Source organism: Pseudomonas sp. 1176_21, assembly GCF_052850635.1.
Genome location: NZ_VXCV01000011.1, coordinates 57,672 through 115,342, shown reverse-complemented (window position 1 = coordinate 115,342; position 57,671 = coordinate 57,672). Strand labels below are relative to the sequence as shown.

At 65.6% G+C, this 57,671-nt stretch carries 48 protein-coding genes and 2 pseudogenes (2 of these 50 cut by a window edge); 15 read left to right on the top strand and 35 right to left on the bottom strand.

The window, feature by feature from the left end:
* The 15 genes and pseudogenes from paaZ to paaF form a co-directional block, all read right to left on the bottom strand.
* Positions 1-1,912: the 5' portion of a phenylacetic acid degradation bifunctional protein PaaZ gene (gene paaZ, locus FW760_RS21890; RefSeq protein ID WP_446443950.1), read on the bottom strand. It extends 143 nt beyond the left edge of the window; the window shows 1,912 of its 2,055 coding nt (coding positions 1-1,912); the start codon lies at positions 1,910-1,912; its stop codon lies off the left edge, out of view.
* Between the two features lie 32 nt (positions 1,913-1,944).
* Entirely contained in the window at positions 1,945-3,186 is a 1,242-nt protein-coding gene (locus FW760_RS21885; RefSeq protein WP_043862998.1) for an OprD family porin, read from the bottom strand.
* Between the two features lie 31 nt (positions 3,187-3,217).
* Positions 3,218-4,786 (bottom strand): annotated as a pseudogene (locus tag FW760_RS21880) (cation acetate symporter); the annotation flags it as partial.
* Positions 4,777-5,085 carry a DUF485 domain-containing protein gene (locus FW760_RS21875; protein WP_043863000.1) on the bottom strand — a complete coding sequence of 103 codons (309 nt, stop codon included), beginning with the start codon at positions 5,083-5,085 and terminating at the stop codon, positions 4,777-4,779. The pseudogene FW760_RS21880 and the gene FW760_RS21875, both read right to left, overlap by 10 nt.
* A gap of 170 nt (positions 5,086-5,255) precedes the next feature.
* The gene (paaE, locus tag FW760_RS21870; RefSeq protein WP_258659218.1) at positions 5,256-6,332 is read right to left on the bottom strand and encodes a 1,2-phenylacetyl-CoA epoxidase subunit PaaE; all 1,077 of its coding nucleotides are present in this window, start codon (positions 6,330-6,332) and stop codon (positions 5,256-5,258) included.
* Positions 6,333-6,363: 31 nt separating this feature from the next.
* Positions 6,364-6,897, bottom strand: coding sequence for a 1,2-phenylacetyl-CoA epoxidase subunit PaaD (gene paaD, locus FW760_RS21865; protein WP_302098929.1), 534 nt, complete (start codon positions 6,895-6,897; stop codon positions 6,364-6,366).
* A complete protein-coding gene (gene paaC, locus FW760_RS21860) occupies positions 6,884-7,648 on the bottom strand; it encodes a 1,2-phenylacetyl-CoA epoxidase subunit PaaC (protein ID WP_253086968.1) in 765 nt (254 codons plus the stop codon). Before paaC ends, paaD begins: the two co-directional genes overlap by 14 nt.
* An 8-nt stretch (positions 7,649-7,656) precedes the next feature.
* Positions 7,657-7,938, bottom strand: a complete 282-nt coding sequence (gene paaB / locus FW760_RS21855) for a 1,2-phenylacetyl-CoA epoxidase subunit PaaB (RefSeq protein WP_043863004.1) — start codon at positions 7,936-7,938, stop codon at positions 7,657-7,659.
* A gap of 25 nt (positions 7,939-7,963) precedes the next feature.
* On the bottom strand, positions 7,964-8,953 hold the full coding sequence (gene paaA, locus FW760_RS21850) for a 1,2-phenylacetyl-CoA epoxidase subunit PaaA (protein ID WP_054915436.1): 990 nt from the start codon (positions 8,951-8,953) through the stop codon (positions 7,964-7,966).
* Positions 8,954-9,182: 229 nt separating this feature from the next.
* Positions 9,183-10,499, bottom strand: a complete 1,317-nt coding sequence (gene paaK / locus FW760_RS21845; RefSeq protein WP_054915437.1) for a phenylacetate--CoA ligase PaaK — start codon at positions 10,497-10,499, stop codon at positions 9,183-9,185.
* An 82-nt stretch (positions 10,500-10,581) separates the two neighbouring features.
* On the bottom strand, positions 10,582-11,787 hold the full coding sequence (gene pcaF, locus FW760_RS21840) for a 3-oxoadipyl-CoA thiolase (protein ID WP_058541129.1): 1,206 nt from the start codon (positions 11,785-11,787) through the stop codon (positions 10,582-10,584).
* Entirely contained in the window at positions 11,780-12,229 is a 450-nt protein-coding gene (paaI, locus tag FW760_RS21835; protein ID WP_043863008.1) for a hydroxyphenylacetyl-CoA thioesterase PaaI, read from the bottom strand. Before paaI ends, pcaF begins: the two co-directional genes overlap by 8 nt.
* Positions 12,222-13,796: a 3-hydroxyacyl-CoA dehydrogenase PaaH gene (paaH, locus tag FW760_RS21830; RefSeq protein ID WP_043863009.1), complete on the bottom strand. Its 1,575-nt coding sequence runs from the start codon at positions 13,794-13,796 to the stop codon at positions 12,222-12,224. The genes paaI and paaH overlap by 8 nt, the downstream gene beginning before the upstream one ends.
* A 2-nt stretch (positions 13,797-13,798) precedes the next feature.
* The gene (paaG, locus tag FW760_RS21825) at positions 13,799-14,590 is read right to left on the bottom strand and encodes a 2-(1,2-epoxy-1,2-dihydrophenyl)acetyl-CoA isomerase PaaG (RefSeq protein WP_043863010.1); all 792 of its coding nucleotides are present in this window, start codon (positions 14,588-14,590) and stop codon (positions 13,799-13,801) included.
* 44 nt (positions 14,591-14,634) lie between these two features.
* Positions 14,635-15,408 (bottom strand): 2,3-dehydroadipyl-CoA hydratase PaaF, encoded by a 774-nt coding sequence (gene paaF / locus FW760_RS21820; RefSeq protein WP_054915468.1) that lies wholly within the window; start codon positions 15,406-15,408, stop codon positions 14,635-14,637.
* A 261-nt stretch (positions 15,409-15,669) separates the two neighbouring features.
* On the opposite strand from paaF, the gene paaY reads away from it, so the two are divergent.
* From paaY to feaR, 3 genes are all read left to right on the top strand, one after another.
* Positions 15,670-16,266, top strand: a complete 597-nt coding sequence (paaY, locus tag FW760_RS21815; RefSeq protein WP_043863012.1) for a phenylacetic acid degradation protein PaaY — start codon at positions 15,670-15,672, stop codon at positions 16,264-16,266.
* A gap of 73 nt (positions 16,267-16,339) precedes the next feature.
* Positions 16,340-17,263: a phenylacetic acid degradation operon negative regulatory protein PaaX gene (paaX, locus tag FW760_RS21810; RefSeq protein WP_054915441.1), complete on the top strand. Its 924-nt coding sequence runs from the start codon at positions 16,340-16,342 to the stop codon at positions 17,261-17,263.
* A gap of 66 nt (positions 17,264-17,329) precedes the next feature.
* Positions 17,330-18,238 (top strand): transcriptional regulator FeaR, encoded by a 909-nt coding sequence (gene feaR / locus FW760_RS21805; RefSeq protein WP_043863014.1) that lies wholly within the window; start codon positions 17,330-17,332, stop codon positions 18,236-18,238.
* Between the two features lie 23 nt (positions 18,239-18,261).
* Here feaR and FW760_RS21800 read toward each other — a convergent pair whose 3' ends face one another.
* The 7 genes from FW760_RS21800 to FW760_RS21770 all read right to left on the bottom strand — a co-directional run bounded on the left by FW760_RS21800 (position 18,262) and on the right by FW760_RS21770 (position 26,339).
* Positions 18,262-19,761 carry an aldehyde dehydrogenase family protein gene (locus FW760_RS21800; protein WP_446443949.1) on the bottom strand — a complete coding sequence of 500 codons (1,500 nt, stop codon included), beginning with the start codon at positions 19,759-19,761 and terminating at the stop codon, positions 18,262-18,264.
* Between the two features lie 179 nt (positions 19,762-19,940).
* Entirely contained in the window at positions 19,941-20,369 is a 429-nt protein-coding gene (locus FW760_RS21795) for a MarR family winged helix-turn-helix transcriptional regulator (protein ID WP_043863016.1), read from the bottom strand.
* Positions 20,362-21,447, bottom strand: a complete 1,086-nt coding sequence (hemE, locus tag FW760_RS21790) for a uroporphyrinogen decarboxylase (RefSeq protein ID WP_054915444.1) — start codon at positions 21,445-21,447, stop codon at positions 20,362-20,364. Before hemE ends, FW760_RS21795 begins: the two co-directional genes overlap by 8 nt.
* Before the next feature lie 27 nt (positions 21,448-21,474).
* Positions 21,475-22,161, bottom strand: coding sequence for a ribulose-phosphate 3-epimerase (gene rpe, locus FW760_RS21785; RefSeq protein ID WP_043863018.1), 687 nt, complete (start codon positions 22,159-22,161; stop codon positions 21,475-21,477).
* 12 nt (positions 22,162-22,173) lie between these two features.
* A complete protein-coding gene (locus FW760_RS21780) occupies positions 22,174-23,100 on the bottom strand; it encodes an alpha/beta fold hydrolase (protein WP_043863019.1) in 927 nt (308 codons plus the stop codon).
* 58 nt (positions 23,101-23,158) lie between these two features.
* Positions 23,159-24,736, bottom strand: a complete 1,578-nt coding sequence (locus FW760_RS21775) for a class I adenylate-forming enzyme family protein (RefSeq protein WP_052504287.1) — start codon at positions 24,734-24,736, stop codon at positions 23,159-23,161.
* A complete protein-coding gene (locus tag FW760_RS21770) occupies positions 24,723-26,339 on the bottom strand; it encodes a phosphopantetheine-binding protein (RefSeq protein ID WP_446443948.1) in 1,617 nt (538 codons plus the stop codon). Before FW760_RS21770 ends, FW760_RS21775 begins: the two co-directional genes overlap by 14 nt.
* Before the next feature lie 451 nt (positions 26,340-26,790).
* Between FW760_RS21770 and ccoN the strand changes: the two genes are divergently transcribed.
* Together ccoN and FW760_RS21760 are read left to right on the top strand one after the other, a co-directional pair.
* Positions 26,791-28,218, top strand: a complete 1,428-nt coding sequence (gene ccoN / locus FW760_RS21765) for a cytochrome-c oxidase, cbb3-type subunit I (RefSeq protein ID WP_210014633.1) — start codon at positions 26,791-26,793, stop codon at positions 28,216-28,218.
* Between the two features lie 10 nt (positions 28,219-28,228).
* Positions 28,229-28,441, top strand: coding sequence for a hypothetical protein (locus FW760_RS21760; RefSeq protein ID WP_054915446.1), 213 nt, complete (start codon positions 28,229-28,231; stop codon positions 28,439-28,441).
* Between the two features lie 272 nt (positions 28,442-28,713).
* Here FW760_RS21760 and FW760_RS21755 read toward each other — a convergent pair whose 3' ends face one another.
* Positions 28,714-29,796 carry an ABC transporter substrate-binding protein gene (locus FW760_RS21755; RefSeq protein WP_446443947.1) on the bottom strand — a complete coding sequence of 361 codons (1,083 nt, stop codon included), beginning with the start codon at positions 29,794-29,796 and terminating at the stop codon, positions 28,714-28,716.
* A 228-nt stretch (positions 29,797-30,024) separates the two neighbouring features.
* On the opposite strand from FW760_RS21755, the gene FW760_RS21750 reads away from it, so the two are divergent.
* Positions 30,025-31,683: a nitrite/sulfite reductase gene (locus tag FW760_RS21750; RefSeq protein ID WP_043859916.1), complete on the top strand. Its 1,659-nt coding sequence runs from the start codon at positions 30,025-30,027 to the stop codon at positions 31,681-31,683.
* On the top strand, positions 31,667-32,161 hold the full coding sequence (locus tag FW760_RS21745; protein ID WP_043859917.1) for a DUF934 domain-containing protein: 495 nt from the start codon (positions 31,667-31,669) through the stop codon (positions 32,159-32,161). The genes FW760_RS21750 and FW760_RS21745 overlap by 17 nt, the downstream gene beginning before the upstream one ends.
* A gap of 53 nt (positions 32,162-32,214) precedes the next feature.
* Here FW760_RS21745 and FW760_RS21740 read toward each other — a convergent pair whose 3' ends face one another.
* Both FW760_RS21740 and sohB read right to left on the bottom strand, forming a co-directional pair.
* Positions 32,215-37,137, bottom strand: coding sequence for an NEL-type E3 ubiquitin ligase domain-containing protein (locus FW760_RS21740; RefSeq protein WP_446443946.1), 4,923 nt, complete (start codon positions 37,135-37,137; stop codon positions 32,215-32,217).
* A gap of 69 nt (positions 37,138-37,206) precedes the next feature.
* A complete protein-coding gene (sohB, locus tag FW760_RS21735) occupies positions 37,207-38,223 on the bottom strand; it encodes a protease SohB (protein WP_054915449.1) in 1,017 nt (338 codons plus the stop codon).
* A 197-nt stretch (positions 38,224-38,420) separates the two neighbouring features.
* Here sohB and FW760_RS21730 point away from each other — a divergent pair, with 197 nt between their 5' ends.
* From FW760_RS21730 to FW760_RS21710, 5 genes are all read left to right on the top strand, one after another.
* The gene (locus tag FW760_RS21730; RefSeq protein ID WP_043859920.1) at positions 38,421-39,131 is read left to right on the top strand and encodes a histidine phosphatase family protein; all 711 of its coding nucleotides are present in this window, start codon (positions 38,421-38,423) and stop codon (positions 39,129-39,131) included.
* 55 nt (positions 39,132-39,186) lie between these two features.
* Entirely contained in the window at positions 39,187-39,504 is a 318-nt protein-coding gene (locus tag FW760_RS21725; RefSeq protein WP_043859921.1) for an SCP2 sterol-binding domain-containing protein, read from the top strand.
* Between the two features lie 178 nt (positions 39,505-39,682).
* A complete protein-coding gene (locus FW760_RS21720; RefSeq protein ID WP_054915451.1) occupies positions 39,683-40,750 on the top strand; it encodes a phosphotransferase family protein in 1,068 nt (355 codons plus the stop codon).
* Positions 40,751-40,778: 28 nt separating this feature from the next.
* A complete protein-coding gene (locus tag FW760_RS21715; protein ID WP_043859923.1) occupies positions 40,779-41,546 on the top strand; it encodes an SDR family oxidoreductase in 768 nt (255 codons plus the stop codon).
* A gap of 166 nt (positions 41,547-41,712) precedes the next feature.
* Positions 41,713-42,492, top strand: a complete 780-nt coding sequence (locus FW760_RS21710; RefSeq protein ID WP_043859924.1) for a TSUP family transporter — start codon at positions 41,713-41,715, stop codon at positions 42,490-42,492.
* On the opposite strand, the gene nudC is transcribed toward FW760_RS21710, so the two are convergent.
* The 5 genes and pseudogenes from nudC to gnd all read right to left on the bottom strand — a co-directional run.
* Positions 42,460-43,290 (bottom strand): NAD(+) diphosphatase, encoded by an 831-nt coding sequence (gene nudC / locus FW760_RS21705; protein WP_058541138.1) that lies wholly within the window; start codon positions 43,288-43,290, stop codon positions 42,460-42,462. The genes FW760_RS21710 and nudC overlap by 33 nt on opposite strands.
* Positions 43,291-43,320: 30 nt before the next feature.
* A complete protein-coding gene (locus FW760_RS21700) occupies positions 43,321-44,133 on the bottom strand; it encodes a crotonase/enoyl-CoA hydratase family protein (RefSeq protein ID WP_043859926.1) in 813 nt (270 codons plus the stop codon).
* 134 nt (positions 44,134-44,267) lie between these two features.
* Positions 44,268-46,067 carry a glycoside hydrolase family 15 protein gene (locus FW760_RS21695; protein WP_054915454.1) on the bottom strand — a complete coding sequence of 600 codons (1,800 nt, stop codon included), beginning with the start codon at positions 46,065-46,067 and terminating at the stop codon, positions 44,268-44,270.
* Positions 46,068-46,077: 10 nt separating this feature from the next.
* Positions 46,078-47,577: a glucose-6-phosphate dehydrogenase gene (gene zwf, locus FW760_RS21690; RefSeq protein WP_054915455.1), complete on the bottom strand. Its 1,500-nt coding sequence runs from the start codon at positions 47,575-47,577 to the stop codon at positions 46,078-46,080.
* Positions 47,574-48,569: pseudogene (gnd, locus tag FW760_RS21685) on the bottom strand (phosphogluconate dehydrogenase (NAD(+)-dependent, decarboxylating)); the annotation flags it as partial. The gene zwf and the pseudogene gnd, both read right to left, overlap by 4 nt.
* A 183-nt stretch (positions 48,570-48,752) precedes the next feature.
* Here gnd and FW760_RS21680 point away from each other — a divergent pair.
* Positions 48,753-48,923 (top strand): DUF6026 family protein, encoded by a 171-nt coding sequence (locus tag FW760_RS21680; protein ID WP_221181553.1) that lies wholly within the window; start codon positions 48,753-48,755, stop codon positions 48,921-48,923.
* On the opposite strand, the gene FW760_RS21675 is transcribed toward FW760_RS21680, so the two are convergent.
* The gene (locus FW760_RS21675) at positions 48,920-49,528 is read right to left on the bottom strand and encodes a LysE family translocator (protein ID WP_446443945.1); all 609 of its coding nucleotides are present in this window, start codon (positions 49,526-49,528) and stop codon (positions 48,920-48,922) included. The two genes, FW760_RS21680 and FW760_RS21675, sit on opposite strands and share 4 nt — an antisense overlap.
* Positions 49,529-49,648: 120 nt before the next feature.
* On the opposite strand from FW760_RS21675, the gene FW760_RS21670 reads away from it, so the two are divergent.
* Positions 49,649-50,530, top strand: a complete 882-nt coding sequence (locus FW760_RS21670) for a LysR family transcriptional regulator (RefSeq protein WP_213605788.1) — start codon at positions 49,649-49,651, stop codon at positions 50,528-50,530.
* Between the two features lie 254 nt (positions 50,531-50,784).
* Here FW760_RS21670 and FW760_RS21665 read toward each other — a convergent pair whose 3' ends face one another.
* A complete protein-coding gene (locus FW760_RS21665; protein WP_446443944.1) occupies positions 50,785-53,007 on the bottom strand; it encodes a TonB-dependent receptor in 2,223 nt (740 codons plus the stop codon).
* Between the two features lie 238 nt (positions 53,008-53,245).
* Between FW760_RS21665 and FW760_RS21660 the strand changes: the two genes are divergently transcribed.
* Entirely contained in the window at positions 53,246-53,692 is a 447-nt protein-coding gene (locus tag FW760_RS21660; protein ID WP_078480211.1) for a GNAT family N-acetyltransferase, read from the top strand.
* A 79-nt stretch (positions 53,693-53,771) separates the two neighbouring features.
* On the opposite strand, the gene FW760_RS21655 is transcribed toward FW760_RS21660, so the two are convergent.
* The 3 genes from FW760_RS21655 to FW760_RS21645 form a co-directional block, all read right to left on the bottom strand.
* Positions 53,772-54,323, bottom strand: coding sequence for a DUF4174 domain-containing protein (locus tag FW760_RS21655; protein WP_043860195.1), 552 nt, complete (start codon positions 54,321-54,323; stop codon positions 53,772-53,774).
* A 242-nt stretch (positions 54,324-54,565) separates the two neighbouring features.
* Positions 54,566-56,926: a DNA polymerase II gene (locus FW760_RS21650; protein WP_446443943.1), complete on the bottom strand. Its 2,361-nt coding sequence runs from the start codon at positions 56,924-56,926 to the stop codon at positions 54,566-54,568.
* Positions 56,927-56,980: 54 nt separating this feature from the next.
* Positions 56,981-57,671, bottom strand: partial view of an MFS transporter gene (locus tag FW760_RS21645; RefSeq protein ID WP_104573037.1) — the 3' portion only. 524 nt of this gene lie beyond the right edge of the window; only the last 691 of its 1,215 coding nucleotides appear in the window; the start codon falls outside the window, past its right edge; its stop codon occupies positions 56,981-56,983.

Here is a 57,671-nt window from a genome sequence, read left to right as displayed (position 1 = left end):
TGCAGGTCAGGCGCGCCTGGATGGTGTCGCCAATGCCCACCGGGCTGATGAAACGCAGGGTGTCCAGGCCATAGTTGGCCAGCACCGGCCCCTCGCCCGGCGACACGAACAGCCCCGCCGCCGCCGACAGCACGAAGTAGCCATGCGCAATGCGCTTGCCGAACTGCGACTGCCTGGCCGCAATGTCGTCGAAGTGCATGTAGAAATGATCCCCCGACAGGCAGCCGAAGTTCACCAGGTCCGCTTCGGTCACGGTACGTCGATGGGTCAGCAGCGACTCGCCGATGCGCAGCTCTTCGAAGTGACGACGGAACGGGTGCACCTCGCTCTCGAACACCTGGGCACCGCGCACATACTCGCCGGTCACCGCCATCAGCATGCTCGGCGAACCCTGCACTGCCGCACGCTGCAGGTAGTGCTTGACCGCCCGCAGCCCGCCCAGCTCTTCGCCGCCACCGGCACGCCCAGGGCCGCCGTGCTTGAGTTGCGGCAAGGGCGAACCGTGCCCGGTGGACTCCGCCGCCGCCTCGCTGTCGAGGATCAGCAACCGACCGTGCCAGGCCGCAGCCACCGGAATGGCCTTGGCTGCCACCTCGCGGTCGGCGGTCACCAGGCTGGCCACCAGGCTGCCCTTGCCGCGCGCGGCCAGCGCCAGCGCTTCGTCCAGGTCGTGGTAGGCCATCAGCGTGCTCACCGGGCCGAAGGCCTCGATGTCGTGGGCACCGCCGTCGGCATGCGGGTCGCGTGCCTGCAGCAGGGTCGGCGCAAAGAACGCCCCTTCGCCCACGCCCTCGCCCCGTGGCTCGAAACCATCGCTGGCACCGAACAGCTGGTCGCAGCTCTGCAGCAGGCTGCGCACCCGCTCGCCCACGTCGCGCTGCTGGTCATGGGAAGCCAGCGCGCCCATGCGCACGCCCTCCACCGACGGGTCGCCCACCACCACCTTGCTCAGGCGCTCGCGCAGGCGCGTGGCCACGGCGTCCAGGTGCTTGGCCGGCACGATGGCGCGGCGGATGGCGGTGCACTTCTGCCCCGCCTTGGTAGTCATCTCGCGCACCACTTCCTTGATGTACAGGTCGAACTCGGCATCGTCCGGCTTCACGTCCGGGCCCAGGATCGCGCAGTTGAGCGAGTCGGCCTCGGCGGTGAACGGCACCGAGTGGCGGATCAGGTTCGGGGTCACACGCAGCTTGGCCGCGGTGTCGGCAGAACCGGTGAAGGTCACCACGTCCTGGCCTTGCAGGCGGTCGAGCAGGTCGCCGGTACTGCCCACCACCAGTTGCAGGCTGCCGGCCGGCAGCAGGCCGGACTCATCCATCAGGCGCACCACCGCCTCGGTAAGGTAGCTGGTGGAGGTGGCCGGCTTGACGATGCACGGCATGCCGGCCAGAAAGGTCGGCGCGAACTTTTCGAGCATGCCCCAGATCGGGAAGTTGAACGCGTTGATGTGCACCGCAAGCCCCGCACGCGGCACCAGGATGTGGCTGCCGGCGAAGGTGCCCTGCTTGCCCAGCGGGATGGCCGGGCCTTCGTGCAGCAGGTTGCCCGAGGGCAGTTCGCGGCTGCCGATGCCGGCATAGGCGAACAGCGTGGCGTTGCCGCCCTCGATGTCGATCCAGCTGTCGGCGCGGGTTGCGCCGCTGTGGTGGGACAGTGCGTAGAGCTGTTCCTTGCGCTCGGCCAGGTACAGCGCCAGGGCCTTGAGCCGCGCGGCACGCTGCTGGAAGTCCATCGCCATCAGGCTGCGCAGGCCGTCACGGCGCGCATGCTCGATGGCTTCGGCAAAGTCGGGCCGCTCTTCATGGCTGTACGCCAATACGTGCCCGTCCAGGGCGCTGCGCAGCGGCTGCGCGCCATGCTGGCCGAGCCAGCGGCCGGCGATGAAGCTTTGCAAGGTTGGGGCAACAGACATGAGGTGTCCTCCGGTTCTTTTAAGGGGCGCGCTTACCACAGCGCCAGGGTGTAGCCGATGATCAGGCGGTTCTCGTCCAGGCTGTTGGTCAAGCCGTTGCCTGAGCGGAAGGTGACGTTGCGCCAGCGCAGGCTGACGTTTTTCAACGGGCCGCTCTGCACCACGTAGGTGATGTCGGTGTCGCGTTCGCGCTCGCGGCCGTTGTCCACGGTCGCGGTCCTGGCATGACGCCCGTCGGTGTAGCGGGTCATGAAGCTCAGACCCGGAATGCCCAGGGCGACGAAGTCGTAGTCGTAGCGCAGTTGCCAGGAGTCGAGCCCGGCGCGGGTGTAGGTGTTGTAGGTCACCAGGTTGACGGTGTACGGGTCGCCGCCGTTGAGGAACGGGAAGGCGCTGTCGCCCGACATCTGCTGGAAGGTGGCACTGACCTTGTGCGCGCCGCTGGCCAGGGTGAACATGCCGTTGAAGTTGCGGTTGTCGATGCGCCCTGCCCGCTCGGCGCCGTCGCCACGGCTGTCGAAATAGCGCAGGTCGCTGCGCAGGCTCAGGCCCTCGCCCAGCGGCTGGGTGTGCACCAGGCCGACGAACTGCTGACGGTAGATCTGGTCGAGCTTGGCGTAGTAGTAGGTCAGGTTCAGTTGCGGGGTGAAGGCATAGGTGCCGCCACCAAAATCGAAGCGGTCGCTGCTGGCCGCGCCGTAGCCGATGTCGTCGCGGCTGGAGGAATCGCGCAGGTTGGCCTTGGTCAGCCGCCCGGCGTTGAACGTCAGGCCGTCGATCTCCTGGCTGGTCAGCAGGCCGCCCTGAAAGCTGGCGGCCAGCAGGCGGGTGTCGTTGTACACCACCACCGGCAGGATCGGCTGCAAGGTACCCAGGCGCAGCACGCTCTTTGAGGCGCGCAGCTTGGCGGTCAGGCCCAGCTCGCTGTAGTCGTCGGCCGGTTCCAGGCTGTCGGGCCCGAACGGCAGCAGCCCGGTGCCGCGCCGATCACGGCTGGAGTCAAGCTTGATGCCCAGTTGCCCCATGGCGTCGACGCCTACCCCGATCGGGCCATCGGTGAAGCCGGACTCGAACTTCACGGTAAAACCCTGGGCCCACTCCTCGGCCTTGGATTGCGGCGCGTTGCTCTGGCGAAAATCGCGGTTGATGTAGTGGTTGCGCAACTCGACCTTGGCATGGCTGTCGTCGATGAAGTCGGCCAGGGCCGGCGCGGCAACCAGGGGCAAGGCGAAGCCGGCCAGCAGCGAAGCCGGCATGAAGCGAATGTGGTTCATTATTTTTATACCCGACAATCGTTTTGGTTTATTAGTGTTTGCTTGCGCCTGCGGCACCGATGCCGGTCATCGAGCGGATGAACTGCGCCAGGTAGCGGCCGCGTTCCTGCGCTGCCCGCTCCGAGGTGTCGGTGACCGAGAACACCCATGCGCCCAGGAACGCCAGGCTCATGGAGAACAGCGCCGGGTTGCTGTAGGGGAACAGCGCCGTTTCGTTGTGCAGCACGTTGACCCACACCGCCGGGCTGAGCACCAGCAGCACGATGGCCGAGACCAGCCCGCTCATGCTGCCGATCACCGCGCCACGGGTGGTCAGGCCCTTCCAGTACATCGAGAGGAACAGCACCGGGAAATTCACCGAGGCGGCAATCGCCAGCACCAGCCCGGACAGGAACGCGATGTTCTGCGACTCGAACATCAGGCCCAGGATGATCGCCAGCACGCCGATGGCCAGGGTGGCGATGCGCGACACGCGCATCTCTTGCTTCTCGGTGGCCTGGCCCTTGCGGATCACGCAGGCGTACAGGTCGTGGGACACCGCCGAGGCGCCGGACAACGCCAGCCCGGCCACCACCGCCAGGATGGTGGCGAAGGCCACGGCCGAGATGAAGCCCAGGAACAGGTTGCCGCCCACGGCCTGGGCCAGGTGCACGGCGATCATGTTGCCGCCGCCGATGATCGCGCCGTTGACGTCGCGGTAGCTTGCGTCGGTGCCGACCATCACGATGGCGCCGAAGCCCACCATGATCAGCAGCAGGTAGAAGTAGCCGATGAAACCGGTGGCGTAGAACACGCTCTTGCGCGCTTGCTTGGCGTCACTCACGGTGAAGAAGCGCATCAGGATATGCGGCAGCCCGGCGGTGCCGAACATCATGCCCAGGCCCAGGGAAATCGCGTCGATGGGGTTGGACAGCAGCCCGCCCGGGGCCATGATCGCGGTGCCCTTGGCGTGCACCTCGGTGGCGGCGCTGAACATCGCCTCGGTGCTGAAACCAAAGTGCTTGAGCACCATGAACGCCATGAAGCTGGTGCCCGAGAGCAGCAGCACGGCCTTGATGATCTGTACCCAGGTGGTGGCGAGCATGCCGCCGAAGGTCACGTAGAACACCATCAGCACGCCCACCAGCATCACCGCATACAGGTAGCTGATGCCGAACAGCAGCTCGATCAGCTTGCCGGCGCCGACCATCTGCGCCACCAGGTACATCAGTGCCACGGTCAGGGTGCCCAGGGCCGAGGTCAGGCGTACCGGGGTCTGGTCCAGGCGGTACGACACCACGTCGGCGAAGGTGTACTTGCCCAGGTTGCGCAGGCGCTCGGCAATCAGGAACAGGATGATCGGCCAGCCGGCCAGCACGCCCAGGGCGTACAGCAGGCCGTCGTAGCCGTTGAGGAACATCATCGCGGAAATGCCCAGGAACGAGGCGGCGCTGATCATGTCGCCGGCGATGGCCAGGCCGTTCTGAAAGCCGGTGAGGCCGCCGCCTGCGGTGTAGAAGTCACTGGCCGAACGGGTGCGCTGTGCGGCCCAGCGGGTGATGCCCAGGGTGAACACGACGAACAGCAGGAACATGCTGATGGCTGTCCAGTTCATTTCGCGCACTCCTGGCGGACCTTGTCGTTGAGCGGGTCGAGCACGTTGTTGGCGCGGTACACGTAGATCCCGGTGAGGCCGAAGGACACCAGCACCACCAGCACGCCGACCAGCATGCCGACGGTGGTCACGCCGCCGCTGAGCGATTGCCCCAGGGTGCTGGGGGAGAACGCCACCAGCAGCACGAAGCCGTAGTAGATGACCAGCATGGCCAGGGTCAGCGACCAGTTCAGGCGCTGCTTGCGCCGTACCAGTTGCTTGAAGTCGGGGTGCTTGCAGATGCTGTCGATGTCTTCGGGGGTCATTGGGGCGCTCTCTTGGTGTTGTTGTTTTAGTTTTCAGGGCACACAGGTGTTGCGGTGTTCAGGCGGGCCTCATCGCGGGTCAAGCCCGCTCCCACAGGGTCTGCACTCTCCTCAAGACCGGTGCTGTACCTGTGGGAGCGGGCTTGACCCGCGATTGAGTCGACGCGGTATCAGACCTGATCGAAGTCCAGCACCACCCTGTCGCTGACCGGGTACGTCTGGCACGACAGCACATACCCCGCCGCCACTTCGTAGTCCTCCAGGGCGTGGTTGCTGTCCATCTCCACCTCCCCTTCGATGACCTTGCACTTGCAGGTCGAGCACACCCCGGCCTTGCACGAGTACGGCAGCTCGGCGCCGATGGCATTGCCGGCATCCAGCACGCTGACGGTGTTGCGCGGCAGGTCGAAGGCCAGCGCCCGACCGTCGCTGATCACGGTGATCTGGCTGACGGCGGCGTCCAGCTGGCGCGCCGCCTCGCGGGCTTCACGCTTGCGTTCGTCGCCCGCCGCTGCAAACAGCTCGAAATGGATCTTCTCCCCCGCCATGCCATTGGCCTTGAGGCTGTCGCGCACGGTCTCGGTCATCGCCTGCGGGCCGCAGATGAAGGCGGCGTCCAGCGCCCTGGGGTCGAGCCAGCGCGAGAACAGCTGACCGCACTTGTCGGCGTCGATGCGCCCGTTGTACAGGTCCACGTCCTGCTGCTCGCGGCTGAACACGAAGATCAGGTTCAGGCGTTGCAGGTAGCGGTTCTTCAGGTCTTCGAGCTTGTCGCGAAACAGCGCGCCGGAGCTTGAGCGGTTGCCGTAGAGCAAGGTGAAGCGACTGTCGGGTTCGCGCTCCAGGGTGGTCTTGATGATCGACAGGATCGGCGTGATGCCGCTGCCCGCCGCCACCGCCAGGTAGTTGCCGCGACGGGTCGGGTCCAGTGGCACATGGAAGCTGCCCGAAGGCGGCATCACTTCGAGGCGGTGGCCGACCTTGAGCACCTCGTTGGCAAACGCCGAGAAGCGCCCGCCGGCCACGCGCTTGATCGCCACGCGCAGCTCGCCGTCTTCCACGCCGCTGCAGATCGAGTAAGAACGGCGCACTTCCTCGTCGTCCAGTTGCGTGCGCATCACCAGGTACTGGCCCTGGGTGAAACGGAAATCGTCCTGCAGGTGCGCCGGCACCTCGAAGGCAATCGACACCGCATCGCGGGTCTCGGCGCGCACATCCTTGATGGTCAGGCTGTGAAATTGACTCATGCTGTTCTCCCGCTGCACGGCGCCAGCGCGCTCAGATGCATTTGAAATAGTCGAAAGGTTCCAGGCACTCGCGGCACCGGTACAGGGCCTTGCAGGCCGTGGAGCCGAACTGGCTGAGCAGCTCGGTGTGGCTGCTGGCGCACACCGGGCACAGCACCTTCGGGCTTTCGCCCAGCAGGCTGCGCTTGCTGGCACTGCCCACGGGCGGCGCGATGCCATAGGCACGCAGGCGCTCGCGCCCCTGCTCGGTGATCCAGTCGGTGCTCCAGGCCGGCGTCAGGCGCCGCTCCAGGCACGGCGCGGCGAACCCGGCCTGCTCCAGCGCCTGGCGGATATCGCCCTCGATCACCTCGGTGGCCGGGCAGCCCGAATAGGTCGGCGTGACCACAAGGTGCAGGTGGCCGGCCTGCCAGTGCAGGTCGCGCACTATCCCGAGGTCGACCACGCTGACCACCGGCACTTCCGGGTCCATCACCTGCTCCAGCACCGTCCAGGCGTGGCTCAGGTCATCGGCCCGCAGTGCCCGCGCACCGTGGTCGCTGGCGATCAGCTCACCAGGTTGCATCGGGGTAGGCCCGTGGCAAAAACTGCATTTCGGCCAGCAGGATGCCCAGGTGCTCGGTGTGCATGCCGGTACGTCCGCTGAGGTAGAAGTGGCTGGCCGCAGGCGGCAGCGGCAGTTCGACCGAGGCGAAGGTGACCTCGACCTGGTGCAGCCATGCCGCGCCGACCTGCGCCGGGTCGGCGCCGATGCCCGCTGCGGCCAGGCGGGTTTCAGCCTCGCTGCCGCTGGCCAGCTCCACGGTGAAGCGCCACACCTGCGTGATGGCCGCGAGCATGCGCCGGCGACTTTCGTCGGTGCCGCCACCCAGGCGCTGCACCCATTCACTGGAGCGACGCAGGTGGTAGGTAACCTCCTTGAGCGCCTTGGCGGCGATGCCGGCGATGCGCAGGTCGGTGGAGTCGCACAGGCCCTTGAGCACCTGCAGGTGCCAGGCGTCGAACAGGAACTGCTTGGCCATGGTCACGGCGAAATCGCCGTTGGGCTGCTCCACCAGCAGCAGGTTGCGGTAGGCGCGCTCGTCGCGGCGAAACGCCAGGTCGTCGGCATCGCGGCCGTCGGCCAGCAGCTCGGCGGCGTAGTCCAGCCAGTTGCGCGCCTGGCCCACCAGGTCCAGGCCGACGTTCATCAGCGCCAGCTCTTCCTCGATGGCCGGCGCCTTGCCGCACCACTCGCACAGGCGCTGGCCCTGGATCAGGGCGCTGTCGCCCAGCAGCAGCAGGTAATGGATCAGATCGTCTTGGGTGCTGTTCATGGTCGACCTCACATGTGTCCGACTTCGTCGGGCAGCTCGTAGAAGCTGGCGTGCCGGTAGACCTTGTCGTCGGCCGGGTCGAACAGCGGGTCCTTCTCGTCCGGCGAGGAGGCCACGATCAGCGCCGAGGGCACCACCCACAGGCTTACGCCTTCGCTGCGGCGGGTGTACAGCTCGCGGGCGTTCTCGATGGCCATGGCGTCGTCGGCGGCATGCACGCTGCCCACATGCTTGTGGTTCAGGCCGTGCTTGCTGCGCACGAACACTTCGTAGAGGGTCCAGACAGACATCGTGTATCTCCCATCAGTCGCCGGTTCAGGCGGCGTTCTTGTTCTGTTGTTTGCGGGCGTAGGCGACGGCGGCTTCACGCACCCAGGCGCCGCTTTCGATGGCATTGCGCCGGGTGGCCAGGCGTTCCTGGTTGCACGGGCCGTTGCCCTTGAGCACGTCGAAGAATTCCTGCCACTGGATGGCGCCGAAATCGTAGTGGCCGCGCTCGGCGTTCCACTTCAGGTCGGGGTCGGGGGCGGTGCAGCCCAGCAGTTCGAGCTGCGGGATGGTCTGGTCGACGAAGCGCTGGCGCAGTTCGTCGTTGCTCTGGCGCTTGATCTTCCAGGCCATCGACTGCGCGCTGTTGGGCGAGTTGTCGTCGCTGGGGCCGAACATCATCAGCGCCGGCCACCACAGGCGGTTGATCGCGTCCTGCACCATGTCCTTCTGGGCCTGGGTGCCGTGGCGCATCATGGTCAGCAGAATCTCGTAGCCCTGGCGCTGGTGAAAGCTCTCTTCCTTGCAGATGCGCACCATGGCCCGTGCGTAGGGGCCGTAGGAGGTGCGCTGCAGCACCACCTGGTTGACGATGGCCGCGCCATCCACCAGCCAGCCCACTGCGCCCATGTCGGCCCAGTTGAGGGTCGGGTAGTTGAAGATGCTGGAGTACTTGGCCTTGCCGCTGTGCAGCTTGGCGATCTCTTCGTCGCGATCGGCGCCCAGGGTTTCCATGGCGCTGTACAGGTACAGGCCGTGGCCGGCTTCGTCCTGGATCTTGGCCATCAGCTGCAGCTTGCGCTTGAGGGTCGGGGCACGGGTGACCCAGTTGCCCTCGGGCAGCATGCCGACGATCTCGGAGTGGGCGTGCTGGGAAATCTGGCGGATGAGGGTCTGACGATAGGCGTCGGGCATCCAGTTCTTGGCTTCGATCTTGATTTCGGCGTCGATCTTTTCCTGGAAGGCACGTTCCTGGGGCGACATCTCGTCCAGGGACTTGATGCGTTTGACGCCGGTTTCGACAAGCTGTGCGTACATGTTCGGGCTCCCGCCTCAAGGCTGGTTGGGCATGGGAGTATTTATAAGCGATACACAATTCAATATCAAACAGCTTTTTAGTGTATCTAATGTTTTTTTGTATCGCTTTGCACTGAAAGCGGACCGCTACGCGCTCCATCGCGGGTCAAGCCCGCTCCCACAGGAACACGCTTTATCCAAGAACAAAAAAAAGCCCCGACCAGGTCGGGGCTTCGGCAGCCATCAGCTATCAGCTGGCCAGACGCTTGTCATACACATGACAGGCCTTGCCTTCCGAACGTTTCAGCGTGCCCAACGGCTGCAGCACGATGCGCGTGCTGATGCCGATGTAGGTCTTGATCTGCTTGCCCAGCTCGGCGGTCAGCAGCCTGCGCTGGGCCTCGTCGTAGTGCTGGCATTCGGCACGCAGCTCCACGTGCACATCCACCGTGTCGAGATTTCCATCACGATACAGATAAATCTCATAGCACTCTGAAAACTGTTTTATTTTCAGAACCTGTTCCTCGACCTGGGTCGGGAACACGTTGACCCCGCGCACGATCAGCATGTCGTCGCTGCGCCCGGTGATCTTGTCGATGCGCCGCATTGGCCGCGCGGTGCCGGGCAACAGTCGCGTCAGGTCGCGGGTGCGGTAGCGGATCATCGGCAGCGCCTCCTTGCTCAGCGAGGTGAACACCAGCTCGCCCATCTGCCCGTCGGGCAGCACCGCACCGGTCACCGGGTCGATGATTTCGGGGTAGAAGTGGTCTTCCCAGAGGGTCGGCCCGTCCTTGGTCTCGGCGCACTCCATGGCCACGCCCGGGCCCATGATTTCCGACAGCCCGTAGATATCCAGCGCGGTGATGCCCATGCGCTGCTCGATGGAGCGGCGCAGCTCGTCGGTCCACGGCTCGGCACCGAAGATCCCCAGGCGCAGCGCCAGCTTGTGCGGGTCCAGCCCCTGGCGCTCGATCTCGTCGGCCAGGTTGAGCATGTACGAGGGCGTGACCATGATGATGTCCGGCTGGAAGTCGTTGATCAGCTGCACCTGCTTCTCGGTCTGCCCGCCCGACATCGGGATCACCGTGCAGCCCAGGCGTTCGGCGCCGTAATGCGCGCCCAGCCCGCCAGTGAACAGCCCGTAGCCGTACGACACATGCACCTTGTCGCCCTTGCGCCCGCCCGCGGCGCGGATCGAGCGCGCCACCACGTTGGCCCAGGTGTCGATATCGTTCTGCGTGTAGCCCACCACCGTCGGCTTGCCGGTGGTGCCGCTGGAGGCGTGCACCCGCACCACGTCATGCATGGGCACGGCGAACATGCCGTAGGGGTAGTTGTCGCGCAGGTCGGTCTTGGTGGTGAACGGGAATCGGGCCAGGTCGTCCAGCGAACGCACCTCGTCGGGGTGCACCCCCAACTGGTCGAAGCGCTGGCGGTACAGCGGCACGTTCTGGTAGGCGTGGGACAGGCTCCAGCGCAGGCGGTCAAGCTGGTGCTGGCGCAGTTCATCGATGCTGGCGGTCTCCAGCGGGTCGAGTACAGCAGTGTTCAAGGCGGCCATGTTCATGTGTTCACTCTGATTCTTTTTATGGTTCAGCCCCTGACGGGCCCGAGTGTGGGAGCTGCACGGCTCCCGCTGTGTTGCCGGCTCAGGTTCGCTCGATGATCATCGCGATACCCTGCCCCACGCCGATGCACATCGTGCACAGCGCGTACCGCCCGCCGCGTTGCTCCAGTTCCACCAGTGCGGTGGTCACCAGGCGAGCGCCGCTCATGCCCAGCGGATGCCCCAGGGCGATGGCGCCACCATTGGGGTTGACCCGCGGGTCGTCGTCAGCCAGCCCGAGCTCGCGCAGCACCGCCAGGCCCTGCGCGGCGAAGGCTTCGTTCAGCTCGATGACATCCATGTCGGCCAGGTTCAGGTTGGCCAGTTCCAGTACCTTGCGCGTGGCCGGCACCGGGCCGATGCCCATGATGCGCGGCTCGACGCCGGCCGTGGCCATCGCCACCACCCGCCCACGGGCCTTGAGCCCGAAGCGCGCAGCCTGCGCCGGGCTTGCCAGCAGCAGCGCACAGGCACCGTCGTTGACCCCCGAGGCATTGCCCGCCGTGACACTGCCGCCCTCGCGAAACGGCGTACCCAGGCGTTGCAGCATCTGCAGCGTGGTGTCGCCACGCGGGTGTTCGTCGTGCTCGACGCGCCTGGGCTCGCCCTTGCGCTGGGCAATCGACACCGGCACGATCTCCTGCGCCAGGCGCCCGCTGGCCTGGGCAGCCGCCGCACGTTGCTGGCTGCGCAGGGCGAAGGCGTCCTGATCGGCACGGGAAATGCCGAACTGTGCGGCGACGTTTTCGGCAGTCTCCGGCATCGAGTCGATACCATACGCCTTTTCCATCGCGGCGTTGACGAAGCGCCAGCCAATGGTGGTGTCGTACAGTTGCGCCTGGCGCGAGAAGGCCTGTTCGGCCTTGCCCATCACCAGCGGGGCGCGCGACATCGACTCCACCCCGCCCACCAGCAGCAGGCCGGCTTCGCCACTGCGGATCGAGCGTGCGCCCAGGCCGATGGCGTCCATGCCCGAGCCGCACAGGCGGTTGACCGTGGTGCCCGGCACGTCTATCGGCAGGCCGGCCAGCAGCGCCGACATGCGCGCCACGTTGCGATTGTCTTCGCCGGCCTGGTTGGCGCAGCCGAACAGCACGTCGTCCACCTGCGACCAGTCCACCTGCGGGTGGCGCGCCATCAGCGCACGCAGCGGCACCGCGCCCAGGTCGTCGGCACGTACCGTGCTCAGCGCGCCGGCATAGCGCCCGATGGGGGTGCGCACGGCGTCGATGATAAGGGCGTCATTCATCTGCGGTCTCCTGGGCAAGCACTGTGCCTTGCACCTTGTAAGATTTGCCATGGAACAGCGCGATCAGCTGCCCGTTCTGGTTTTCCACACGCACGTCGTAGTTGCCGGTGCGTCCGCCACGGCTCTGCTCGACGCAACTTGCATTGAGCGTGTCGCCCATCAGTGCCGGGGCGATGTAGTCGATGCTGCAGCCCAGGCCGATGGTGACCTGGTTGTAGGTGTTGCAGGCCACGGCAAACGCCGAGTCGGCCAGGGTGAAGATGTAGCCGCCATGGCAGGTGCCATGACCCTGGATCATGTCGGCGCGCACCGGCATGCTCAGGCGCGCCCTGCCCGGCGCGACGCTCAGCAGTTGCATGCCCAGCGCGAGGCTGGCGCGGTCACGGGCGAGCATGGCCTGGGCACATTGGCTGGCAAGCTCGGTGGCGTTCAGGTCAGTCATGCAATGCCCTCCCCTCGGCGACCGTGCGCCGCAGCAGCAGTGATGGCCGGTAGCGGCTTTCGCCGTAGGCGGCCTGCAGATTGTCGAGTACCGCCAGCACCTGCGTCGGGCCGATGGCGTCTGCCCAGGCCAGCGGGCCTTGGGGGTAGTTCACGCCCTTGCGCATGGCCAGGTCGACATCCGCCGCCGTGGCCACGCCCTGCAGCACCGCGTCGGCGGCTTCGTTGGCAAGCATGGCCACGGTGCGCATCACCAGCAGCCCCGGCACGTCGGCCAGCGGGCTGACCACCAGGCCCGCGGCCTGCAGCAAGGCCACGGCCTGGTCGCGGGCAGCGGGGGTGGTGTCGGCGGACCAGCTGATGCCGATGCGCCCGGCGGTGGCGTAGTCCAGCGCCAGGTCGAACAGCACGAGGTTGTGCAAGCCTTCGTCGCGGGCGCGCTGGCTGGCCAGGCGACCGTCGGTCAGGGCCAGCACGGCGTCGCCCACGCGTATGACTGCGTGCCCGCATCGCGGGTCAAGCCCGCTTCCACAACGACCGGTGGGCGCGGGCTCGACCCGCGATGGGGCCCGCGACACCTTGATGCCGTGCGCCTCGATACGCGCCAGCAAGCCCTGCGCAATGCCCAGGTCGCCTTCGACTTCGCAGGCCTCGATGCGCAAACCACTGCGCAGCTCGCTGACCACCGGGCGCGCGGCCGAGGGCCCATAGTCATAGAACCCCTGCCCACTCTTGCGCCCCAGCCGGCCGGCATCCACCAGCGCCGCCTGGATCAGCGACGGCTGGAAGCGCATGTCGCCGTAATAGGCATCGAACACCGAACAGGTGACCGCGTAGTTGACGTCATGCCCGATCAGGTCGGTCAGCTCGAACGCGCCCATGCGAAAACCGCCGGCCTCGCGCATCAGCGCATCCAGCGTGGCGCACTCGGCCGCACCCTCCTGCAACAGACGCAGGCTTTCGGCATAGAACGGGCGCGCCACGCGGTTGACGATGAAGCCCGGGCTGGAGCTGGCATGCACCGGCGCCTTGCCCCAGGCCCTGGCCGTTGCATACAGGCTGGCCGCTACCTGCGGCGCCGTGGCCAGCCCCGAGACGATCTCGACCAGCGCCATGACCGGCGCAGGGTTGAAGAAGTGCACGCCCACGAACCGCTCGGGCCGCGCCAGGCCGGCCGCGATGCGGGTGATCGACAGCGACGAGGTGTTGCTGGCCAGCACGCAGTCGGCCGTGCAGATTGCTTCCAGGCGAGCGAACAGCTCACGCTTGGCGTCGAGGTTCTCGACGATGGCCTCGATCACCAGCCCCGCATCCGCCAGCTCGTCGAGCGCCTGCACCGCGTGCAGGCGCGCCAAAGTGGCCTCGCGCTGCGCGGGGTCGAGCTTGCCCTTCTCCACCCGCTTGCCCAGTTGCACACCCAGCCCCTCGATGGCCGCGCTCGCCGCCCCCGGGCGGCTGTCGTGCAGCAGCACCGGATGCCCGGCCTGCGCCGCCACCTGGGCAATGCCGGCGCCCATGGCCCCGGCACCGATCACCGCCACCACAACGCTTGTGTCCAGTGCGCTCATGCTCAGCACCCCTTGAACACGGGGGCGCGCTTGGCCATGAAGGCGGCCACGCCCTCGCGGTAGTCCTCGCTGCGCCCGGCCAGGCGTTGCAGGTCGCGCTCCAGGTCCAGTTGCTGGTCAAGGCTGTTGTCCAGGCTGGCATTGAGCCCGCGCTTGATCAGTGCCAGGCCCGAGGTGGGCTGTGTCGCCAGCTGTCGCGCCAGGCCCAGGGCCTCGTCGCGCAGGGCCTCGTCGTCGACGCAGCGGTAGATCAGCCCCCACTGCTCGGCCTGCTCGGCCGACAGCTTGTTGCCCAGCAGCGCCAGGGCCTTGGCCCGCGCCACGCCGACCAGCCGCGGCAGGAACCAGGTACCGCCCGAGTCGGGCACCAGGCCGAGTTTGCAGAACGCCTGGATGAAGCTGGCCGACCGCGCCGCCAGCACCAGGTCGCAGGCCAGCGGGATGTTCGCCCCGGCGCCGGCGGCCACGCCGTTGACCGCGCAGATCACCGGCAGCGGTAAATCGCGCAGGGCGCGAATCAGCGGGTTGTAGAATTTTTCGATGGACTCGCCCAGGTCGGGCATCTGCGCACCGGGCGCGACGTTGCGGTCGGACAGGTCCTGCCCGGCACAGAAGCCGCGCCCTTCACCGGTAAGCAGCAGCACACGCACCTGGGCATTGGCGCGTACCTGCTTGAGCGCCTCCTTCACTTCGGCGTGCATCTGCGCGTTGAAGCTGTTGAGTTGCTCGGGACGGTTCAGGCGCAGAAAGGCCACGCCGTCGTCTATGTCGAAAAGAATGTGCTCGAAGGTCATGACCAGTACCGCTCGCAAGGTTGAAGTAAAAGGGGCCGGCGCACTCAGCGGCCGGTGAACACCGGTGCGCGTTTTTCGCGAAAGGCACTGATGCCCTCGCGCCGGTCATCGGTGGCGGCCAGCACAGTGAAGGCGTGGCGCTCGAAACGCAGGCCGCTGGCAAGGTCGGTATCCATGGCCTTGAGCAGCGATTCCTTGGCCAGGCGCACGGCCAGCGGGGCCTTGCGCGCGATGGCCTGGGCGATCTGCACGGCGCGCTCGACGGTGAATTCGGGTTGGGTGATTTCGCTGACCAGGCCGGCCTGTTGCGCGGTGCGCGCATCGATGGGCTCGCCGGTGAGCACCATCTGCATGGCCATGGACTTGCCCACCGCGCGCAGCAGACGCTGGGTACCGCCGGCGCCAGGCATGATGCCCAGGTTGATTTCCGGCTGGCCGAAGCGCGCATCCACGCCCGCCACGATGATGTCGGCGTGCATCGCCAGCTCGCAGCCACCGCCCAGGGCAAAGCCGTTGACGGCCGCCACCAGGGGCTTGCTGAAGCGGCTGATCTGCTGCCAACAGGCAACACGCGGGTCGTTGAGGATGCCCACCGCATCGCGCTCGGCCATCTCGTTGATGTCGGCGCCGGCGGCAAACGCCTTGCGGCTGCCGGTGAGCACCACGGCGCGGCAGCTGTCGTCACGCTCCAGGCGCTCGAGTTCGGCTGCCAGCTCGCCGAGCAGGCGGGTGTTGAGGGCATTGAGCACCTCGGGGCGGTGCAGCGTCACCAGGCAGATGCCGGCGTGGGAGTTATCAAGCAACAGGGTGTCAGGCATGACGGTCACCGCACGGGCCAGTCGAGGCTGGCTGTTATTGTTGGGTCGAGGCCGATTGCGGCAAAGTATAGCCACAATACGATACACAAAATCAACATTACTGTGACTAGTCTGTGTCTGTTTGTTTTCCATGCGTGCCAAACAAACCCAGCAAACACTGCGCTTATAGCGAGTAAAGCGCCAAGAAGCGATACATCGAAGCATTGCAAACAAGTAACAATACGTTATATTCGCTGTCATCCCCGTCCACAGGAAACCGACATGACCTGCTACAGCCTTGGCGGAATCACCCCGGTCATCGACCCCAGCGCCTACGTGCACCCTTCGGCGGTGCTGATTGGCGACGTGATCGTCGGCCCCGACTGCTATGTAGGCCCGCTGGCCAGCCTGCGCGGCGATTTCGGACGCATCATTCTCGAACAGGGCGCCAACCTGCAGGACACCTGCGTGATGCACGGCTTCCCCGACAGCGACACGGTGATCGAGCGCAACGGGCACGTGGGCCACGGCGCCGTGCTGCACGGTTGCCGCATCGGTGCCGATGCGCTGGTGGGCATGAATGCGGTGGTCATGGACGGCGCAGTGATCGGTGCCTGCTCGATCGTCGGCGCCACCGCCTTCGTCAAGGCCGGCTTCGACTGCCCGCCCCGCTCGCTGGTGGTGGGCTCGCCGGCCCAGGTAAAACGCAGCCTGAGCGACGCTGAAGTGCACTGGAAGCAGGGCGGCACGGGCGAGTACCACGCACTGACCCGGCGCTGCCTGGAGCAGATGGTGGAATGCAGCCCCTTGAGCCAACCCGAACAGGACCGCAGACGTGTCAGCGACAGTACGTTCCGCCCGAAAAACCACACGGCCTGAAGTGCCGGCGGCAACGCTGGCCTTGAAGGACAAACGGCAGTTATATTCCGGGGTTTCACCCAGCGGATCCTCCATGTCGTCGCTCGCGCCCCTCAATCAGCTCGTCACCCGTTTCCAGGAACAGATCCCGATCCGTGCCAGTTCGCTGATCGTCACCCTGTATGGCGATGCCATCGAACCCCACGGCGGCACCGTGTGGCTGGGCAGCCTGATCCAGTTGCTCGAGCCCTTCGGCATCAACGAGCGGCTGATCCGCACCTCGATGTTCCGCCTGACCAAGGAAGGCTGGCTGACCGCCGAAAAGGTCGGCCGGCGCAGCTACTACAGCCTCACCGGTGCCGGGCGGCGGCGTTTCGACAAGGCCTTCAAGCGGGTGTACAGCTCGGTGGTGCCGCAGTGGGATGGCTCCTGGCACCTGGCGATGCTCACCCAGCTGTCTGCCGACAAGCGCAAGCAGGTGCGCGAAGAGCTCGAATGGCAAGGCTTTGGCGCCATCTCGCCGGTGGTGCTGGCCAGCCCGCGGGCCGACCGCACCGACATCAACGCCACCCTGCTGGACCTGGACGCGCTGGAAGACACCATCCTGTTCGAGACCACCGGCCAGGACGTGATGGCCTCCCGCGCCTTGCGTGCCCAGGTGCGCGAAAGCTGGCGTATCGAGGAGCTGGGGGCGCAGTACAGCGAGTTCATCCAGCTGTTTCGCCCGGTGTGGCAAGCGCTGCGCGAGCAGGACAGCCTGCAGCCGATGGACTGCTTCATGGTGCGCCTGTTGCTGATTCACGAGTACCGCAAGCTGCTGCTGCGCGACCCGCACCTGCCCGACGAACTGCTGCCGGGCGACTGGGAAGGCCGCGCCGCACGCCAGCTGTGCCGCAACCTGTACCGACTGACCTGTGCCCCGGCCGAACAGTGGCTGAGCAGTGCGATGGAAACCGCAGACGGCCCGCTGCCCGATGCCAGCGAAAACTTCTACCGGCGCTTCGGCGGGCTGCGCTAACCTGCAGCGCGTGCCCCCAGCCATCACATGCACCCTAACAACAATGCCAGGTGTGAGGTGTGACCCATGAATACCGCTACTGCCCAGCAGCACTTCCAGCAATGGCTGGCCGACATCAACCATGCCTGCGGCGAGTTCGACGGTGCCGCGCTGGGGGATGCGTTCAGCGGTGAGATTCGCCCCCGCCAGCTGGGCGCCCTGCGCTTCAGTCACGTGAGCAGCTCTCACGCGCGGCTGCTGCGCACGCCGCGCGAGGTGCAGCGCAGCAGCGAACACAAGTACTTTGCGGTGTTCCAGCTCAAGGGCATGGCCAACATGGCCCAGGACGACGCCCGCGAAGTGCTGATGCCGGGGGACATCCTGCTGATCGACAGCGCACGCCCCAGCGACTTCACCTTTGGCGATGCCTCCCAGCAGATCTCGCTGATACTGCCCCACGACCGGGTCGACCAGCTGCTGCGCTTCACCCCGGTGGAGATCGGGCGCAAGATCCCGGCCGGCTCGCCGGTCGCCCTGCTCGCCCAGCAGATGCTGTTGTCCTCGACCCAGCTGGACGAGGTGAGCCTGGCCGAAAGCGAAGCGGTGATCGATGCGCTGATCAGCCTGATGCGCCCGGCACTGTGCGGCAGCGACAGCAACCCCGACCCGCATGAACGCATCTTTCGCAAAAGCCTGGCGCTGATCGAGACGCACATTGCCGACGAGGCGCTGTGCCCGGAGATGATCGCGCGCGACATCGGCGTGTCGATGCGCGGGCTGTACCGGGTGTTCGCCAAGAAGGGCCTGGTGATCGCGCAGTACATCAAGAACCGGCGCCTGGACATCTGCGCCGAAACCCTGCGCAACCCGCAGTCGACCCTCAAGCTGTCGGCGCTGGGGTACACCTGGGGCTTCTCCAACAGCAGCTACTTCACCACCGCGTTCAAGCAGCGCTTCGGCGTGTCGCCCGGCGAGTACCGCAAGCGCTACAGCTGAGCGCCTGCGGCCTGCCAGCCGCCTCAGTGGCGGATGCACACCGACTTGGTCTCGGTGAAGGCGTCCAGCCAGTCGGCGCCGAAATCACGCCCGGTACCGGATTGCTTGAAGCCGCCAAACGGCATGTTGGCATCGATCAGGGTGTGGCTGTTGACCCACACGGTGCCGGCCTCGATGCGCGGGGTGAGGTCCATGGCCGACTTGAGGCTGGTGGTCCACAGGCTGGCGGTCAGGCCATAGTCGCTGTCGTTGGCGCGGGCCAGCGCTTCTTCCACATCGGCCACGCGGGTCAGGCTCAGCACCGGGCCGAACACTTCGCTGCGGGTCAGGCGCAGGTTGTCGTCGGGGTTGAGGATCAATGACGGGCTGACGTAGTAGCCATTGGCATCCGGTGCGCTGGCACCGCTGATGATCTGCGCGCCCTGCTCGCGGGCATCGGCCAGGTAGGCCTGCACCGACTGCTGGTGCGCGCCGGAAGCCAGGGCGTTGATCTGCGCGCCGGGGTCCAGGCCCGGGCCTACGCTCAGCCCCTTGATCGCCTGCTCGAAGTCCGCTGCCAGGCGGTCGAACAGCGGCGCCTCGACATAGATACGCGAACTGGCGGCGCACACCTGCCCCTGGTTGAGGAAGCTGCCCATCATCAGGCCTTCGATCACCTGCTGCGGATCGGCGTCGGCCAGCACGATGGCCGGGTTCTTGCCACCCAGCTCCAGTGACAGGCGCGTCAGGCGGTCGACCGCCGAACGGGCAATGTGCTTGCCGGTGGCGGTAGAGCCGGTAAAGCTGATCTTCGCCACCCGCGGGTGGCTGGTGAGGGCGCTGCCGCATACGCTGCCGCTGCCGGTGATCAGGTTGAACACGCCGTCCGGAATGCCGGCCTCGGTGGCCAACTCGGCCATGCGCATCAAGGTCAACGGGGTGATCTCGGAGGGCTTGATGACGATCGAGCAGCCGGCCGCCAGGGCGGGCATCACCTTCCACATGCCGATCATCAGCGGGAAGTTCCACGGCACGATGCCAGCCACCACGCCGACCGGCTCCTTGCGCGTATAGGCGGTGTAGCGGGCGCCTTCAGGCACCGGGATCGACACATCCAGGGTGCGCCCGCAGATCTTGGTGGTGAGGCCGGCGGTGTAGCGCATCCAGTTCAGGGTACTGCCGACTTCGAAGGCGCGGGCGATGTTGATCGACTTGCCTTGTTCCAGGGTTTCGAGCTGGGCCAGCTCTTCACCGTGCTGTTCGAGCAAGTCGGCGTAGCGCAGCAGGATACGCTCGCGCTCGGCCGGGGCGCGGCGCGCCCACACGCCACTGACGAACGCCCGATGCGCCGATTGCACGGCCTGGTCGACATCCTCGGCGCTGGCATCGGGGGTCACGGCAATGGGTTGGCCGTTGGCCGGGTTGAAGACGGTAAGGGTCTGGCTGGAGGTGGACGGCCGCCAGCCGCCATTGATGTACAGGCCGTGTTGGCGTCCGAGAAAACGCTGGACACTGGCTAGCAGGGGTACGGTGCCGGCAGTCATGAACACTCCTTTTGTTATGGTTGGGAACATCCCAGGAGAGTGTATGGCGCTGCTGAAGGTGGGGTGTTTCGCTGGCTGCCAGGGAGGTTGGCGGGTGTGCCAATGTGGTGGGTGGTGTGGCTGTTCGCCAGCAAGGCTGGCTCCTACAGGAGCAGGCCTTGCTGGCGAATGGGTGCGGGTCAGCGCAGGCGGGTACGGATCCGGTGGCACACGTTGAGCACCTGCTCCACCTCGCCCTCGCCCAGGTCGATCTTGCACGCCATGTTGCTGAACACCTGCGCCGCCTCGGCCTTGAGCTCACGGCCCTTGTCGGTCAGCAGCAGGTTGCGTCGGCGTCGGTCGCTGGGGTCCAGGTACACGGTGATGAACCCCGCATCCGCCAGGCGCTTGACGATTGGCGTCAACGTGCCCAGGTCGAACAGGGTGAGCTCGCTCAAGGCGCTGATCGACACATCATCCTTGCCCCACAACCCGGCCATCACCAGCAGTTGCGGGTAGGTGACGCCACGTCGCTTGAGCGGTTCGGCATAGTCCCGAACCATGGCGTTGGCTGTCGAATACAGCGAGAAACACAGCATCTTGTCGAAGTCGAACGTCGGGTCAAGCATGCACACCTCCCGCGACGCGGCTGTAGTGATGCACCGCGTCGACCAGTACTGCAACCGCCTCTGGCGAAGTGGCCGGCGAAATGCCCTGCCCCAGGTTGAACACATGGCCGAAACCGGCCGCCGGTGGTCCGAACGTCTGCAGGGTGCGTCGCACCTCGCGGCGAATGCTCGCCTCGTCTGCCAGCAGCACGGCCGGGTCGAGGTTGCCCTGCAGCGCCACGCAGTTGCCCACCAGCTGGCGTGCCAGCGCCAGGTCACACGTCCAGTCCAGGCCCAGCGCATCGGCGCCGCTGTCGGCCAGCGGGCTGAGCCACTGGGCGCCACCACGGGTATGCACGATGGAGGGAATGCGCACGCCATGCTGGGTCTTGTGCAGGCGCGCCAGCACTTCACGCAGGTAATACAGGGAGAAACGCCGATAGGCAGCGTCGGCCAGCACACCGCCGAAGCTGTCCACCAGCATCACCGCCTGGGCGCCGGACTCGATCTGTGCATTGAGGTCGGCAGCCACCGCGTGACCGAGCACCTTGAGCAACCGGTGCAGCAGTTCCGGGCGACGGTAGAGCATCTTCTTGATCAACTGGCAGTCGCCCGGCGGGCCACCCTCGACCATGTAGCAGGCCAGGGTCCAGGGGCTTGCGGCAAAGCCCACCACCGGCACCTTGCCCTCCAGTTCGTGACGCACCTGGGCAAGGGTCTGGTAGGTGTGCTCCAGCGCCTCGGGTTCGGGTACGCGCAGGCGCTCGATGGCCGCCTCGTCACGCAAGGGGTGACGAAAGCGCGGGCCATCGCCGTTCACGCAGTACAGGCCCAGCCCCATGGCGTCGGGCAGGCTGAGCATGTCGGCGAACACCACGGCGGCGTCCAGGCTGAAACGGCGCAGCGGTTGCAGGCTGGCCTCGGTGGCCAGGTCCGGGTTCTTCACCAGGTCCAGGTACGAGCCGGCCCTGGCACGCAGGGCACGATGCTCGGGCAGGTAGCGGCCGGCCTGGCGCATCAGCCAGACAGGCGTATGCGCCGTGGGTTGGCGCAGCAAGGCCTTGATAAACGTATTATTGTGCAAGGACGGGTAACTCATGCTGGTTCGCGAAATTCACTGCACAGCTCATGACTGGCGCCGCGGGGCGGCATCGGCAATCGTGCTGCGCAAGGCGTGGAGCGTGGCGCGGTAATCGGGCTGGGAAAAGATCGCCGTACCGGCCACGAACATGTCGGCACCGGCCGCAGCGACCTGGCCGATGGTGTGAAGGTTGACCCCGCCATCCACTTCCAGGCGGATGTCACGGCCACTGGCATCGATCAGCTTGCGCGCTGCTTCGATCTTGGGCAAGACCGCCGGGATGAACGACTGCCCGCCGAAGCCGGGGTTGACCGACATCAGCAACAACAGGTCGAGCTTGTCGAACACATACTTGCATTCCTCCAGCCCTGTGGCCGGATTGAAGGCCAGGCCCGCCTTGCACCCCAGATCCTTGATCAGTTGCAGGGAGCGGTCCAGGTGAACGGTGGCCTCGGGGTGAATCGAGATGTAGTCGGCACCCGCCTCGGCAAATGCCTGGATCATCGGGTCCACGGGGGTGACCATCAGGTGCACATCCAGCGGCGCGGTGATGCCGTAGCTGCGCAGGGCCTTGCAGAACTGCGGCCCCATGGTCAGGTTGGGTACGTAGTGGTTGTCCATCACGTCGATGTGGATGACGTCGGCACCGGCAGCCAGAACCCGCTCGGCTTCCTCGCCCAACCGGGCAAAATCGGCCGCCAGCATCGACGGGGCAATCCAGAACTCTTTCACACGCCTACTCCGTTACTCATTGGCTATTCGTCGCACCGGGCCCTGCTCGTTTTGCGCAAGGGCGGTGTTGATCTGTGCGATCAGGCTGTCACTTGCCGCTTCGAGATGAAAATGGTGCCCGCCATCATGCCAGTGCACACGGCTGGCCCAGGGCAACGCTTTTTTGCGCTTGTCGAATTCCGGGCCGGCAAACAGGCCCTGGCGCCCGAGCATCACATGCAGCGGGCAACTGATCTGGCGCAGGAAGTCGCAGGCCTGACGCTCGGTCAGCTGCATCGGTTCGGGCAGCACCAGCCGCGGGTCGTGACGCCAGCGGTAGCCATCCCCCACGCTGAGCAGGTCGCGCATGGCCAGCAGGCGTGCCGAGGCCGGCGAGAGCAGGCCGTCGATACTGTTGCGCCGCTCGTTGACCGCCGCCTCGACGCTGCTGAACTGCACGCTGTCGGGGGCCGAGAACCCATGCAGGCGGGTGCGCAGGGCCAGGCGCATCAGGCGATGGGCCTTCTTCAGGTGCTCCACGGTGTCTTCTTCGGCGATGGTGAACGGAGCGCCCATGCCATCGAGGAAGATCATGCTGTCGATGGACTTGTTCATCGCCCCCAGGATCGACGCGATACCGCTGCCCATGGAATGGCCGATCACCGAAAAGCGCTTCCAGCCCATGCACTCGACCAGGGTATTCATGTCGTCGGCATGTTCCCACAGATAGTAGCCACTGTCGGCACGCCGATGGTCCGAGCGTCCGTGCCCGGCGAGGTCCGGCGCCACCACGAAGCAATCCTTCAGGTACGGCGCCACCTGTTCGAACGAGGCGGCGTTGTCCAGCCAGCCATGCACGGCCAATACCGGATGAGCCCCCTCCTCGCCCCAGACCCGCAGGGCAAACGTCTGCCCGTTGACGTCCAGGGTCTGGTCCCTGCCTTTATTGCCAAGACGCATGTAGATACTCCCTGCGTAAGCACTGTTTCGAGGTAACGGGCAACACCCGCAGCGCCTGTCAGCCGGCGGCCGCCAGCTGTGCCGAGCGTGCCGTGTGTTGCAACTGCTTGAGGTCGAACTTGCCGTTGGCGGTGCGCGGCAAGGTGAGCTCGATACTGATTGCCAGTGGCACCTTGTGCGGCTCGAGCCCGGCGCGGCAGCGTTCGAGCAACTGCTCGGCGCTGAGCGTGACGCCCTGGCTCAAGGTCACGAAAGCCCACAGCCCTTCGCCGGCCGCAGCATCCTCGACACCGACCACCGCTGCCGCGTCGATGCCTGCCATGGCATAGAAGAAGTCTTCCACTTCCGCCGGGCTGACCTTCATGCCGCGGGACTTGATCACGTGGTCCATCCGGCCTTCGAAATACAGGTAGCCGTCTTCGTCCAGGTGGCAGTAGTCGCCGGTATGCAGCACGCTCTCCCCGGGATAGGGGCCGGGCTTGAGCTTTTTCGCCGTGGCCTGCGGGTTGCGCCAGTAGCCGGCCATGACCGTGGCGCCGCGAATAACCAACTGGCCCACCTGGTGGGCCTGGTCGATGCGCTGGCCGTGCTCGTCGATCAGCCACAACTCGGTGTTGGGAATGGCGATGCCGACGCTGCCCGGCTTGCTGTCGATGTCCTCTGGCGGCAGGTAGGTGCAGCGCTTGCACTCGGTCAGGCCGTACATGGAGAAGATCTGCGCCTGCGGAAACAGCGCCTTCATCTGCGCAATGTGCGGCGGCTTGAGCGCCGCGCCGGTATTGGTGACCATGCGCACGTGCTCGAAACTGGCGTTGCGCTTGCTCGCGTACTCATGCAGCAGCATGAGCATGGTGGGCACGAACGGGATGACCGTGATCTGGTACTGGCGGATCTTCTTGATCAGGAAGATCGGCCAGGTGAATTCCTTTTCCAGTACCAGGGTGGCGCCCGCGCTCAGCGCCATGATCATCTGGTACAGGCCATAGTCGAACGACAGCGGCAACGAGCAGAGGACATGGTCGCTGTCGTTGTAGCCCAGGTAGGTGTGCAGCGACGACAGCGCCGCGAGCATGTTGCGATGGGTCAGCATCACGCCCTTGGGCTCGCCGGTGGACCCGGAGGTATAGATGATCGCGGCCAGGTCCAGGTCCAGCGTGCCGCAAGGCACCGGAGCTCCGTTGCCCTGCATCAGCACACCCTCGAAGGTGCGTGTCAGCGCCGAGTCGGCCTCGCCGTCCAGCAGCACGATGGTGCGCAGGTACGGCAGGCTCGGGGTGTCCACCGACAGGCTGGCGAACTTCTCCGAGGTGGTGATCAGCACCGAGGCCTCGGCGTCCCGCACGATGTAGTCAAGGCCCTCGGCGTGGGTCTCCAGGCCGACATTGACCACCACGCCACCGGCCTTGAGCACACCCCAGAAGGCACAGATGGTTTCTACCCGGTTGCCCAGGCACAGCACCACCCGTTCCTGACGCTGCAGGCCACAGGCCTGCAAGCCCGAGGCCAGCCGCGAACTGGAATCGTCGAGGTCGGCATAGGTGTAGGTTTCATCGGCATAGATGACTGCCGCCTTGCGCGGGTACAGGCCGTTGCTGGCCTCCAGTACCTGCTGCAGGAGCACGCTAGACCGGCTCATAATGTACCTCTGGCTGGCCTTGCGAGGCGGTTTCGGGGGCGTTCTGGCGGTTGGCGTCGATGTACTGCGCCAGCGTCGTCACGGTATTGAAGTGCCCGGGGGCAATGGTGTCGGGGTTGACGAAGAAGCCTTCGATCTCGTCCTCCAGGCTGACCAGCAGCTCCATCGAGGTGAGCGAGTCGAGCCCCAGGTGGTCACGCAGGTGCGAGTCGGCACGCACCTCGGTACTGGCTGGCAGCTTGAGCACCACCCGCAGGATCTCGATCAGTTGCGTCTGCGTGGCGCCGCTGGCCGTCACGCCCGGTGCGCTGCTGGCGACAGGTGCGCTGGCCGGGGCGGCGAGCATGTCGTCCAGCGCCACGTCGGCGTGGCTGTCGCGGATCTCCAGTGCGGTCTGACGGGCCCTGGCCAGGAACAGGCGGCCGTGGCTGACGATCACCTCGGCCGGGTGACCATGGCTGTGGAACAGGGTGGGCGAGGCCGTGGGGCCATAGGCACCGGAGGCCGTCACCGCCAGCAGGTCGCCTTCGCTCAGGGTCTCGATGCGCACGTCACGCCCCAGCAGGTCGTCGGGGCTGCACAGCGGGCCGGAGATATGGTATTCGCGCAGCGGTGCGCCATTGCTGCCGGTGGCGTGCACGATGCGGAAGTTGCGCTTGAGCACCTGGCCGCTGCCTGCCGCGGCACCGTGGCAGTTGGTGCCGCCGTCGGTCACGGCGAAGGTCTTGCCGTGGTTGTGCTTGATGTTGTCGACGGTGACCAGCAGCGCGCCGCATTTGCCGGCCACGAAACGGCCGGACTCGACGATGATGCGGGTACGCGGGAACTGACGATGGAAACTGTCGAACAGCGGCGCCAGCAGCTGCTTGAGCTGACGGGTGTCGAGTTCCTTTTCGTTCTCGTAGTACTTGATGCCCAGGCCGCCGCCGACGTCGACCATGCTCAGGTCCAGGTCGTAGCGAAGGGTGAGGTTGCGGTACAGGTCGAGGATGTAGCTGGCATTGTCATACACCGACTGGGCGTCGAGGATCTTGGTGCCGTTGTAGACGTGAATGCCCTTGATATGCAGGTTGGGCAGCGCCAGGTACTGGCCGAAATTGGCCACTGCGGTGTCTTCCTCGATACCGAAGTGGGTCGGGCGCCCGCCCATCTTCCAGGGCGAGCCCGAGGCCGAGAAATTGGGATTGATGCGAATGGCCACCGGTGCGGTACAACCGAGCGAGCCGGCCAGGGCAGAGAGCGCGCGCAGTTCGGTTTCGGATTCGACGACGATGGCGAACACCCCCACTTCCAGCGCCCGGCGGTGTTCCTCGGGCTTCTTGTAGGGGCCCAGGAAAATGATGTCCTGGGGTGCAACGCCCGCCTTCAGGGCGATTTCCAGCTCGCCCAGCGAACAGACCTCGGTGTTGCCGCCGTACGAACGGATCAGCTTCACCAGCGACAGATTCGGATTGACCTTGAGCGCGTAGAAGATATCCACGCAGTCGGGCAAGGCGTCGCGCAGTTCATTGAAACTGCTGCGCAGCACCGCCTCGTCATACAGGTAGGTAGGCGTACCGAATGTCGCCTTTGCCTGGAGGACCAATTCTTTGGAAAGCTTCATCTGTTGCTCCCTTCGTTATTATATTTTCCGGTGCCGAATGCGTGCGCGGGATGCGCACCTGCGTCGTCCCGTTAGCCCTGGCGCGTTAAGTGTCGTATCGGATCGCGCAACGCCTGCAACAACGACAGAAAGCCCCTGCCTGCAAAACTTTGCGCGCAAAGTTTGTGAAATTCTCTACTGCGTTTCGCGGTGATGTCAAGATAATTCCAATGAACCCTGGCTGCGGCCGATGGTCACCCCGTTGACGGCGATTTAGGCCGCATAACAGCGTTCAAATGTCGCACCTGTTACAGATCAGTAGCGCTTTTGCCCAATGAATACAGGGCTTTTATCTGATCCGTATATAAGGCCTGTTTCTGAGTCTGTTTTGTCTGCGGCAGGCTTTCTAGAGTCAGCGCCTGTGCTCGTCCCGTCGGGGGGTGGGCTAGGAAGGAAACGCGGATAAACAGCCATGAGTACTCATCAACAGGCACAGGCCTACAACTACAAGGTGGTCCGGCAGTTCGTGGTCATGACGGTGGTGTGGGGCATCGTCGGCATGGCCATGGGCGTATGGATCGCCTCGCAACTGGTCTGGCCGGAGCTCAACCTGGACCTGCCCTGGACCACCTTCGGCCGCCTGCGCCCCCTGCACACCAGCCTGGTGATCTTCGGTTTCGCCGGCAGCGCGCAATTTGCCGCCAGCTACTACGCGGTGCAGCGCACCTGCCAGGTACGCCTTTACAGCGACTGGCTGACCGCCTTCACCTTCTGGGGCTGGCAGGCGACCATCGTGATCATGCTGCTGAGCCTGCCCCTGGGCCTTACCACCACCAAGGAATACGCCGAGATCGAATTCACCGGCGCGGTGTGGATGGCAATCGTGTGGGTGGCCTATGGCGTGGTGTTCTTCGGCACCCTGCTGCGCCGCAAGGGCACGCACATCTATGTCGGCAACTGGTTCTTCGGGGCCTTCATCGTGGTCATCGCGATGCTGCACGTGGTCAACCACCTGTCGATTCCGGTCAGCTGGTTCAAGTCCTACCCGGTGTACGCGGGGGCCACCGATGCGATGGTGCAGTGGTGGTACGGCCACAACGCGGTGGGCTTCTTCCTGACCACCGGCTTCCTGGGGATGATGTACTACTTCGTGCCCAAGCAGGTCGGCAAGCCGGTGTATTCCTACCGCCTGTCGATCGTGCACTTCTGGGCGCTGATCACCCTGTACATCTGGGCAGGCCCCCACCACCTGCACTACACCGCCCTGCCCGACTGGGCGCAGTCGCTGGGCATGGCGATGTCGATCATCCTGCTGGCCCCGAGCTGGGGCGGCATGATCAACGGCATGATGACCCTCTCGGGCGCCTGGCATAAGCTGCGCAGCGACCCGATCCTGCGTTTCCTGGTGCTGTCGCTGGCGTTCTACGGCATGTCGACCTTCGAAGGCCCGATGATGGCGATCAAGACCGTCAACGCCCTGTCGCACTACACCGACTGGACCATCGGCCACGTGCATGCGGGTGCGCTGGGCTGGGTGGCGATGATCACCTTCGGCGCGCTGTACCACATGATTCCCAAGGTGTTCGGCCGCGAGAAGATGTACAGCATCGGGCTGATCAACCTGCACTTCTGGCTGGCCACCATAGGTACCGTGCTGTACATCGCCTCGATGTGGGTCAACGGCATCACCCAGGGCCTGATGTGGCGCGCGATCAACGACGACGGCACCCTCACCTACTCGTTCGTGGAGGCACTGATGGCCAGCCACCCGGGCTTCATCGTGCGCTTCGTCGGTGGCGTGTGCTTCCTGAGCGGGATGCTGCTGATGGCCTGGAACACCTGGCGCACGGTACGCGTGGCAGACCCGAAACTGGCACTGGACAACGCGCAGATGGCGTAAGGGGCAGCGAATGAACGGCTGGGCATATGGGTTGTATTGCGTGACCGGACTGGTGTTCTTCTACCTGATCACCAGCGCCTGCCTCAGGCGCCATAGCGACCAGGTGGATGACCAGGCAAGCCTCATACCCTTTGCCGATGACCCGGTGGTGGCGCGCCGGGTCGAGCAGGCCATCGGGCGACCGGTGCCTGCCGAGGCACCGGAGGCTTTGCTGAAGGCTTGAGGGTGGTGCTGTACCGGCATGTCCGCAAGAGCGGGTTGATTCGCTCTTGCGGCGTCGCCTATTGATGACTGACCCAGTAAACTGCCGTCACGACCACCAGCACAATCAGGCAGAGTATCGCCCACGCATCGACACTGCTGTCCGGCTTGCTTGCCTTGCTTGGATTTCCCATTGCATTGCCTCTTGTTGTGGTTATGGGAATGCACTGCACCTGATGCAGTTAAGTCCAGCAATGCCCTTTGCTCAAGCAGGGTTTTTGTACAGCTCGTCGGTTAGTAGTCCATCGCGTCCTTCAGGAACGGGTATCGATACCCTGGCGCCTTGCCAACGGCGCTGAACCCCTTGAGATCCAGCCCATAGTCGCCCTGCTGTTCAAGCGTGAGCCAGCGCCGCGCCTTGACCGCATCGATCAGCTGAAGCACCGGCACCGGCCGCGGCCGGGCGAGCAACTGACCGATCGGCACGCCCTGCGCATCATCGTGCAGCAGCACCATGGCCCACCCGCCCAGAGAAAAGTGCCCGCCCATCAACACGCTCAATCGACCCTCGATTCGCGCCTGCAGGGCCTGCGGCGAACTGTTCACCGCACTGAACAGCACATCCCGGCCCGGCACCCGCCCGGCCTCCTCGAATGCCTGCATCGCGCCAAACGCCATCTCGTCATTGGCCGACCACACCAGCTGCGTACGCGGATAACGCGCACCCAGCAACTGCGCCTGCTCATAGGCGCGCTGGCGACTCCATTCCCCATACACCAGCTGGCGCAGGTGCACGCCGGGCAACTCGGCCAACGCCCGGTGCATGCCCTGCTCACGCAACTGCGCTGCCGGGGTGTGCTTCAACCCAGAGAACGCCAGCAGGTCCACGCCCTGCTCTAGGGCAGCGGGCGGCAACTGCTCGACCAGCGTCTTGAGCATGCGGTAGCCGGCCTCCTCGTCGTTGCCGGTCAGGGTGCCGAGGACCGGCGGATAACGGTCCGGATACTCGTGCACCTGGCGCGCCTGGTCGACCGTCAGGCCGTTGTTGACCAGAAACAGCCTGACCCCGCTGCCGCGCGACAGGCGGATGATCTCCGGCGCCACGTACTGCTCGTTGACCAGCACCAGGTAGTCCGGCCGCTGCGGCCCCTGGAGCGCCTGTCGCGCCTGATGCAACACACGCTGGCGATCACGCCCGCTGTACTCGACACGCAGGGACATGCCCAGGTTCTGCGCGGCGCCTTGCATGAAACGCGAGTAACTGACCCAGAAGGTCTCGTCGGCGTTGCCCGGATTGAGAAACACCACCGAGGCCGCCTGGGCGCCACTCACCAGCGACAGGCCCAGCCACACCGACAGGCACAAGGCCTTGAGCATTCGAGTACGCTCCTGCAACGCAAAGCGCCGAGTATAACCGCGACGGCACGGGCAACGCTCAGGTGACAGCCAAACGCTAGCCAGTCTCACTTAGTCCATATAGTTCTTTTCATATGCAAAAACATCACTTTTGCGCATAAACGCAAACTGCTATCTTGCCTCGGCTCCGCCCCGGAGTGCGCGGCCGTGCGCGCGATTAGCTGCAAGCAGCCTGAGAACAGGACCCCTATGTACGTATACGACGAGTACGATCAGCGGATCATCGAGGACCGCGTCAAGCAGTTCCGAGACCAGACCCGACGCTACCTGGCCGGTGAGCTGAGCGAAGAAGAGTTCCGCCCCCTGCGCCTGCAAAATGGCCTCTATATTCAACGTTTTGCCCCGATGTTGCGGGTAGCCGTGCCCTACGGCCAGCTGACGTCGCGCCAGACCCGGATGCTGGCCAAAATCGCTCGCGACTACGACAAAGGCTACGCGCACATCAGTACCCGGCAGAACGTGCAGTACAACTGGCCTGCCCTGGAGGACATCCCCGAGATCCTCGCCGAGCTGGCCACGGTGCAGATGCACGCGATCCAGACCAGCGGCAACTGCCTGCGCAACGTCACCACCGACCAGTTCGCCGGCGTTGCCGCGGACGAAGTGATCGACCCGCGCCCATGGTGTGAAATCGTGCGTCAGTGGACCACCTTCCACCCCGAGTTCGCGTACCTGCCGCGCAAGTTCAAGATCGCCATCAATGGCTCGGCCAGCGACCGTGCGGCCATCGAAGTGCACGACATCGGCCTGGAGCCGGTGCACAACGCGGCCGGCGAACTGGGCTTTCGCGTGCTGGTCGGCGGCGGCCTGGGCCGTACCCCGGTGGTGGGCGCCTTCATCAACGAATTTCTGCCCTGGCAGGACCTGCTCAGCTACCTGGACGCGATCCTGCGCGTGTACAACCGTTACGGTCGCCGTGACAACAAGTACAAGGCGCGCATCAAGATCCTGGTCAAGGCCCTCACGCCGGAGGTGTTCGCCCAGAAGGTCGACGCCGAAATGGAGCACCTGCGCGGCGGCAGCACCACCCTGACCGATGCCGAAGTGCATCGCGTGGCCAAGCACTTCGTCGACCCCGACTACCTGGCGCTGGACAACCTCGACAGCCAGCTGGCCGAGCTCGACCAGCAGCACCCGGGCTTCGCCCGCTGGCGCACGCGCAATACCCTGGCGCACAAGAAGCCGGGCTATGTGGCCGTTACCCTGTCGCTCAAGCCGACCGGCGTGGCGCCGGGCGACCTGACCGACAAGCAGCTGGACGCGGTGGCCGACCTTGCCGAACGCTACAGCTTCGGCCAGTTGCGTACCTCCCACGAGCAGAACATCATCCTGGCCGACGTCGAGCAGCGCCAGCTGCACGCGCTGTGGCTGGAGCTGCGTGAAAACGGCTTCGCCACGCCGAACATCGGCCTGCTGACCGACATCATCTGCTGCCCGGGTGGCGACTTCTGCTCGCTGGCCAACGCCAAGTCGATCCCGATCGCCGAATCCATCCAGCGCCGCTTCGACGACCTGGACTACCTGTTCGACATCGGCGAACTGGACCTGAACATCTCCGGCTGCATGAACGCCTGCGGCCACCACCACGTCGGCCATATCGGCATTCTCGGGGTGGACAAGAAGGGCGAGGAGTTCTACCAGGTGTCCCTGGGGGGCAGCGCCAGCCGCGACGCCAGCCTGGGCAAGATCCTCGGCCCTTCGTTCGCCCAGGACGACATGCCGGACGTGATCGAGAAGCTGATCGATGTGTACGTCGAGAAACGTACTGAAGACGAGCGCTTCATCGACACCTACCAACGTATTGGCATCGACCCTTTCAAGGAGCGCGTCTATGCAGCGAATCATTAAGGGCAACCAGATCGTCGACGAAACCTGGCACCTGCTGCCCAAGGACGTCACCCTGGACGAACTGACCAACTGCGACGACTACATCGTGCCGCTGCACCTGTGGCGCGAGCACGCCCATGCCCTCAAGGCCCGCGACGGCGGCCTGGGCGTGTGGCTGGATGCCGACGAGGAAGCCGAGGAAATCGGCGATGACGTGGCCAGCTTCCAGGTCATCGCGTTGAACTTCCCGGCCTTCACCGACGGGCGCAACTACTCCAATGCGCGCCTGCTGCGTGACCGCTACAAGTTCACCGGCGAGCTGCGTGCCATCGGCGACGTGCTGCGCGACCAGCTGTTCTACATGAAGCGTTGCGGTTTCGACGCCTTCGCCCTGCGGGCCGACAAGGACCCGGTCGAAGCGCTGCAGAGCCTGCAGGACTTCTCGGTGACCTACCAGGCCGCCACCGACGAGCCGCAGCCGCTGTTCCGTCGACGCTGAACACCGCCCCATGAAAAAGGCCCCTTGCGGGGCCTTTTTTTGTGGCGTCGAATTTACAACCGGGTGACCTGGTCAGGCACGCTGTTCCAGATTTCTGCCGTCAGCGTCTCCAGCAACTTTTTCTCCTCCTTGGCCAGGTTGGCTTGCAGTACGTGGCTCTGGCGCAGGTACGCCGCTTCGGTGATGTGCCCGGCATCGGCATCTGCCTGCAAGGCCTCCATGCGGGCGTGCAGCGGCTTGGCGATGCGCTGGTAGCGCTCGGCATACTGCACCTTCAGGTAGCTGACCCAGAAGTCGCGCTGGGCAATCGAAGCCTTGAGCACTGCCGGCGTCTCGCCCTCTTCGATCTCCTTCTGCGCAGCCTTGATATCGGCATCGGTGACCTGGGCAGTGGCTCGGTAGCGCATGGTGTTGGGCTGCCCCGGCAGCTCGAGCGGCTCGGTCAGCGCGGTACGGTAAGCCAGCCGCACTTCGACCTCGTCCACCACCGTGCCAGCACGCACACGTGCATCGATGACCCGTTGGGCAATCAGCTCGACCTGCTCCAGACGATACAGCCCACGCGCCAGCTTCATCAGTGACCACTCGGCACCCAGCTGGCTACCCAGCGCCAGGGCGTGGTTGATCAGCACCTGCACCTCAAGCTGGCTGAACACCAGGATCACCGCATCGCCACAATTGCGCACGCTGTCCAGGGTCTGCAGTACCTCCTCGCGCAGCGCCGTGTTGGCGCTCACTGCCTTGATCAGCGCCCACACCCGCTGCTTGAGGTCGTCGTAGGTCTCGCGAAAATCGGACGTCTCCCCCAGGTCATCGAACAGCCGGAACAGTTCGCCGGTGCCCGGTTCGGCCTTGAGCGCACCCCACATCGCCTGCAGTTCGGCCGCCTGCACCGCATCTGCACCGGCAAGCCAGGCCGTGGCACCGGCAGCCATCGGCTCGGGCGCAAAATGGACGCGCAGGTTCGGCGTCACGCCAAAGCTGATACGCGTGCGCTGACGATAGACCGTCAGCCTGACCTGGCTGTCGGCATCGATCGGGTTGCCGTGCAGGCTGGTGACCCGATTGATCCTCAACACCCGATCGACACGCTCGGCTGCGGGCGCCAGCACGTCCTGCGGCACCACCTGAATGTTGTTGGCGCGCAGGTCGACCTCTTCGAGCATGTCAAGGTCCATCAGGCCGGTCGGCCAGGTACTGATGCCCGTGTGCTGCAGCCTGAGCCCGCGCAGGTCGGCCAGGGTCGAAACATCGGGCGCGGTTATCAAGGGGTTGTGGTCCAGGTTGAGGATTCTCAGACGAACCAGTTTGGCCAGCACCGCATTGGCAGCAGCATCCATGACCAGGCTGTTGTAGCTGAACGTCAGCCGGGTGATGCGCGGTATGGCTTCCAGCGCGGCAGGCAGGGTGCTGAACAGGTTGTTGGAAAGGTTGAGCCAGCGCGTATTGGCAAACTGCTCGATAAAGGCCTCGGGCAACTCACTCAACTGCATGTCGCGCATGAACAGCGACGCCACATGGCTGAAATCGGCACTCAGAATCGGCAGACCGTCAAGGCGCGTCTCCGACAGGTTGAGGGTGTAGCCGACGGTTCGCCCTTCAAAGGTTACCACCGGGCTGGTCTGGCGCCGCCAGCAACGCTCGATGCGATCGGCCGCCACCTCCCGGTGGCGACGGGTGGCGAAACTCACGGACTGATCGTTGCGCCAGGCGGTCAGCTCATCGATCAGCTTGAACAGTTCCTGGCGACGCCCCTCAAGCTTGACCAGCAGCTCCTCCTCACTGAGCCCCTCGCCTAGCTCCTGCAAAAAGGCCTGCACCTCGTCCACCGCCAGGTCGGGGTACAGCGCCCGGACCCTCTGCATCGGCGTCTGCGGCCTGCCGAACGGGCGCCGGCCACTGAGCGGATAACCGATCTGACCATCGAGCATGCGCATTGGCGGCTTGAACCAGCGCGTGCGCGGACGCACGCCGATGCTGCTACGCACCGCAGCCGTATCCTTGGCGGCATTCTCGGCCAACATCAGGCGCAACGCGTCGGCCTGGTTGATGTTCAGGCCCAGCAGCACGCGCTCGCTGTCGGGCAGCGCATGCAGCATGGCGGCGCACAACGGCTCCACCCCGCCCAGCGCGTTATGCTCGCTGTCATAAGCCTGATAGCCTTCGTCCAGCCGCGCGAGAATACGCTTGGTGCCGGTGGCCGTGCTGCTCCCGACCGCCTTGAGCTCATCGCCCCACGGGCTGCCCTCACGCACCTGCAACAGCACATCGCCAGACCAACCCGGCAAGGCCTGCAACTGGTCCATGGCAACCTTCAGGCAGTCCAGGCGATCGGTGTAGCCCAGGTAGAGGCCCTCACGGGCACGCACCACGCGCGCCTGCTCCACCAGCCAGCGGGCCTGTTCGGCCAGGCGCAACGGCACCCGCGGCGGGTTGGCGGTGAGCTGCGCTCGCTCGCTGACGCTGGCACTCTCGAGCAGCTCTCTGGCCTGCCGCCACGCCAGCCCGGCAAACTGCTTGCGTACCACCGCCATGCCCGCCACCTCCTGCACCGGGTCGGCGCGGTAGAGGCTGTCGAACACCTGGCTGCGGTTGACGCTGGCGTAACGGGCATAGGCTTCACGCAATTGCGTCAGGCGACCAGCCTCGGTCCTGGCCAGGTAGGGGCCGAACAGGGCCTTCTCTTCCTGTTCGGTCAAGCCCTGCAGCAGCGTTGTCAGGAAGCGACCGTCGACCAGTTCCTGGCGCGTGATCGACAGGGTCCGGTTGTCGGCGCTCAGCGGCGTACCGTACTCCTTGACCAGCTGCCCGTCCTCCATCACCCGCACCAGCACACCGGCCGGCCAACCCGGCATGCGTGTGAGCAAGGCCAGGGGCAAGGCATCGAGCTCGGTGGCCAGTGGTTGCCCGTCGCGCATGGCCGCAATCACATCCGCCACCCTGCGGCTCATCTGCCAGCGCACCAGGCTGTCGCCGAGCAACGCCGGCAAAGGCTCGTTGTTGCTGTGCAGGCGGCGCAGGCGTGCCTCGTCGATGCCGGTGATGGCGGCCATGTTCAGCAGGTCCTCGTCACCCATGCCGTCCACCAGATGGCCCAGGCGCCGCCACAACGTCAGGCCTTCCCACTGCTGCGGGTCTTCGGCCTCGAGGCGCCAGGCCCCGGCGCCGTTGTGCACCACCGGCGGCTGGTAGGCGTCATCGCGAGGATGGCGGACCTGGTACTGGCCCGCTTCGGTGCCGACCACCTCGTAGGCGCGGCCCTGCACACGAATGTAGGTCTTGTCGCCCACGCTGTAGCGCCCCTGAAGGTCCGGCACGACCCCCGACAGATCGACATCCGCGGCATAGGGCTCCAGCTGCGGCTTCCACAGCCGGTACTGCCCGTTGGCCAGCCTGATCTGGACTGTGCCTTCCAGCAACTCGCTGCCCGGCCCGACGGCCAACGGCTTGAGGGCAAGCCCCAGGCCCACGGCGAATGCAATGTTCAGTGCCACCGACTGCAGGTGCGCCATGGCCAGCTCGCGATCACCCACCTCCCAGTCTTCGATGCCCTCGACCACCTCCCCGATCAACTGGCCGGCCGCCACCACCGCCATCACCTCCCCCAGCCCGGGTACGAAGAAGGCGGCGCTGTTGAGCACGTTCAGACCGATGCTTTCCCAGTACGCCAGGCGCGCCTCGCGGGCCGCTTCGTCCGCGTCGGCACTGGGCACGGCCAGGTGCCGCGCATCAGCCTTGGCCTTCTCGATCAGGCGTCGATGCTGCAACTCGAACAGGTCATCTTCCACACGGTGTTCACGCAGGTACAGGTCCGCCTCCAGGTTGGGCTGGCGCTCCAGCAGCCCGTGCTGGCCATCGACCAGGTGAAACAGATTGCTTTCCAGCAGCCCGAAGAAGCGCTCTTCATCGGCCCGGGCCACACACGCGCGCATGGCCTGCTGATAGGCCGGCGAAATCAGGTTGATGCGCAGGTCGCGCTTGAACGCCTCGATGCTCGGGTATTCCTTGAGCGGGTACAGGGGCGCGCCAGGCACATACACCAGCACAGGCTCGGTCTGCTCGCTGAGCAGGCGGTCGGCACTGGCCACCCAGATACCGGACAAGCCAATGCCGAACATTTCCAGGGTGCTGAACACCAGGGGCTTGCCGTTGTACTGGGCGGCACCGGTGCCATCGAGCCAGCCGAGCAAGGCGCTGCGGGCAGCCTCGCCAATCTCGCCCTTCATCGCCGCAATCCAGGTGCGCACGCGCAGGCGCGCCTTGTAGGCCTCGATGGACTGCCGGCGAACCCGATCATGGGTGGCCGGCGCCTCGTACACTGCAGCCAGGTGGTCCTGGTACTGCTTGCCCAGGTCCAGCTCATGGCACACACGGGCAAAGTCGCGCGGGGCCACCGCCAGCTTGCTGCTGTAAACGTAGCGATAGCGCGGCGCGTGCTCGCTGCCAGGTACCAGAGCCATGGAAAATGCGCCCTTGGCCGCCAGGGCCGTACCGGCGTCGAATTCGGCATCCCGGGCAAAGTTCTGCAGCGCCGCCTGCAGCAGGCTCTGGCGCCTGGGCACCACGCGCACCAGCGCACCCAGCAGTTCGGTGTCGTGGGTAACGTGCACGAATTCGTGGGTGTTGACGTCGTCGTCGCGCTGCAAGTCGCGCTTGAGCCTGGCCTTGAGCAGCGGCTCGGCGAACTCGACGATGCCTTTGAGGGGGCGCAGGGTACGCGCCAACGCGTCGGCGCAGGCGCGGGCGCGCTGCTGGCAGGCGAGCAGTGCCTGGCGCTGCTCCTCGCGGGCATTGCTGAACCAGGGCGCCGGCGCATCCCCTGCGCCCTGGTGCTGTTCGGCGCCCCAGGGCCGGCTCAGGGCCGCGAAACTTGCAGGGGTGGAGTGCTTGAGCCAGTCAGGCATGCGCTGATGGATGAAGGGGCCATGCGGCCCCGGGGTGACATAGGTGTCGGTGGAATCGATGGGAGTGGTCATGATGGTCCTCGGGGTAGATTGAACCCCAAGCAGACCCCATCATGACGCAGGTGAAGTGCTACATATTGCTCAGCGCCAGCGGCCCAGGCGGCTCCACAAGCCCACCAGGGTGTTCTCGATGGAGGCGCTGGCAGCCAGGCCAACGCGCTCCTGCAGGCTCTTGCGTTCGGCAAAATGCAGGTGATACAGGTTCGAATCGCGAGCGCGTTCGCTCAGGTATTCGTCACTGGTGCGCAGCTCGTCCACCAGTTGCTTGTTCAATGCCGCCACACCCAGCCAGACCTCGCCGGTGGCCACCTCATCGATGTGCAACTGCGGGCGGTAACGCGAGACGAAATCCTTGAACAGCTGATGTGTCACGTCCAGGTCTTCCTGGAACTTCTCGCGGCCCTTCTCGGTGTTTTCGCCAAACACGGTCACGGTGCGCTTGTACTCACCCGCCGTGAACACCTCGAAGTCTACATCGTGCTTTTTCAGCAGGCGGTTGACGTTGGGCAACTGCGCCACCACCCCGATGGAGCCCAGAATGGCGAAGGGCGCACTGACGATCCTGTCACCGATGCAGGCCATCATGTAGCCGCCGCTGGCCGCCACCTTGTCGATGCACACCGTCAGCGGCACGCCGGCCTGGCGGATACGCGCCAGCTGCGAGGACGCCAGGCCATAGCTGTGCACCATGCCGCCACCGCTTTCAAGGCGCAGTACCACTTCGTCCTTGGGCGTGGCGAGGGTCAGCAGCGCGGTGATTTCATTGCGCAGGCTCTCGGTGGCCGAGGCCTTGATGTCGCCGTCGAAATCCAGCACGAACACCCGCGGCTTGTCCTCGGGCTTTTTCTTCTGCTGCTTGTCGCGCTTGGCCTGCTGCTTGCGCAGGGCCTTGAGCTGGGCCTTGTCGAGCAGACCCGACTCCAGGCGCTCGCGCAGGTCCTTGTAGAAATCGTTGAGGCGAGTCACGTGCAACTGCCCCCCGGCCTTGCGCCGGCCCTTGCCGCGCAACCCGGCAATGGCCGACAACACCACCAGGAGCGCGATCACCAGGGTCGCGGTCTTGGCCAGAAAGCTGGCGTATTCAGCAAGAAAATCCACAGTAGCTCCTTAACATGTCTGCGCCCGTACGGCGCCAAACGTGGCCCAAGCATACCGGCGCGGCCACGCCTCCACCAGCGTGGGCAACGCCCCGAAACGCAGTTCAAACGACCTTTTCAAACGCTTGTATGTTTTTTCGTTGACAGGCCGCCATCGGCCACCTACCCTCGCCAGAACCTTCACTCCAGGCATACGACGTGGGCAGCATCTACCTCATTCGACATGGCCAGGCCTCCTTTGGTGCCGACGACTACGACGTGTTGTCGCCGACCGGCATTGCCCAGAGCGAAGCACTGGGCGATCACCTCGCCCAGCTGGGCCTGCGCCTGGATCGCTGCGTGGCCGGCGACCTGCGCCGCCAGCAGCACACCGCCCGCCTGGCCCTGGCCCGCCTGCAGGCTGCCGGCAGCGCGGTACCCAGCCTGGAAACCGACCCTGCCTTCAACGAATTCGACGCCGACGCCGTCATCCGCGCGCTGCTGCCCGGCCTGCTACCGGACGAGCCCGAGGCGCTGCACATCCTGCGCAATGCCCGCGACAACCGCAGCGAGTTCCAGCGCCTGTTCGCCCTGCTGGTGCAGCGCTGGCACGGCGGCGAGCACGATGTCGACGGCCTGCAAAGCTGGCAGGGCTTCGTCGAGCAGGTGCACGACGGCCTGCAACGCCTGCTGCGCGAGGCCGGGCAAGGCGACAACATTGCCATCTTCACCTCCGGCGGAACCATCACCGCCCTGCTCCACCTGATCACCGGCATCACCCCCAGCCAGGCGTTCGCGCTGAACTGGCAGATCGTCAACACCTCGCTCAGCCAGCTGAAGTTTCGTGGCCGCGAGGTGGCGCTGGCTTCCTTCAACAACCAGGCCCACGTGCAGTTGCTGAGGGTGCCGGCGCTCATCACCTACCGATGAGCACCGGCCTGTTGCGGCCCCAGGGTCGCTTACATCACTTAATAAGGAATACACCATGACCGACGTAGCTAAAGCCGTTCAAGCCATGCAAGAGAAGTTCAACCCTGCCGCCGCTGCCGGCCTGGACCTGGTGTTCGGCTTCAACATCACCGACGAAGACAAGCACTTCTCGCTGATCGTCAAGGACGGCACCTGCGACCTGCAGGAAGGCGAAAACCCTGACGCCAACTGCACCCTGGTGCTGGACAGCGAAACCCTCAAGGGCATCGTCAGCGGCGAAACCGACGGCATGCAGGCCTTCATGGGCGGCAAGCTGCGCGTCGAAGGCGACATGATGCTGTCGATGAAACTCAGCGAGCTGTTCCCGGCCTGAGCCTTGCGCTGATGCCGACCAGAACCGAAGCCTTGTGCTTCGGTTTTTTTTCGCCCGGCATCAGGGGTGGTGATCGTGGTGCAACACGCTGGCCTATAACACAGTCAAACACTTGTTCGGTTTATCCACGAGAATTAGATTAAACAATAATCAGCGACTTTCAGAATAAGGGAAAAGCATGACGCTCACCGACCAGTCGACCCAGGTTCGCCCCGGCGAAGAACTCGATGCCGCCCTCATCGACCCTTATCTCAAGGCCAGCATTCCGGGCCTGAGCGGCACGCCGGTGATCAGCCAGTTCCCCGGTGGCGCGTCCAACCTCACCTACCTGCTCAGCTACCCGGACCGCGAGTTCGTGCTGCGCCGCCCGCCGTTCGGGCAAAAGGCCAAGTCGGCCCACGACATGGGCCGCGAGTTTCGCATCCTCAACCAGCTCAACAGCGGCTTCCCCTATTGCCCCAAGGCCTACGTGCACTGCACCGACGAATCGCTGATCGGCGGCGAGTTCTACGTGATGGACCGGGTCAAGGGCATCATCCTGCGCTCGGACCTGCCCCCCGAGCTGGGCCTGGACAGCCAGCGCACCGAAGCCCTGTGCAAGAGCTTCATCGACCGCCTGGTCGAGCTGCACCAGGTGGACTACACCGCCTGCGGCCTGGCCGACCTGGGCAAGCCCGAAGGCTATGTGCAGCGCCAGATCGAAGGCTGGAGCGCACGTTATGAAAAGGCCCTGACCCCGGATGCACCGCGCTGGGAAGCGGTGATCGCCTGGCTGCGCGAGAAGATGCCGGCCGACCACCCACGCCCCGCCATCGTGCACAACGACTACCGCTTCGACAACGTGATCCTCGACGCCGACAACCCCATGCGCATCATCGGCGTGCTGGACTGGGAAATGACCACCCTCGGCGACCCGCTGATGGACCTTGGCAATACCCTGGCCTACTGGATCGAAGCCGGCGACCCTGCGCCCGTGCAGCTGATGCGTCGCCAGCCGAGCAACGCACCGGGCATGCTCACCCGGCGCCAGTTCGTCGACTACTACGCCGAACGTGCCGGGCTGCAGATCGACAACTTCGACTTCTACTACACCTACGGCCTGTTCCGCCTGGCCGGCATCGTGCAGCAGATCTACTACCGCTTCTTCCATGGCCAGACCCAGGACAAGCGCTTCGCCCAGTTCGTGCACATGAACAAGCTGCTGGAGCACATGAGCCTGCAGGTCATCGGCAAATCCACGCTCTGACGCCCTACAACTACAAGGAACCCGCCCCATGTCCAAGACCCAGTTGTTCGACCTCGACGGCAAGATCGCCTTCGTGTCCGGCGCCAGCCGCGGCATCGGCGAGGCGATTGCCCACCTGCTGGCCCAGCAGGGTGCCCACGTGATCGTGTCCAGCCGCAAGCTCGACGGCTGCCAGCACGTGGCCGACGCGATCATCGCCGCCGGCGGCAAGGCCACGGCGGTGGCCTGCCACATTGGCGAGATGGAACAGATCGGCGCGGTGTTCGCCGGCATTCGCGAGCAGTTCGGGCGCCTGGACATCCTGGTCAACAACGCCGCCACCAACCCGCAGTTCTGCAACGTGCTGGACACCGACCTGAGCGCCTTCCAGAAGACCGTCGACGTGAACATCCGCGGCTACTTCTTCATGTCGGTCGAGGCCGGCAAGCTGATGCGCGAAAACGGCGGCGGCAGCATCATCAACGTGGCATCGATCAATGGCGTATCGCCGGGGGTGTTCCAGGGGATCTACTCGGTGACCAAGGCGGCGGTGATCAACATGACCAAGGTGTTCGCCAAGGAATGCGCCCCCTTTGGCATCCGCTGCAATGCGCTGCTGCCGGGGCTGACCGACACCAGGTTCGCCTCGGCGCTGGTCAAGAACGAAGCGATCCTGAACACGGCGCTGCAGCAGATCCCGCTCAAGCGCGTGGCCGATCCGAAGGAGATGGCGGGCGCGGTGCTGTACCTGGCCAGCGATGCGTCCAGCTACACCACCGGTACGGCGTTGAATGTGGATGGGGGGTTCCTGTCCTGATACCGCAAAGCGGGTCAAGCCCGCTCCCACAAGGATCACCGCTATTTCTGTGGGAGCGGGCTTGACCCGCGATAGGGCCCTGACAGGCACGCACCATCTCCTTTACCATAGCGCCCCTCAGGCGCAGCTTTACCGTTCTGCGCCCCAGTCGAATAAGCCCAACACCATGCCCTTCGAACTCAGCGTAGATCTCACCACCCTAGCCATTCTTGCCGCCGTGGCCTTCGTGGCCGGGTTCATCGACGCCATCGCAGGCGGCGGCGGCCTGCTCACCACCCCCGCTCTGCTCACCGCCGGCATGCCGCCGCACCTGGTGCTGGGCACCAACAAGCTCAGCTCCACCTTCGGCTCGGCCACCGCCGGCTTCACCTACTACCGGCGCAAGCTGTTCCACCCCGCGCAGTGGCGACACGCCCTGGTCGGCACCCTGGTAGGGGCCTTCATCGGCGCCATCGTTGCCCACTACCTGCCGGCCGAATGGCTGAACAAGATGCTCCCGGTGGTGGTGTTCGCCTGCGGCGTTTACCTGCTGTTCGGCGGCACGCCAAAGGCGCCGCTGGACGCCGATGCGCCGATCAAGAAGAAGTGGCAACTGCCCCAGGGCCTGACCCTGGGTTTCTATGACGGCGTGGCCGGCCCGGGCACCGGCGCGTTCTGGACCGTCAGCACCCTGCTGCTGTACCCCATCGACCTGGTCAAGGCCAGCGGCGTGGCGCGCAGCATGAACTTCGTGAGCAACGCCGCAGCACTGTCGGTGTTCATCTTCTCCGGCCAGGTAGACTGGGCGGTGGGCCTGGCCATGGGCTCGTCGCTGATGGTCGGCGCGTTCTTCGGCGCACGCACCGCCATCAGCGGCGGCAGCAAGTTCATCCGCCCGGTGTTCATCACCGTGGTGCTAGCCCTGACCGTGCGCCTAGCGTGGCAGCACTGGTTCGGCCAGGCCTAGGCGGCGCGCCACGTACAGGTCGATCAGGTAACGCGCAATCGAGCGGCCCGCCGGCAACGGCGGCAGCGCATGCACGCTGAACCACTGGGCATCCTCGATCTCGTCGGCCTGCATCACGATCTCGCCGCCGGCGTATTCGGCATGAAAGCCCAGCATCATCGAATGCGGGAACGGCCAGCACTGGCTGCCCACGTACTGGAGGTTCTTCACCTCCAGCGCCACCTCTTCACGCACCTCACGCACCAGGCAGTCCTCGGCCGACTCGCCCGGCTCGGCAAACCCGGCCAGGGTGCTGTACACGCCGGTCACGAAGCGTGGCGAGCGCGCCAGCAGTATCTCGTCGCCACGGGTGATCAGCACGATCATGCTCGGCGAAATGCGCGGGTAGCTGCGCAGCTCGCAGCCGGCGCAGTACATCGCGCGCTCCCACTGGATCTGCACCATCGCCTGCCCGCAACTGCCGCAAAAGCGGTGCTCTCGGGCCCAGGTGGCGATCTGCGCGGCATAACCAAGGAGGGTGTAGGTATCGGAATCGCCTTCCAGCATGAACTGGCGCAGGCCGCGCCAGCTGCAGCCCTGGGGCGCCTGTGCCGAGCGCAGTTCGAGCAGAAACACCGGCTGGCCGTCGAAGTGGCCGATGCCGTGCTCGCACACCACGTCCAGGTCCTGGCGCCTGAGCCAGTCCCGCGGGAACAGCGCGCCGTTGGCGTCCACCAGAAAGCCCTCGGCACAGTGGGCGACGGCCAGGCCGCCGGGGGTGTTGGGGTCCAGTACTGCAGTGGTCCAGCGCGCTGACATGTTGCGTTCCTTGAGGGTTCGCGACCGGGCTCAGTCGTCGAACTGCGGTTTCTGTTTGCTCATGCTGGCGGCCATCGCCACCCGCAGGTCGGTGGATTGCAACATGGCAGCGTTCCAGGTGGCAATGTATTCCAGCCCGTCGTCGATGCGGTGATCGCGCATGTAGCTGAGCATCTCCTTGGTGCCGGCCACGGCAATCGGGGATTTGCCCGCGATCTCGGCGGCAATCGCAAAGACCCCGTCCAGCAGGCTCGCCTGATCGTCGAAGGTGCGGTTGACCAGGCCGATCTGGCGCGCCTCGTCGGCACCGACAGTGCGCCCGGTGTAGGCCAGCTCGCGCAGCATGCCGTCGCCGATGATGCGTGGCAGGCGCTGCAGGGTGCCGACGTCGGCGGCCATGCCCATGTCGATTTCCTTGATCGAGAACTGCGCATCGGCAGCCGCGTAGCGCATGTCGCAGGCGGCGATCAGGTCGATCGCGCCGCCCAGGCAGTAGCCCTGGATGGCTGCCAGGACCGGCTTGCGGCAGGTATCCACGGCGTTGAACGAGGCCTGCATCTGCAGGATCTTGCGCCGCAGCAGGCGCGCGTTGCGGCCTACGTCCTTGCCCATTTCGTTGGCCACCGAGGCCAGCAGCATCAGGTCTATGCCGGAAGAAAAATGCTTGCCGGCGCCGCTGATCACCACCACGCGCACCGCGTCGGTCTCGTCGATCCACTGGAAGATCTCGACGATCTCGCTCCAGAACGCGGCATTCATGGCGTTGATCTTTTCCGGGCGGTTGATCTGGACGTGGGCGATGCTGTTCGACAGTTCGACCTTGAACGCGGTGTAGTCGGTCACGTGGCACTCCTTGGGCTGACGCGGGATGAGGTGGCTGGACTATATCGCAGACCGTAGGCGGCGCTTGTGCCAAAGGCTGGGCTGTTGCTCCTGCACTGCAGGAGCCGGCCTTGCCGGCGAAGCGGCCGCCGCAGTCACCCGCAGCGGGCCCTGTCGCGCACCGGACACTGCGCCCGGTGCAGGTTCAGCGCCGTGTTGATGATGCCGATATGGCTGAAGGCCTGCGGGAAATTGCCCAGCATGCGGCCACCTTGCGGGTCGTACTGCTCGGCCAGCAGCCCCACATCGTTGCACAGCCCGCACAGGCGCTCGAACAACGCCTGGGCCTCTTGCTGACGCCCCAGCAGCACGTACACGTCCGCCAGCCAGAACGAGCACACCAGAAACGTACCCTCCCCCGGCGCCAGCCCATCGCAGCCGCTGTCGCTGTCGTAGCGGCGCACCAGCCCGTCATGCAGCAGGCGCTTCTCGATCTGCGCCAGGGTTGCCAGAAACCTCGGGTCGTCGGCTGGCAGAAAACCGGTCAGGGCAATCTGCAGCAGGCTCGCGTCCATCTCCTGCGAGCCATAGGCCTGCACAAAACAGCCCAACTGCGCATCGACGCCCTGCTCGCACACCTGGCGATGGATCTGCGCGGCCACCTCGCGGTAGTGCGCAGCCTGGGCCTTGCCCTCCTCGGTCGGCTCGCTCAGGCTGGCCGCCCGATCGAACGCCACCCAGGCCATCACCTTGGAGTGGGTGAAATGCTGCTGCGGCCCGCGCACCTCCCAGATGCCCTCGTCGGGCTGGCGCCAGATGGTCTCCAGGTACGGCATGATCACCCGCCCGATCGCCGCACTGCGCGGCAAGCGCGGCAGGCCGCCGCGCATGGCCTGACACAGCGCATCGGCCACCTCGCCATAGATGTCCAGCTGGTGCTGCACCGCCGCGGCATTGCCCACCCGCACCGGCTGCGAACCGGCATAGCCGGCCAGCCAGGGCAGCTCGTACTCCGGCAGCCGGCGCTCGCCGGCCAGGCCGTACATGATCTGCATCTGCTCGGGGTTGCCCGCCACCGAGCGCAGCAGCCATTCGCGCCAGGCCTGGGCCTCCTCGAAGTAGCCCAGGTTCATGAACGCCAGCAAGGTCATGGTGGCATCGCGCAGCCAGCAGTAGCGGTAATCCCAATTGCGCTCGCCACCCAGGTGCTCCGGCAGCGAGGTGGTGGCCGCGGCCACGATGCCGCCGGTGGGTGCATAGGTCAGCGCCTTGAGGGTGATCAGCGAGCGCTTGACCCGCGCCGTGTGCTCGCCCACCTGCGGGCAGCGCGCAGCAAACTCGCGCCACTTGTGTGCGGTGTCCAGCAGCGCCTGCTCCGGCTCGAAGGCCGGCTGCAACGGCAGGTGCGATGGCTGGTGGCTCAGGCTGAAGGTGTGGCGCTGCCCGGCCTTCACGCTGAAGCGGCTGCCGGTATGGTGATCGCGTGCGTGGGTGCTTACCGTGCTGCGCAGGGTCAGGCGGTCCGGCCCGGCCACGGCGGTCAGGGTCAGCGGGTCGAGCTTCTCGACCCAGGGCACGCTGCTGCCATAGTCGAAGCGCATCACCAGGTCCATGTCGAAGGCCACCTCGCCCTCCAGCCCCTCGACGATGCGCAGCACGCTGTGGTGCGCATCGTCCAGCGGCATGCAGTCGATCAGGCGCGCACGGCCGCTGGCAGTGACGAAGGTGGTGTGCAGGATCAGGGTGTCCTGCTGGTACTCGCGGGTTACCTCCAGCGGCGCTTCACGCGGCGCGATCTGCCAGCGCCCGTTTTCTTCGTCGCCCAGCAGCGCGGCAAAGCAGGCCGGCGAGTCGAAGCGTGGAAAGCACAGCCAGTCCAGCGAGCCGTCACGGCCCACCAGTGCTGCGCTGCGGCAATTGCCCAGTAGTGCGTAGTCTTCGATGGCGCCCGTCATGAACCTCCCGTCAACCAATGCTGTGCCAGACCCGCCGATCGCGGGCCAGCAGTTCGTCGGCCGCCTGCGGCCCGTCTTCCCCGGCCGCATACGGCTGCACCTCGCCGCCCTGCGCCCAGGCGTCCAGGAACGGCTGCACCGCACGCCAGCCGTTCTCGATGTTGTCGGCACGCTGGAACAGCGTCTGGTCGCCCGTCAGGCAGTCGTAGATCAGGGTTTCGTAGCCCGTGGAGGGCTGCATCTTGAAGAAGTCCTTGTAGGCAAAACCCAGCTCGACGTTCTCCATGGCCAGGGTCGGCCCCGGGCGCTTGGCCTGCAGGTCGAACCACATGCCCTCGTTGGGCTGGATCTGGATCTTCAGGTAGTTGGGCTTGGGCCGCTCGGCATCGCTGTCGCGAAACTGCGCATAGGGCGCCGGCTTGAAGCAGATGGCGATCTCGGTGTCACGCACGCTCATGCGCTTGCCGGTGCGCAGGTAGAACGGCACGCCCACCCAGCGCCAGTTGTCGATCATCACCTTGAGCGCCACGTAGGTTTCGGTCTGGCTGTCGGGGTCGACCCGGGGCTCTTCGCGGTAGCCGGCCAGTTTCTTGCGCCCCTGCTTGCCGGCGGTGTACTGCCCGCGCACCGAGTTCTTCAGGGCCATGGCCTTGGACCACGGGCGAATCGCACCGATCACCTTGGCCTTTTCACTGCGCACCGCGTCCGCGCCAAAGGCGGCGGGCGGCTCCATCGCCACCATCGCCAGCAGCTGGAACAGGTGGTTGGGCACCATGTCGCGCAGTGCCCCGGTGGTGTCGTAGAAGGCGCCACGGGTTTCCACGCCCACCGTCTCGGCAGCGGTGATCTGCACGTGATCGATGTAGTGGTTGTTCCAGAACGCCTCGAACAGGCCGTTGGAAAAACGGCTGACCAGGATGTTCTGTACCGTCTCCTTGCCCAGGTAGTGGTCGATGCGGTAGATCTGCTTTTCGCTCATCACCTTGAGCAGGCAGGCGTTCAGCGCCTCGGCGCTGGCCAGGTCCGAACCGAAGGGCTTCTCCACCACCACCCGACGAAAGCCGTTGGCCTCGTCCAGCAGCCCGGCCGCCCCCAGTTGCTGCACCACGCCGCTGAAAAAACGCGGCGAGGTGGCCAGGTAGAAGATCGCGTTGCCGGTGCGCCCCTTGTCGATGCGCTCGGCGATGGCCTGGTAGGTGGAGGGCTCCATGAAGTCGCCGGTGAGGTAGCCGATGCCCTTGGCCAGGCGCTTCCACAGCTTGTCGTCCAGGCACCGGGTGGCGCCCTCGCCCTGGTCGCGTTCACGCATGAAGGTTTCCAGGCGCTCGGCGAATTCGCCGTCGGTGGCCGGGTTGTGGTCGACCCCGACGATGCGCATGCCTTTGTCCAGCAGGCCGTCGCGGTGCAGGTTGTACAGCGCCGGCATCAGCAGGCGTTTGACCAGGTCGCCATTGGCGCCAAACAGGAACAGGGTACAGGCTGGTGCCGCTTCGACGTCGTGTTCACTCATTCGGGCTTCTCGACATGGCCACCAAAACCGAAGCGCATCGCCGACAGCAGCTTGTCACCGTAGGTGCCCTGCTGCTGGCGTGAACGAAAGCGCGCGAACAGTGCGCTGGACAACACCGGTACCGGCACCGCCTGCTCCACCGCCGCATCGATGGTCCAGCGCCCTTCGCCGCTGTCGGACACCGAGCCGCTGTAGCTGCCCAGCTGCGGGTCGGCCACCAGTGCATCGGCGGTCAGGTCCAGCAGCCACGAGGTGACCACGCTGCCGCGGCGCCACACCTCGGCGATTTCGGGCAGGTTGAGGTCGAAGCGCTGGTCGGCCGGCAGGCTCTCGCTGGCCTTGGTCTTGAGAATGTCGAAGCCCTCGGCATAGGCCTGCATCAGGCCGTACTCGATGCCGTTGTGGATCATCTTGACGAAATGCCCGGCGCCGGGTGGCCCGGCATGGATATAGCCCTTTTCGGCGCGCTCGCTGGGGCCGGTTCGGCCACGGGTACGTGGAATGTCGCCCTCACCCGGTGCCAGGGTGGCGAACAGCGGCTCGAGGCGTTCGAAAATCGCCTGCTCGCCGCCGATCATCATGCAGTAGCCGCGCTCAAGGCCCCACACGCCACCGGAGGTGCCGACGTCCACGTAGTGCAACTGGCGCTCGGCCAGGTGCTGGGCGCGGCGGATGTCGTCCTTGTAGAAGGTATTGCCGCCGTCGATGATCACATCGTCCGCTTCCAGCAGGTCGGCCAGTTGCGCGATGGTCTGCTCGGTGGCCTCGCCCGCCGGCAGCATCACCCAGACCGCGCGCGGCGCGTCCAGTTGCTGCACCAGTGCGGCCAGGTCGGCGGCGCCTGTGGCGCCCTCGGCCACCAGCGTATCGATGGCGGGCGCGTTGCGGTCATGCACCACGGTGTGGTGCCCCTCGCGCATCAGGCGCCTTGCAATATTGCCGCCCATGCGGCCCAGCCCCACGATTCCCAGTTGCATGTGCCGATGCTCCGTAAAAGTGTAGAAAGCCTGCTCAGGCCTTCAAGGTTAGTCCAGGCAGCCCCGGGTTGGTTTCATCGACCAACGGCACGACAGCGATAAACAAAAAAGTTCCCATGACAGGAAAAAGAATTCAGAATCGCGGCCGATCGAGCGTCTACGCTCAAACCATGTACCAAACCAATTGCGAGGTGTGCAATGGGAACCTTGATGTCAGCGAGCCCACCCCAGACCCTTTACGTGAGCGTGCGCCGCGACGAACTGCGCCGCCTCAAGGAAGAACGCGACCAGTTGCAGCGTCAGGTGGCGCAGCTGAGCCTGCTGTTGCAACAGGCCCAGGGCAGCGACAAGGCCGTGGTCACCCTCTAGGCGGCCAGCAGCGCCCGCGCCGAATACACAGCGCCGGCCACCGCCACCAGCAACAGCACCAGCCCCGACAGCCGGGCCACCAGCGCCCGGTGCCGCTGCGCCAGGGCGCCGCGCATCAGCGCGATGTACAGCGCCAGCACCCCCAGGTCGACCACCAGCCACAACGCCGCCAGCACCCCGATGCTGGTGCCGAACGAGGCCGTGACGTGGATGAACTGCGGGAAGAACGCCACGAAGAACAGAATGTCCTTGGGGTTGGCGATACCCACCGCAAAGCCGTGCCACCAGCCACTTGCCCTGGGCGGCGGCGCATCCTCCACGGCTGGCGCACGCAGCGCCCCCAGCCCCAGCCAGGCCATGAACACGCACCCCACCAGCGCCACCGCATTGAGAACCACCGGGCTGAGTGCCAGGCTGCCGGCCAGGATCAGCGCAGCGGCGGCCACCAGCACCAGGGAGGCGGCATTGGCCCCCAGCGCCGTGCGTATGGCCGCCCCGGTGCCCGAACGCCCGCTGGTGCCGACCACCAGCACCACCACCGGCCCAGGGGTGGCGATCAGAATGAGTACAGTGCCCAGGTAGGCCAACAGCAGCGTGGTGTTCAAAAGAGGCTCCTTTGTCGTCAATACAGGTCAGGTGCAGAGTGTGCGCAGCTGCATCGCCCTTGAAAAACGCAAAATGCTCTGCCCTACTACGACAAATACTCATCATGGGCTGCCCCTGGCATGGTTGAACGTCTGCCCCCGTTGTATGCACTGCGCGCCTTTGAAGTGGCGGCGCGCACCTGTTCGTTCACCCGCGCCGGGGAAGAGCTGGCGCTGACCCAGAGCGCCATCAGCCGCCATATCCGCACCCTGGAAGCCCAGTTCGGTTGCCGCCTGTTCGAGCGCCACGGCCCGCGCCTGCGCCTCACCGACGCCGGGCGGCGCCTGGCCGAGCAACTGGGGGCGGGCTTTGCCCTGATCGAACAGGCCTGCCAGCCGTTTCGCAGCGCTTCGCGCCACCTGCGCCTGAAGGCGCCCTCCACCCTGACCATGCGCTGGCTGCTGGGCTGCATCCAGCGTTACCCCCAGGCCGACACCGTGCAGTTGGCAAGCGTTTGGATGGACGTCGACAGCGTGGATTTTGCCAGCGAGCCCTACGACTGCGCGGTGCTGCTGGGCAATGGGCAGTTCGGTGGGCAGGTCGAGGTGTGCAAGCTGTTCGATGAGCGATTGATCCCGATCTGTGCGCCGGGGTTGCTGGGGGATGGCGTGTGGGATGCGCAGCGGCTGGCCGGGGTGGCGTTGCTGCACCCGTCCAATGACCGGCGGGACTGGCAGCGCTGGCTGCGCGGGGCGGGCCTGCTCGAGCAGGTCGACCTGCAGCGCGGCACGCTGTTCGATACGCTGGAGCAAGGGATTGCGGCGGCCATGGCCGGGCATGGCGTGTCGATCGGCGACCTGGCGCTGGTGAGCGACGATGTCCGCGCCGGGCGGCTGGCGTTGCCGTTCGAACAGGCGGTGGCAACGGGGGATGCCTACTACCTGGTGTGGCCGGTGGGCAGTGCGTGGCGCGAGAGCATCGAGCGGCTACGGGTGTACCTGCTGGGGCAGTTGCCGGCCTGAAAAACTTCGCGGGTCAAGCCCGACCTCAGTTCGAGCAGGCGGTGGCAACGGGGGATGCCTACTACCTGGTGTGGCCGGTAGGCAATGCGTGGCGCAAGAGCATCGAGCGGCTACGGGTGTACCTGCTGGGGCAGTTGCCGGCCTGAAAAACTTCGCGGGTCAAGCCCGCTCCCACAGGTACGGCGCTGGTTTCGAGAACGGCGCTGTACCTGTGGGAGCGGGCTTGACCCGCGATAAGGCCCGCAAGAGCGACCTCAGAACCGCGTCGTGGCACTCACCCCGAACGTCCTGCGATCCCCCCGCGCATCCCACGCCACATCGAACGGCAGCGGCACACTGTCGGTCTTGTACTGCTTGTCGGTGAGGTTGTTCACGTAGGCGGTGAAGTCCAGGTCATATTGCCCGCCCACATGGTACGTGGCGCTGGCATTGCCCAATGTGTAGCCACCCTGCGACACGCTGTGGTCGGCCTGCGCGGTGGGCAGAAAGAAGATCCGGCTCTGGTAGCGCCAGTCGGTGCCCAGGGTGATGTCGTCGCCGTTCTCCAGCGCAATGCGATAACTGCCCCCCACCGCCAGCGTGCGCGACGGCGAACGTGCAATGCGGTTGCCCGAGTAGTCCACACCCCCCGATTCGAAGTCCTGCAACTCGGTATGCAGCAGCCCCAGCGAGCCATGCAGTTCCAGGTTGGCCAAGGGCAGCGCCTGCAACTCGAACTCGGCACCGCGTATCACGCCCTGGCCGCTGTTGGTCAGCAGCGACACCACCTGCCCGTTGCGCACCGACACCGCGTTCACCTGGATGTCCGAATAGTCGTAGTAGAACACGTTGGCATTGGCGATCAGGCGCTCGTCGAACCACTCGCTCTTGACCCCCAGTTCGTAGGCGTCGACGTTCTCCGGCGCCACCACCGAGGCCTCGGCCTGCACCTGCGCCCCGCCGCTGAAGCCGCCGGAACGAAAGCCCTTGGCATAACGCAAGTACACCCGCGCGTTGTCGTTGAGCTGGTATTCGGGGGTGAAATCGTAGGTCAGCTTGTTCCAGGTGCGTTTCTCGTCCTGCACCACCGTGGTCACCAGCGGCCCGCTGTAATGCTTCCACCAGTCGTTGCGGTTGCTGAAGTCGACACTGGCAGCGTCCGGCGCGGCCACCCGGCGCAGGTCGATGTCCTTGGTTTCGCGGGTCCAGCGCAGGCCGGCGGTGAAGCTCAGGTCGTCGGTGGCCTGCCAGGTGCTGCTGCCGAACAGCGCGAAGCTGTCGGTCTTCTGGTCGATGTCGGTACGCCCGAAGTCGGCCACGCCGAAGGCCTGGTTGTAGGCTTCGGGGAACAGCGCGTTGCTGTTGTGGCTGTCGAGCTGTTCGTGGAACAGGTGGGTGCCGACGATCCAGCTCACCGGCTGGTTCTTCGCCGACGACAGGCGCAGCTCCTGCGACACCTGCTTCCAGCGGTCGTCGTTATAGCCACGGCCGAACTCGTAGATGCTCATGTTCGGGCTCTGGGCCTTTTCGTGCACGTCGTCGAAGGCGGTGATCGAGTCCAGCTGCAGCTCGCCCAGGTCCCACTTGAGCGCCAGTTGCAGGCCGTTGTGCTCGATGCGGTCATCGGCCTTGCCGGTGAAGGCGACCTTGTCGGAGGCAGGCTTGGGCGCAGGCCCGAACAGCGTGCTGCCGCCCGGCCCGGCACCCCAGGCGCGGGCCACGATACCTTGCCCCTTGTAGTCACGGGCGTGCAGCTGCAGGGTGGCCTGCAGGTCGTCGTTGACCTGGGCCAGCAGTTGCAGGCGCAGGGCCTGGTCGTGGATGTCGCCGGCAGTGTGGCCATCGACCTCGTTCTTGAGCTGGCCGTCGCTGCTCTGGTCGATGAAAGCCACCCGCGCGGCCAGGCGGTCCTTGACCAGGGTATCGCCGTAGGCACCTTCGTACAGGCGCGAATTGTAGTTGCCCAGGTCGAGCTTGAAGTAGCCGTTGGCGCCGTCTTCGAAGCTTGGCTTGCGCGACACGAAGTTGATCGCGCCACCGGTGGTGTTCTTGCCCCACAGCGTGCCTTGCGGGCCGCGCAGCACCTCGACGCGCTCCATGTCGTAGAGCGGGAAGCCGGTGGCCACGTGCGGGTCGATGTACACGTCATCGGTATAGATGCCCACCGGGTACACGGTGGTCGAGGCCATGTCGCCCGAGCCCATGCCGCGGATGTACCAGCGCGGGCGCTGGTGCCCGGCGAACTCGGGGGCGATGGCGTTGGGCACGTTCTGCAGGGCCTTGCCGGCACTGAAGCCGCCGCCGCTGCGGTCGATCTGGCGGTCACCGACCACCGAGATCGCCGAGGGTACGTCCTGTACCGATTCTTCGCGCTTCTGCGCGGTCACGGTGACGGTGGGCAAGGCGTCGGCGGGCGGTGCGGCGGCCAGGGCGGCGGCGCCGTGCAACGTGGCGGCAATGGCCAGGGCAAGGGGTAGATAGGCGGTAGGGGCAGGCATGGCGGGGGTTCCGATGAGTCAGGGTAAGCGGACTATCGCAAGCGGCGTGCCAATGAGACATGTACTTGATTTATATGAGTTTTATGGATAAACAGCGAGCGTACTGCTGGCCAGGCAACAGTGAGGCAGCAGTGGGTTGTGTGCCAGGCATCAGGGCCTGTTCACCGGCAAAATGCTGCCCTGCGACAACGCCTTGATTTAAGGTAGGCGCTTGCTGCCACCCACCAGGAGCCTGCCGATGATCCGCCCCGCCACCGCCCACGACGTTGCACCTGTACAGGCACTGATCGAGGCTGCCTATGCGCTGTACATTCCACGCATCGGTGCCAAACCGGGGCCGATGCTGGAGGATTACGCCGCGCTGATCGCCCAGGGTCGGGTCGAGGTATTCGAAGAGCAGGGTCAGGTGCTCGGTGTGCTGGTGCTGATCGCCCAGGCCGATGGCCTGTTGCTCGACAATGTCGCGGTAAGCCCGGCCGCTCAGGGCCGCGGGCTGGGGCGACAACTGATGGCGCATGCCGAAGCGCGTGCCCGGCAGTTGGGGCTGGAGGTGGTGCGGTTGTACACCAATGAAGCGATGAGCGAAAACCTGGGGCTGTATGAGCGGCTGGGTTATCGCGAAACCCACAGGGCCGTGCAGGCGGGGTTTCGGCGGGTGTTCATGGAAAAGCGGCTGGGCGACTGAAGTGCCTGGCCGGCAAGGCCGACGCCTACAGGCGTAGCGCTGAACCTGTAGGCGCCGGCCTTGCCGGCGAAGGGGTGTCTCAGTCTTCCAGCGGCTTGGGCGGCGCAGCCGGCTTGGCGGGCTTGGCCGGTTTGGCATGCTTGCCCGGCTTGCCCTCTGGCGCAGGCTCGGCGGCGGGCGCTGCGACCGTCGGCGCCACAATGGCCTTTTCGCTGGCCGGCAACTGGTCGACCGCCGCGAAGATCTGCTCCGGCTCCACCGTGCCGTCATGCTCGATGATGTGCTTCTCGCCGTCCTTGCCCACCAGTACCACCTGGGTGCCCTTGCGCGCGCCCAGGCTGAGTTCGCGAATAAGCGCCATGGTGGTCTGCTGCTCGAGGTTCTTGTCGTCACGCTTGCCGACCATGCCCGCCACGCTGTAGAGCACCAGGTTGCGCTCCTCGAACTTGCTCTTGGTCGCCGGGTCCTTGAGGGCCTCGTTCAAGGTGCGCAAGGTCGGGTCGGCGGTGCTGGGGGCAATCACGATCAGGGGTCTGGACTTGCCCAGGTCAACGGCCAGGGGCGCGTCGTCGGCGAGCAGCGGGCTGGCGACTGCCAGCAGGGTGGCGAAGGTCAGTGACCGAACAAGCATGTGCATCTCCTTCTTGTTTCCATGCACCAAAGACTACAGATCAAAGCGAAAGATCCGAGCGAGCCTAAACGACTGCCCGCATGTGTGGACGTTTACAAAAGTAACTTTCGGTTTCAAGGTAGCTGTGCATGTGCAGAGGATAGCTGAAGGTCAGGGATGTGTCGGGCTACTGGCCCCTCCGCCGGCCAGGCCGGCTCCTGCAGGTTCGCTCAATGGTGGTGTGCAGGGGCGCAACATCCCCGTTAGAACAACCCCATCTGCCGATCGATCAGGGTGCTGAAGTCATCCCTCACAAACGGCAGTATCGCATCGGCCACCGGCTGCAGTTGCCGGGTCAGGTAATGCTCGTAGTCGATGCCGTTGCGCCGGTTTTCCAAAGGCTCGGGCCCGGCCAGGGTCATCACGTAGCTGATCCACCCGCCATTCTGGTACTGGCGTGGCCGCCCCTGGCTGTCGTTGAACTCGTCGGCCATGCGTGCCGCCCGCACATGCGGCGGCACGTTGCGCTGGTAGTCGTCCAGGGGCCGGCGCAGGCGCTTGCGGTAGACCAGCTGATCGTCCAGCTCGCCGGCCAGGGTGCGCTGCACGTAGTCCTTCACATAGGCCTGGTGCGGCCTGCGCTCGAAAATGCGCTGGTACAGCTCCTGCTGAAAGTGCTGGGCCAGCGGCGACCAGTCGGTACGCACGGCCTCCAGGCCCTTGTAGACCATCTCGTCGGGCCCGCCCTCGCGGTGCACCAGGCCCGCATAGCGCTTCTTGCTGCCCTCCTCGGCACCGCGGATGGTGGGCATCAGAAAGCGCTTGTAGTGGGTTTCGTACTGCAGCTCCAGCGCACTGTCCAGGCCGTACTCATCGCGCAGGTGCTCGCGCCACCACTGGTTGACCTGCTGCACCAGGGCACGCCCGATCTCCCCGGCCTGCGCCTCGTCATGGGCCCGCTTGAGCCACACGAAGGTCGAGTCGGTATCGCCGTAGATCACCGTGTAGCCCTGGGCCTCGATCAGCTCGCGGGTGCGGCGCATGATCGCGTGCCCGCGCATTGTGATCGACGACGCCAGGCGCGGGTCGAAAAAGCGGCAGCCACTGGAACCAAGCACCCCGTAGAAGGCGTTCATGATGATCTTCAGCGCCTGCGACAGCGGCGCATTGTGTTCGCGCTTGGCCTGCTCGCGGCCCTGCCACACGCGCTCGACGATGGCCGGCAGGCAATGCCGTGTGCGCGAGAAGCGTGCGCCGCGAAAACCCGGCACCGAGTGTTCGTCATCCGGCTCGCGCAGGCCCTCGACCAGGCCGATGGGGTCGATCAGGAAGGTGCGGATGATCGACGGGTACAGGCTCTTGTAGTCCAGCACCAGCACCGACTCGTACAGGCCGGGGCGCGAATCCATCACGAAGCCGCCGGGGCTGGCCTCGTCCGGGCGCCCGCCCAGGCTTGGGGCGACAAAGCCCTGGCGGTGCATCAGCGGTATGTACAGGTGACAGAACGCCGCCACCGAACCGCCGCTGCGGTCGGCCGGCAGGCCGGTGACCGTGGCGCGTTCGAGCAGAAAGGTCAGCAGCTCGGTCCTGGCGAAGATGCGCGTGACCAGCTCGCAGTCCTTGAGGTTGTAGCGCGCCAGGGCCGGCTTGTCCTCGGCGAACATGCGGTTGATTTCGTCCATGCGCTGGTACGGCGTATCGATGGCCTTGCCTTCGCCGAGCAGGGTCTGGGCGACGTTCTCCAGGCTGAACGAGGGGAAGCTCCAGGTCGCCGACCGCAGCGCCTCGATGCCGTCGATGATCAGGCGCCCTGCAGCGGCGGCAAAAAAGTGCGTGCGGCTGCCGTGCTCGCGCCATTCCATCACCTCGCCGCCGCGCCCCAGGCGCAGCGGCACCTGCAACTGCTGGGCATGGGCGTGCAGCACGCGCAGGTCGAACTGCACCAGGTTCCAGCCGATGATCGCGTCGGGGTCGTGCCGGGCCATCCAGTCGTTCAGGCGCTCCAGCAGCTGGGCACGGCTGGCGCAGTACTCCAGGTCGAAGTCCACGCCACTGGCGTCGCCGTTGGCCGGGCCGAGCATGTACACCTGGCGCTGGCCACAACCTTCCAGGGCAATCGAGTACAGCTCGCCGCGCTCGGTGGTCTCGATGTCCAGCGACACCAGGCGCAGGTTCGGCCGGTAGTCCGCGGCCGGCTTGAGCTGGGCGTCGAGCAGCAGGCCGTCGGCATCGGGGCGGCCGCTGAACGTCACCGGGGCAGTGATGAAGCGCTCCATCAGGTAGCGCTCGGGCGGGCGGATGTCGGCTTCCAGCAGGTCGACGCCCGCGGCGCGCAGGCGTTTTTCCAGCTGCATCAGTTGGCGATGCTGGCGGCAGTACAGGCCCAGCACCGGTCGGTGGCGGAAGTCGCACAGCGCCAGCTCGCGCAGCTCGACGTCGCGTTCGGTGCGCAGCACCGCCTCGACATGGGCACGCTGGGTGGCGGCGACGAACGCCACCGACGTCTGCACGGGCAGGCGCAACTGGCGCGGGCCCTGGTCGGTCGCCAGCCAGAACTCCACGCATGTGCCCTCTGGCGTATCCCGCCAGTGCCGGGTCAGGACAAAGCCCTGTTGAACCTCCACCGCTGCAACCTCGTACCCCTGTCAATGCGCCGATTCTACCTGATAGTGCCGGGCTTACCCGGCATTGCGCCGCCCCAGCGGAAAACCGTGCCGGTGCGAACGCAGGGTCAGGGTCAACGCCAGCCCCACCAGCGCCAGCAGCAGCCACGGGAAACTCTGCACGCCCCAGTGGCTCAGCAGCACGCCGCCCACCAGCCCGGCCACGGCGATGGCCAAGTTCCACACTGTGACGATCATCGACTGCGCCACGTCCGCGCCCTCGCCCGCCGCATCGGCACTGGCGGTCTGCAGCAGGGTGCCGGCGCCGCCGAAGCTCAGGCCCCACAGCGCCACACTGAAGTACACCAGCAGCGGCGCACCGGTAGCCAGGCCCAGCAGCACCGACGCCACGCCGAAACCGACCAGGCTGCCCAGCACCAGCCGGCGCAGGTGGCGGTCGATCAGCACGCCCACCACGCCAATCCCCACCAGCGCGGCGCAGCCGAACAGCAGCAGTACCGGGCCGGTGCTGCCGGCCATGCCGCCCGCCTGCAGAAACGGCACGATGTAGGTGTACAGCACGTTGTGCGCCAGCACCCAGGTGAAGATCACCGCCAGCACCGCGCTCACCCCGGGGGTGGCCAGCACCTGGCCGATGGCGGCACGCCTGCCGGCCGGCAGGCCGTCGAAGTCCGGCACGCTGAGCAGCACCCAGCCCATCAGCACCAGGGTCGCCAGCGACACCAGCACGAAGGTGCTGCGCCAG

Coding starts and splice junctions, on each gene's coding strand:
- FW760_RS21745 (WP_043859917.1), top strand. CDS start 31,667: ATGCAGCGAATCATTAAGGGCAACCAGATCGTCGACGAAACCTGGCAC.
- FW760_RS21775 (WP_052504287.1), bottom strand. CDS start 24,736: ATGAGCCGGTCTAGCGTGCTCCTGCAGCAGGTACTGGAGGCCAGCAAC.
- paaE (WP_258659218.1), bottom strand. CDS start 6,332: ATGAGTCAATTTCACAGCCTGACCATCAAGGATGTGCGCGCCGAGACC.
- FW760_RS21770 (WP_446443948.1), bottom strand. CDS start 26,339: ATGAAGCTTTCCAAAGAATTGGTCCTCCAGGCAAAGGCGACATTCGGT.
- FW760_RS21740 (WP_446443946.1), bottom strand. CDS start 37,137: ATGACCACTCCCATCGATTCCACCGACACCTATGTCACCCCGGGGCCG.
- FW760_RS21885 (WP_043862998.1), bottom strand. CDS start 3,186: ATGAACCACATTCGCTTCATGCCGGCTTCGCTGCTGGCCGGCTTCGCC.
- hemE (WP_054915444.1), bottom strand. CDS start 21,447: ATGAGTTACCCGTCCTTGCACAATAATACGTTTATCAAGGCCTTGCTG.
- paaF (WP_054915468.1), bottom strand. CDS start 15,408: ATGCCTGACACCCTGTTGCTTGATAACTCCCACGCCGGCATCTGCCTG.
- FW760_RS21800 (WP_446443949.1), bottom strand. CDS start 19,761: ATGACTGCCGGCACCGTACCCCTGCTAGCCAGTGTCCAGCGTTTTCTC.
- FW760_RS21695 (WP_054915454.1), bottom strand. CDS start 46,067: ATGACGGGCGCCATCGAAGACTACGCACTACTGGGCAATTGCCGCAGC.
- FW760_RS21670 (WP_213605788.1), top strand. CDS start 49,649: ATGGTTGAACGTCTGCCCCCGTTGTATGCACTGCGCGCCTTTGAAGTG.
- paaC (WP_253086968.1), bottom strand. CDS start 7,648: ATGAACAGCACCCAAGACGATCTGATCCATTACCTGCTGCTGCTGGGC.
- FW760_RS21720 (WP_054915451.1), top strand. CDS start 39,683: ATGACGCTCACCGACCAGTCGACCCAGGTTCGCCCCGGCGAAGAACTC.
- FW760_RS21680 (WP_221181553.1), top strand. CDS start 48,753: ATGGGAACCTTGATGTCAGCGAGCCCACCCCAGACCCTTTACGTGAGC.
- paaA (WP_054915436.1), bottom strand. CDS start 8,953: ATGTACGCACAGCTTGTCGAAACCGGCGTCAAACGCATCAAGTCCCTG.
- FW760_RS21755 (WP_446443947.1), bottom strand. CDS start 29,796: ATGCTCAAGGCCTTGTGCCTGTCGGTGTGGCTGGGCCTGTCGCTGGTG.
- FW760_RS21760 (WP_054915446.1), top strand. CDS start 28,229: ATGAACGGCTGGGCATATGGGTTGTATTGCGTGACCGGACTGGTGTTC.
- paaH (WP_043863009.1), bottom strand. CDS start 13,796: ATGAGCGCACTGGACACAAGCGTTGTGGTGGCGGTGATCGGTGCCGGG.
- FW760_RS21795 (WP_043863016.1), bottom strand. CDS start 20,369: ATGCTTGACCCGACGTTCGACTTCGACAAGATGCTGTGTTTCTCGCTG.
- paaI (WP_043863008.1), bottom strand. CDS start 12,229: ATGACTGACCTGAACGCCACCGAGCTTGCCAGCCAATGTGCCCAGGCC.
- FW760_RS21660 (WP_078480211.1), top strand. CDS start 53,246: ATGATCCGCCCCGCCACCGCCCACGACGTTGCACCTGTACAGGCACTG.
- feaR (WP_043863014.1), top strand. CDS start 17,330: ATGAATACCGCTACTGCCCAGCAGCACTTCCAGCAATGGCTGGCCGAC.
- FW760_RS21725 (WP_043859921.1), top strand. CDS start 39,187: ATGACCGACGTAGCTAAAGCCGTTCAAGCCATGCAAGAGAAGTTCAAC.
- paaD (WP_302098929.1), bottom strand. CDS start 6,897: ATGCAACCTGGTGAGCTGATCGCCAGCGACCACGGTGCGCGGGCACTG.
- nudC (WP_058541138.1), bottom strand. CDS start 43,290: ATGTCAGCGCGCTGGACCACTGCAGTACTGGACCCCAACACCCCCGGC.
- paaG (WP_043863010.1), bottom strand. CDS start 14,590: ATGACCTTCGAGCACATTCTTTTCGACATAGACGACGGCGTGGCCTTT.
- FW760_RS21710 (WP_043859924.1), top strand. CDS start 41,713: ATGCCCTTCGAACTCAGCGTAGATCTCACCACCCTAGCCATTCTTGCC.
- ccoN (WP_210014633.1), top strand. CDS start 26,791: ATGAGTACTCATCAACAGGCACAGGCCTACAACTACAAGGTGGTCCGG.
- paaK (WP_054915437.1), bottom strand. CDS start 10,499: ATGAACATGGCCGCCTTGAACACTGCTGTACTCGACCCGCTGGAGACC.
- FW760_RS21715 (WP_043859923.1), top strand. CDS start 40,779: ATGTCCAAGACCCAGTTGTTCGACCTCGACGGCAAGATCGCCTTCGTG.
- FW760_RS21875 (WP_043863000.1), bottom strand. CDS start 5,085: ATGACCCCCGAAGACATCGACAGCATCTGCAAGCACCCCGACTTCAAG.
- pcaF (WP_058541129.1), bottom strand. CDS start 11,787: ATGAATGACGCCCTTATCATCGACGCCGTGCGCACCCCCATCGGGCGC.
- paaX (WP_054915441.1), top strand. CDS start 16,340: ATGTCGTCGCTCGCGCCCCTCAATCAGCTCGTCACCCGTTTCCAGGAA.
- FW760_RS21780 (WP_043863019.1), bottom strand. CDS start 23,100: ATGCGTCTTGGCAATAAAGGCAGGGACCAGACCCTGGACGTCAACGGG.
- paaB (WP_043863004.1), bottom strand. CDS start 7,938: ATGTCTGTCTGGACCCTCTACGAAGTGTTCGTGCGCAGCAAGCACGGC.
- FW760_RS21655 (WP_043860195.1), bottom strand. CDS start 54,323: ATGCTTGTTCGGTCACTGACCTTCGCCACCCTGCTGGCAGTCGCCAGC.
- paaY (WP_043863012.1), top strand. CDS start 15,670: ATGACCTGCTACAGCCTTGGCGGAATCACCCCGGTCATCGACCCCAGC.
- FW760_RS21750 (WP_043859916.1), top strand. CDS start 30,025: ATGTACGTATACGACGAGTACGATCAGCGGATCATCGAGGACCGCGTC.
- FW760_RS21665 (WP_446443944.1), bottom strand. CDS start 53,007: ATGCCTGCCCCTACCGCCTATCTACCCCTTGCCCTGGCCATTGCCGCC.
- zwf (WP_054915455.1), bottom strand. CDS start 47,577: ATGAGTGAACACGACGTCGAAGCGGCACCAGCCTGTACCCTGTTCCTG.